Origin of the sequence: Peribacillus butanolivorans, from assembly GCF_001273755.1 — a bacterium.
GTDB lineage: Bacteria > Bacillota > Bacilli > Bacillales > DSM-1321 > Peribacillus > Peribacillus butanolivorans.
On record NZ_LGYA01000001.1, the window covers coordinates 4,474,216 to 4,531,886 of the forward strand.

Below are 57,671 nucleotides of genomic sequence, written 5' to 3' on the forward strand. Positions count from 1 at the left end.
GCTGGCATTATCAGATGAAACAATACTCTCATGATTTGAAAAGACATAACATTACACAAAGCATGTCCCGCAAAGGAAATTGTCTCGATAATGCGGTCATTGAAAACTTCTTTGGCTTATTAAAATCCGAATTACTCTATCTTCAAGAATTTGAAAGCATGGAGCATTTCAAACAAGAATTAGAGGAATATATCCATTACTACAATCATCAACGAATCAAGGTAAAATTAAAAGGCATGAGCCCGGTAGATTACCGGATTCATGCCCTCAAGGCTGCCTAATTAAATAAAGTGTCTAACTTTTTGGGTTCACTTCACATTACAGCCCTTTTTTCCGTGATTTCAAACAGCTCAGTGTAGTGACTTTTTATTTAATGACCTCATTAAAAATCTCTCCGCCACCGTTTATTTTTACGATTTTAAGGCGATTGGTATTTTTAACGAAAATGGTTTTATATAATTTTTCACCCTTTAGGTCAATAAGAAAAACGCGTTTATTGTCATTATCTGTTTCCTTATTAAAATTATAATCTTCGTTGCCGATTTGCTCGATTATCTTTCCATATTCAGGTAAAGAAGACCACTTCTCATGATCCGCTCTTGGAGTTGTTTCGTTTTGTGCGGATTCATTTTGTGTTCCTTGTTCATCTGCTGTTTGCACGGGCTGTTCACTTTTTTCTGTAACCTCTTTACTGTTTTCATCTGTTTCATTACTGTTACAAGCAGTTAGCATTGTTACGGCTGCAACTAATGCAATCATTGATTTGTACATGCTTCACATCATCTCCTCTAGGTGTATTCCCCCTTAACTCTGGCAAAAAACCTAGCCGAGTTCATGAAGTGGCTTCTATACCTGATTAATGAACTTACCTATGATGTCTGATCCTTAAAAGCGACTGGACAAACTGCTATAATTTCTGTTATTATAGTTACTCAGGGTAACAATTACTCTTGGTAACTATATATTATAAGGAGTGTTTCTGATAAAGACTTACCAAAAATTCTTTCAAGAACTATTGCTGCTGTACCGGCCTTTTGAAAATAATCTAAATTTACAGCTAAACAAGCATAATTTGCACAGAGCGCAATGGTCAATTTTGCATTACTTATCCAATTATGGTTCTGCAACGCTTGTAGAGCTTGCAAATTATCAGAGTGTGGAAAAACCCACAATTACCAGGACCATTACCCGCTTAGAAGAATTAGGATATGTAGAGCATGTTCCGAGCAAAGATAGACGCGAAAAAAGAATGCAGCTTACAGAGCTTGGAACAAAGTTATATAGTGATGTCCGTGTGACCATTGACCAATACGAACAGGACATTTTAAAAGGAATCACTGAAGAAGAACAGCTCGTAGCTATCCGCATTATGAGCGAAATAAGAAATAATATTATAGAGTAAGGGGATAATAAAATGAATCAATCCAAACCAAAATTGTGGACGAAAGATTTTATTATTGTTTCCTCCATCAATTTTTTCATAACATTAATTTTTTATTTATTAATGGTGACATTGGCTATCTATGCAGTAAATGAATTAAATGCTTCTACAAGCCAAGCCGGCCTTATATCTGGGATATTTATTATTGGAACTTTAATTGGGCGACTATTCATCGGCCGCTTTATTGATTCGATTGGCCGCAAGAAAACGTTATACATTGGCCTAATTTTTTTTACTTTGACAACACTTTTATATTTTGTGGATTTCGGCATTACCTTCCTGCTTGCTAACCGTCTAATTCATGGTATAGCAATGGGTATGGCCAGCACAGCGACAGGAACGATTGTAGCTCAGATTATCCCGGCTACACGAAAAGGGGAAGGAATCGGCTACTACAGCATGAGTGCAACACTGGCCACAGCAATCGGTCCTTTCATCGGACTTTATATGACACAACATGCAAGCTTCCAAACGATTTTTAGTTTTTGCCTTGCTTTAGGGATAATCAGTTTGATTACAGCATTCTTCCTTTATGTACCTGCATTAAAAGGAACGATCAAAGTATCTGAAAGTAAGGGATTCAAGCTATCCAACTTTATTGAGCCAAAGGCACTGCCCATCTCATTTATTACTCTATTATTAGCTTTCTGTTACTCAAGCGTACTTTCTTTTATCAGTTTCTATGCAATGGAAATCAACTTAGTTAATACTGCAAGCTTCTTCTTTGTAGTCTATGCAGTAGCAGTATTGTTATCACGCCCTTTCTCAGGACCGTTAATGGACCGGAGAGGATCGAACTATATTATGTATCCGGCCTTTATTATCTTTGGAGCAGGACTGCTCCTTCTAAGTCAAACAAGTAATAGTTTCACTTTATTGGCAGCCGGATTCCTTATTGGACTTGGATTCGGTAATATGCAATCAAGCTCGCAAGCGATCGCCGTTAAAATGACTCCGCCTCACCGTATGGGAATGGCAACGTCAACCTTCTTTATCATGCTTGATGCTGGACTTGGATTTGGTCCTTATATACTAGGTTTAATCATTCCATTAACAGGCTACAGTACACTTTATGTCATCCTAGGTGTTGTGGTTATAGCAACTTCTCTTCTTTACTACTTCTTGCACGGCAAGAATGAAAGTGCAGCAAGAGCAAACATCGCTTCAATTTGATCGAAATTAGAAAGGGATATCCTATAATGGGATATCCCTTTTTTTAATGCTTTTATGTCATGAGTTCGTTCTAAAGAATAAGTCTGAGATAAGCAAATAGTTTAATTGCACAACGGGAGTTCGTCCGTTGTTGGGGATAATTCGACCATTGCTGGGGATAATTCGACCTTCATGAGCGATAATTCGACCTTCATGAGCGTCGACCTTCATGAGCGATAATTCGACCTTCATGAGCGATAATTCGGCCTTCAGAGCGATAATTCGACCTTCATGAGAAATAATTCGTCCTTCACTAAAAAAAGAAGCTGTCTCAAAAGTTTTTGAGACAGCTTCTGGTGATAGTGGTCATTATTGAACGATTATTTCCTCGATATAAAAACCATGATTTTTGGTTTTCTTTTGATCTGCTGACTGAATAACTGTTTCACCTTTATATAAAGTCTTTCCAGTCTTTAAATCGGCAATATGAAGTTGAGCAGGTTTGTATGCCCTGTCCTGTTGATTTGTTCCGTTACCTAAAAGGAAGTATACACGCCCATTTTTAATGGTGGCGAAGTATTGTTCATCCTTATGAACAGCTAGGTCTAACTCAAGGTCATTCGTTATCTTTTGATTGCTTAGATCAATCGTCTTAATGTGATAATTATTGGATTTGATATCAACTACGTAAAGGTTTTTTCCATCAAATTTTCCGCCTCTTACCATGTCCGTTTCTTTTTTCGGCAATTTAACCGTTTCTAATTTTTCCGTTTCATAATTATATGATAACAGTTTGCCTTCATTTGGTTTTTCCTCATAGGGACCATCCTCATGATATATCCCTTTAACTAAAGAAATTAAAATCATGTTGTTTGGCTGAATGCGTGCAACATCAATCGGTATCTCAAGTTCGACCTGATTCGGGTTTTTAAAGGATTCGGATAAAAGGATTTTATCGCTTAAAACTTTCTTATTAGCTAAATCGATCGTATAGAGATGAACCTCTTTCGTTTGCTTTTCATCGTTTGAATTCACATCATTAGTCGTTAAAACCTGTAGTTTTGAATGGATCAATTGCACATCCCGGATACTAGTATTCATTATTCTCTCTTGATCGGGAAGTTCAATATTGAAAGAAGTTTCATCCTCGCTTTTCTTCTCTAGTAAAGCGATATCAAACTCCGCTTCCTTTTTTCCGCTCTTTGTGAAATCTTCATTCACTGAGGCGTAAGCCAGGAAATCATCGTCTTCATAAAAAGAATCGATGGAATCCTTACCACGCATAAATGAACGATATTCTTTTGTTAATTTTTCCATTTCGAGATCTATTATTCCAGAAAAGTTTTCAAAGTAAGACTTTTCGCTGCTATATGTGGTTTGATTGGATTCAATCGTTAATGGTTCATATATGGGATTCCCTTGATGTGTACCATTAATAATAACTGGATCAAGCTCTTTATCACTGCCTTCAAGCGTTTTAAACGTATACTTCGGAAGGTCTGAAGCGGAGGAAGCTACTTTGACATAATAGGTCCCGATGCTTAAAATGACAACCATTACAATAATGATGCTGCAGATATAACGTTTCACCTTATTCACTCTCCTTTAATAGTTGTTGTTATACGGTAACGCGATTTTTCAATAACCAGGAACCAAGCCAAATCGATAGTCCTGTCACAATGATTCCTAAAGCAGTCATTATGCCGAATAATTCATTAGGGTAAAAATAGAAACTTTCACTTGCCATTATGAAAACAGGAGCTAAAAACAACGCAGCGGCGATTCCGGTAAACACCAAACCCAAAATGATACCTTTTATGCGGAAACTCCTTTCAAACATGATCGCTGTGAATAATATCGACATGGCCATAAGACCAATGCCATAGGAAAGCAGGAATTGCGTGAAGGTGCTTGGGATAACCAAATTCAAGACACTATTCATTTTAACTATGGAAGAAGTTGACATTTCCGTATTCAAGAGCGATTCAGGTACGTATGAATTAAATAGGGCATTTTCCATGGGTAAAATGATAATCTGCAAAGCAATCAACCCTAACACCATCAAGAAGATGGCCGTAGCTTTAGAAAGGTAAATTGACAATCTCGATGTCGGTAACATCAATAGGCGATAAATGAAGGTATTCTTTCCAAACCAATCACGATACCAAATCAGAAAAATGTAAAAAACAAGAGCAACTGCACTCAACGCGATCGGTCCTTGGAACCAGAGAGAATTAGCAATTTGGGTAAAATCAATACCACCATAATTAGTAACATAGGCGGCTTCTGATATTTTTTCTTCCAACATGATATCAAGGGCTCGATTAAGAAAACTCTTTGTTCCAATGATCACTCCAACTAACTGCGACACCAATGTTATCAACAATAAAGAAATATATATTTTACTAAAACGATTGATTTCAAAATTCACTAGTTTTATATATCTCATCATGATTGATACACCTCTCTCATTACATCAACAACTGATTTCCCTTCATCCTCACGCATTTCTTCTGTATTGAACTCCTTTAGTACTTTACCGTTATCCAATAAAATGACCTTATCGATTAAATGTTCAATATCACCGATTTCATGGGTCGTGATGATGACACCTCTGTCTTCAATAAGGTGGCTTGCAAAAACATCGGCAATTTGCTCGCGGCTAAACATATCGATGCCTGAAAATGGTTCGTCCATCAGTACATAATCCACGTCAAGGGACAGACCCAGCATTAGGTTAAGCTTAGCTGTGTTCCCTTTTGACAATTCCGAAATGGGGGTCTCCTCTTTAAGTTTGAAGAATCCCATTAATTGGTTAGCTCTTTGCGGATTCCAAGATGTGTAGAAATCTTCCATGAAAACCATTGCCTGTTTAACCGTCATTGACGGAAGCATGGTAGGTGCGTCTGGAATAAACGTGATTTTTTCATAACTGTTATTTGTCATTTTTTGATCATCAATCAGGATTTCACCTTTATAAGGCGTCAATCCCATAATGGCTTTGAGCGTAGTCGTTTTTCCGACACCATTTATCCCGATCAGACAAGTGACTTCACCTTTATTAGCAGTAAACGAAACACCATCTAAGATTGTCTTCCGTCCGTATTTCTTAGAGATTTGTTTTACTTCTATCATTTTTCTTCCCCCTCCCTTATTTCTTCCGAATATTTTTCTTTAACCACTTGAAGCAGCTCATCAACTGGCACATTAATGGGTCGAATAGCATCGACAAAAGAATCAACAGCTGCCAGAATTAGCTCCTGTCTAACAGCCTGTAAAATCGTTTCATTTGTTGTGATTTGACTAGGAAAATTTCTTTCTGTATGAATCAAACCCTGTTCCTCCATTTCTTTATACGCTTTTTGAGCTGTATTAGGATTAATGTTCAGTGAAGCAGCCAATTCTCTTCGGGAAGGAATTTCCTGTCCCGCTACGAATTTACCAATGGCAATTTGTTCTTTAAAATGTCTCACAACTTGCAAATATACCGGTTCTCGGGTATTAACGTTCATAAAACCACCCCCTATTTATTTAGGAAAAAACTCTGATTTGAAATTGAATAACAAGTGTATGTATTAAGTAGTTCATACACCTCATAGATGTACTATACTCGTAATACACCTTCACTGTCAATATAGAATTTCCACATATTAAAAAAACCGATTGCGTAATGCAGTCGAGGTTTTAGTAGCTTATTGGTGATCATCGTAAAGTCGGCGATAATTTTTTTGCTCATTTTTCTGTTAAGTCTCTTATAGAGTAAAATCTGTAAATTAATCAAATAATAATAGAGCATGTAAATTTCTATAAAGGGGATGGTTTTTATCAAAAAACGATTTTTAACGTTAATGATCTTGTTTATGTCTTTTGCTTTGATTTTTTCTCCTCTAACTACTGAGGCAAAAGGAAAAGGGGCTCAACAAAGACAATGTATTAGTAAATCATCGGAACAGCTAAAACATACTTTACAGAAACTTTGGATCGACCATACTATATGGACAAGAAGCTATATGGTAAGTGCCTTATCAGATTTGGATGACAAAGAAAAGGTACTGACTAGGTTATTAAAAAATCAGGATGATATAGGAAATGCAATCAAACCTTATTATGGTGATGCAGCTGGCAACAAACTAGCTGAACTGTTGAGGGAGCACATCGTTCTTGCAGGAAAAGTAGTGGATGCAGCAAAAAGTGGAAACCAGGATGATCTGAAAAAGGATAATACTGAATGGTATAAAAATGCTGATGATATTGCTCTTTTTCTTAGTAAAGCCAATCCAAATTGGAGCAATGATGAATTAAAGGAATTGCTATATACACATTTAAAATTGCTAACAGACCAAGTTGTATCAAGAATTAAAAAGGATACAGATGCGGAAATTTCTGCTTTTGATAAAGGTGAAGATCATATTATTAAATTGGCAGACACCCTAACAGAAGGGATTATCAAGCAATTCCCAAATAAGTTTTAAAACATCTAATAAAAACAAATCCCGATTCTATCTCTTTCTTTCAAAGATAAAGTCGGGATTTAATATGATGGGATACTTTTTTATACTTGAGCTAAACCCCGTTTATCTGTTTCATCTCGTAAACTTCGTAAAGCTTGTTGAACAATAGCCATTGTTTATGGACAACTTAGATTCAACCTGAACCTACTTTGGATTTAAGGAAACATCCCGATCATTCAAAAAACGATCCATTTTGGATTAACTTTTATTAAACTTCCTGTAATTCTTATTGCAGGGTCCTTGACTCCAGAACTTTGAATTAAGGCAGGCAATTTATTATCCACATACCATTGATGTGAACGATCATTTTCCCATAATGAAGCGACCAGATATCTTCCATTTTTCTTTTCAGCAAATACTCCAGCAAGCATTCCTGGTGAAGCCTTCATCCCTTTGTTCCATACTTCTTTTTGCATGTGCTTAAACTCAAGTTGTTTATTTGTTTCTACAAAACAATCTGCCACTCGAAGAAGACTTCCCTTACTTAAAAAATCTGTCATGTCTGTTGTGCTTATATTAAACATTTTCTCGTAAATATGAACAGAGATATTGGAATAAGTATTTCTTTGGTTACTCTTCTCGAAAATTTCATCATGCTGTTGCTCCATGAATGCTTGGTAAGAACGATCATCTCTCCAGAAAGAAATAATGCCTGCTTCAAACGGATTGTTTTTATCCCATCCCCCGATTTGGCCTATAAAACCATCTACCTGTTTCAATTCTCCCCAACCCTCTTGTGCGTTAGAAAATGAACTCTTGTTTTTCTCATTCACTTGGCATTTTATCCACTTTATTAACATAATTGATCCACCTACTTATTTATAGATTTCACCCAACTTTTGCTTTTTTATCTATCTCTTTTATTAAATCATTTTTACCGTTTATATTATCATCGATGGAAATTCCGCAGCCAAACTTTGATTTAGCTTACTATGCTTTTGTGCATCAAAAGCGCTAAGGGTGTTTCTTAAATCCAGTGTATAACAAAATAGATCCATGTCCATTTTCATGTTAAAGAATGGCGTTGGAATCATTATGCTCCTTTGTTATGATGAAGGTATCAATTTTCAAGAAATAATATCCTCTAGGAGAACGCCATGAATAAAAAAAAGAAAACTACTATATCAGATGTTGCGGAGAAGGCCGGTGTTTCCAAAAGTACGGTTTCTCAATATATCAACCAACGTTTTCGTTATATGAGTGCTGAAACCAAAGACAGAATTGAGCAAGTCATCCAAGAACTTGACTTTCGTCCCAATGATAATGCTAGAAATTTAAAAGTAAAAAAAACAAAAGTCATAGGCATTCTCGTAGCTAATATTTTACATACTTTGTCCACCGAAATTATTCGTACCGTGGAAGAACAGTTTCGGCAGCACGGCATGAAGGTATTCATTTGTGATTCTGCTGATGATCCAGAGAAAGAAAAAGAATACCTTGATTTGCTGGTTTCTACGCAAGTAGATGGAATCATTATTTTTCCAGTAGGAAATGATTTTAAAGTCTATAATTATCTAATCGATCATTCGATTCCTATGGTATTCGTTGATCGGTTAGTTGATGGCGTGACATCTGATTCCGTCCTTTTAGACAATCACGCTGCAATCTTTTTAGCGGTATCCATGCTAGCTGAAAAAGGACACGAAAATATCGCGTTTTTAACCTTACCGATTGATATCCCTATCACGCCAAGGTTGGAGAGAATCGAAGGATTTAAAAAAGCAATGGCATCTTATGATTTTGAAGTCAGAGAAGATGATATCTATTCTTTACCCAGAAACCAAATTCAAGAAAAATTGGCCCAAATATTCGATACAGAAAAGCCTCCAACAGCCATAGTAGCAGGAAATGATTTAGTGCTCCGTGAAATCCTTAGCTATTTGAAAAAGAAAAAAGTCTCGATTCCTAATGAAGTAGCCATTATCAGTATTGATGATGTCGCCTATTCGGAATTTTATGAACCTTCTATCACGACAATTGGACAACCTATACAACAAATGGGAATCAAAGTAGCAGAATTATTATTGGACCGGATAACTAATCCTGTTCAGGCTCCGTTCATTACATATCGGTTTGCCCCGGAACTTATTGTTCGAAGTTCATGCTAAAAGGCTATTACCCTAAGATTTCACACACAAAAACGGCAGTTTATACACTGCCGTTACATCTGCCATGGAAAAATAGAGATCATGTAAAAACCGAAAAACGAACGTCTATTAGATTTGATTTTTCTTTCAGTACTCTTCATATGCAGCTTTTACTTCATAGACTTTGACAGTTCAAGTTTTATACTGATCTTGTTAAGTGAATATAACCTCTAAAAAAACAATCTACGACCATCCCTCCAATTAATTGGTCCCATCATTAAGGAGAAGTGAGCCTAAAATGGTCACTAAAAAGATTGAAATGATATACCCCTTTTAATCACATACTATTTATCTTTTTTTTTGCTTCTTCTATGACATATCGGATAAATGGGGCTTTTGCTTGAGTATATCCCACTCTATCTAAATGATGCTTTTGTGATAAGTTTTGTTTTAATTGCTGGTATTGTTTACGAATATCAGGATGAGTGCTTAAATAATCCCTAAATAATAGATGATTATTCCACTCTTCACTTCCGAATTTGTAAATATGTAAATGGTGTGTACCCGCTCTCCATTGGCCTTTTCTAAAAAAACGCCTTTCAGGAAACTCCTTATGTGCGACAAACTCATAGCCAATTGTTTTTAAGGGATCAATAAACTTGTCCACTTCATCTAAATGTTGAACGCCTGCCATTATATCCAAAATTGGTTTTGCGCATAAGTCTTTTACAGAGGTACTCCCAATGTGCTCAACACAAATAGGTTTGTCCTTTAGGACTTCCTTAATCTTCGCTTTTTCATGTTCGAACTCAGTAACCCAATTTGGGTTGTAATTCTCAATCGTAACTGGTTTTTCCATTTTTCCTCCGACTTTCATGTTAATCATGTTCATTAATTAAAAATATCCCCCTAGAATGGGGGGCTTGTTTTAGAGTATCGTTTTTATCTATAGTAACAATGGGATAAGCGTAGTAATAAGAGTTGTCATATGATACCTTTTTTACTTTTTGTCACGTGACCACGCGATGATAGGATCCTGAGCACTCGGTTCATAGTACGTTCCGGCATACTCATTTTCTTTTCCAGTTATTTTATTAGTCCGAATAACTGTGTAAGTTCCTTTATCGTAATTTTTGGTAAGATAATATTTCCGGTGGGTAAACCCTTTTTCGGGGCCAGTTAAGGTGACTTCGTGTTTGTACTCTTCTGGCTTATTTAGGTTTTCTTTCACTACACCCTGAATATTCAGTGGTGTTTCTTCAAGCTGAACATCTGTGCGGATATTAACATCTTGGGTCTTTACTTTACCCAGAGGTACAGATGCTATTTCGATTGTTTCTTCGGTTTGTTCCAAGAATGACTTTGTAACGCTGTAGGAGTATAGGATTTTCATAGAGCTTATATCGTTTTTTACTTTGCCTGCCAACTCTGGCATGGCAAAGCTTAAGACAAAGGTAATGGATATTCCGATTATTAATAGTGTTAGCGGAATTTTTTTCATATTTCCTCTTTCTTAATAACGTATTTGTATAACAAGAATATTAATAGTGAACATCCTCTGACATCATTAATTCTGTAAATCTCTCTGTTTTGAATCATTAGGAATAATTCCAAATTTCGCGATCAATAGTAAGGCAAAAAAAATAAAACAACTGAAACTGGTGTTATCACTTGTGAAAAATACATTAGGTATAATACGAGATGCAAGAAGTACATTTAAGATATAGGCAATAAGAAAACCCGCATATGAAATGCAACTCAGATAGTTTCCAACTACTGTTCTTTTGTAATGAACATAATCTGATTTATTTCCTTTTCTGATACTAACTATTTGCCGTATTTGTCTTATGAGACCGTATGTGAACGCAATGATCAACATTACAATAATAAGAAAACTAATTATTGCTTCATTCACTTTTTTTATCCCCCCTGTAAATAGGTCTAACACTAATAGATAAAAGCTTTAGGACGGTTAATTACTATCCTTTTTTATGTAATAAATTTGCTTTTTTATCAGGATTATCAGCCCATAGTCAACTAAGATATCCTCCAAGTACATATTCCTTTATTGCGAAACATCCACTGAAAGAGTCATAACGGCAAACTCATCGTAATGGTTCTGATGTTAAAGCCCATTTTTTCGTAGAGCTTAATAGCTTTGTTCTGGGCAAAAGCACTTAGACGGACTTCAGAATGCCCATCTTGTTTTAGAAAATTAATTGCTGACTCCATTAATCTCTTAGAAATACCTTTCCCTCTGTATTCTTCTATTACAAACAGTTCATAAATAAATCCATTCATCTTATCCGTAAACTGATCTTTACCTGCTCCTAATAGAATCCACCCCATTAGTTGATCTTCTTCTATCGCAATGACATAATAACCCCCTTTTGCAAGCAGTGGTTCAACAAGTTGTTTGATTTTTTGATTAGTTGGCCTCACTTCACCTAATGTGCCGTCAAAAACAGCTTGTGACGAAAGTGATAAAACCTTTTGAAGTTCATAATCAGTTGGTTTCCTTATTTCCATGAATGAAAGCATCCTTTCTAAGGGCTAGTACATGTTAGTTAAGTAGTTCCATTGCCATTTGAATATTTATCCTATTTAAAAATATTACTAATACATTTTCTATACTATTTATAAGTATTCTATTGCTTCTATATTCCTTCCCTTAATCAAATTTACAAATAAAAGAATCTTAATATTATGAGGTAACCTAACAACGACCGTTAACCCCATCCATTTCAAATGGTGTTTTCTTAAATGTGGCTTTGTTGATTTTTCACTTTCACTACTATCGTTCACATTATATACGGATTACGGATGATAAAGTTTCAAAATAAAGGAAGAAATACCAATCTATTTCCCCATAAATTATAAAAAAAGACCACCAAATTGGTGGTCTTTTTAATTAATTCATATTATAAAACCCAACTGCTTCCATTGAATGAACCCTTGGAAGGCTATTACCATCATTATCGATGATTCGTTGTGAAGTTTTTCACGTTTATCGGTTCGGTTCCTGTTGTTATAAAGGCTTTTGTAAGTATCCTATTATGTTTCATAACAACCCTTCCTTAAATCCATAAACTTCATAAGGCTTTGTTTTTCTTTTTTTTCATGTACCCGCGAATGAACATTCCTGCAATAATAAGAACCGCAACTACTGCGATTGGCTGGATATAGGGCTTGGCCATCTCATTAATCTGTCCCCAATTGCTTCCTAACTTCATCCCGAGAAATACAAAAAGCACAGACCATGGAAGTACGGCTAGTAGCGTATAATTCGTGAATTTTATTAAAGACATTTTAGAAATCCCTGCTGGTATCGAAATAGCATGTCTCACAACCGGAATGAACCGAGCCGTAAAAATGACACTTGGTCCATATTTAGTAAACCAAGATTCCGATAGCTCAATATGTTTCTTGTGTATAAAAATATACTTTCCGTATCGTTCTAAAAATGGTCTTCCACCATAATATCCGATTAAATAAACAAAGATCTGAGCGATGGTTCCACCAATTGTTCCGGCAATAACCGCCCCTACAAAACTGATGTTTCCTTGGGATACTAAAAAGCCTCCATAAGATAATACAATTTCACTTGGAATGATTTCAATCATAAGACCGAGGGTAATTCCAAGGTACCCATAATCCATAAGTGTAAGTAGAATAGATTGGATAAAGTCGTTCATAAATCAGCTTCCCTCTTTCATTTTCAGCTTTATTCTCTTAAAAAAATCTCGACCGTTGTTGATAATTCCCCTTGTCGATCACCCAATGGCGCCCACTACAAATTGCTGCTGATTAAACGAATCTTCCCGTCGATTCATCAAATACAGAACAGATAATTTTAACATCATGTTACTTGAACTGAATTATCCCTAGCTATAAATAACTTTTGACTGATTGGTTAGGTATGACGGCTTACTTGCTTGTTTAAGATTAAGGATCAATTTCATTACTTCCACCATTCTCTCAGGTTTTTCCAACTCTATTTCCCTTTGATAAGATTCGATGGATATATCCCACTGATCCATTTTTTTATGGTCCTTTAATATACTGAGTATTTGTTTTTCAAATGATAAATTGTGATTGAGTTCAAATACAAGTTTATGGTCTTTTAAATACTGTAGATTAATTTCCTCCTGTCCTGGAAGCATTGAATGAACAAAAATCGGTAGCCTTTTTCGAAGTGCTTCACTAATGGTGACACCGCCGGGTTTCGTTACGATTGCGTCCACTTCTTCATAAAGTTTGTTCATTTCTGACCTTGATGAGATATAAGGTAATGGGTTAATATGAGCTAAATTCCACGTATCGATTGCATCATATAGCTTTTTGTTGTTACCACAAAGTACAAAATAATCACAGTCGGTTGATTTCTTTAACTCATCTTCTAAATTCAATATCCCACCCAGACCACTGTTTCCTCCTGAAATTAAAATTTTGGGGCGATCTGCGTTTTTTAATCCACGGGCTCTTTTAGTGATTTCCTCATGCACAGGAATACCAGTTACCATCATACTATGTTTCGGTATTTGATTCTTGATTATTAGCTTTTCTTTCAATTCCTGGGTAGGAAGAAAATGAAAATCAATCCCCTTGCTTCCCCACACATTATTAATAAAGAAATCCGTATACACGTTGATAATTGGGATATTGCATTTCCCTTTTATTTTCAACTGGCTTAAGAGATAGGAAGGGAACCCGTGTGTACACACAATTAAATCTGGCTTTTCCTCCGCTATCAATTGTTCCATTTTCTTCAAGAATATATGTTGATACCATTTAAAGGAACGTTCCTTCGGCAAGGAAACGTAAAAAAGGTTTTTATAGGCGAGATTATAGGTTTCAGGTGCATAACGGATCCATTTCAAATAACCAGTTGTTATCATTTTTTCTAAAGAGTTACTTGTATAACTTAACAGATCCACTTTTTTCAAAGTAACTCCGCTTGTATGTTTTTTTAACATATCCATTAAGGCCTCTGCAACTTGATGATGTCCTGACTGCATGCGAAAGAGAGGTAAAAACAAAATCTTCTTCATATATGTCATCTCCTATAGAAATCATTCTTTTAATACGATGATTACATACTAAGAAAAAAGACTATTTGCATGTTCAAGAGCTTTTTTCCTCTTACAATATATCACTGATTTTGTTAAAAACTTTCTTTTTAATCAATTTTTAATGATACGTTCAAGGTATCTTAAGTCCCCATCTCTAAACTTAATAGCCCGATTAGAAAACCAATTGTAGAAACTGGTTATTCCAATCGGGACGGGAATCATCCTTATGAAGTGGGCCTATTTTTGGGCATTCTTTTTTTTCTTTTTCATATAATTGATAGAAACGTACATCAATAAAAAAACTATGAATACGACACCTAAAAGTGGAACATATTCCGGATTTATATGAAAGGCATTGCCCAAATAATACCCTGCCACTATAAAAGGGACAGTCCAGAGAACAGTGCCTAGCAGGGAAAAGAGGAGAAATTTACAGAAGGGGATATGATTGATTCCTGCAAAATACGGACTAATTTGTCTTATTCCTGGTAGATAAAATCCAAATACAATTGTTTTTTGGACATTTTTCATATACTTTCCCTGTACTTTCTCCCAGCGATCATTTGTAATGCCCACGTATTTTCCAAATTTATTTATAAAATGATACCCAACGTATTTCCCACATACATAGGCGATAAGCATCCCTATAAAGGCTCCAAGAAATGCACTCAGCGTAGCTAAACCAAAAGAGAGCTTATTTTGTCCAATCAAGACTCCGATTAGAAATAGAAGAGATTCTTCTGGGGCGGGAATTCCCACAATGCCCATGAATAAAAAAAGAAAAATGATAAGATAGCCATATAAGTCAATAAAATGTAAGATACTATCTATATTCATAAAATCCCCTCGAATCAGTTTATAAGTCTTTTAATGTAATAAATTGTGTTCCCTTTTTTATTGTTTCTTGTAGGTAAACTTCCAAGGCTTCAATCATATATCGAGGTGCTTCTTTATCCGCCCCCAAGGTTTCCCCACAGTCATGGAGCAGGAGAATGGAACCTTCTGTTGACGTTTTTCGCAATTGATCAAGTAGGTCATTTTTGCATGTTTCCACTTTCCAATCTCCGAAAATGTCTGACCACATAATCACTTGATATTTCTTACTGGCTATTTGCGTAAACATATTAAAATGGCCCCATGGAGGTCTGTAAAAAGTGACTTTTTCATGGGTACATTCCATTATGGCCTTTTCAGTCATATCTAACTGTTTCCTTAAATGAAATGGCGAAAGGACCCAGCTTGAAATATGATCAAAATGATGGATTCCAATTGTATGTCCTTCTTCATGCATTCGTTTAATGATATCAGGGTTGTTTTTCACTTTACTGCCCACAACAAAAAACGAACCCTTTATCTTATACCTTTTTAAAAGGTCAAGCAATTGTGTCGTATATTCAGGGTTAGGTCCATCATCAAAAGTTAAGGCTATTCTATTATTCCTCTTGATATTTTTGGTTATGCCCAGTCCGGATACACGAATAAATACCGTTGGGACAATCGTATAAACGAGAAATAGCAATAATAAGATACTCAAGCTAATCATCATATTAGTGTTACTCACAGAACACCTCATTCTTGTATTTAGCGGCAAATTATCTTGCACTTCATCCATTCAAGTCTGAATTTAGCAAGAAGCAGATTACCTTTTGGGTAAGGACAATACCACCTCTGTTCCTTTTCCATCAGTACTAACCACTTTAATTTCCCCATTATGTTGATTCATTATATTTTTGGCTATCGACAAACCTAGCCCTGTTCCACCTGTCTCCCGGCTTCTAGCCTTATCCACCCGGTAAAAACGTTCGAAGATATTTTCTATTTCATTCTCAGGTATTCCAATCCCATAATCTTTTACCTTAATGACCGTAGAGTCTAACTGATCCTTTACATACACATCAATTTTGTCTGTACTATATTTGATTGCGTTATCTAAAATGATAATGATCACCTGTTTTATCTTCAATTCATCTGCTATAACCATAATGGAATCTTCTTGATAATGAAAATCTATTTCCCGATCATAGACTTCTTTGAATTGATTAAACACGTTCTGACATAAAGTTATTACATTCAAGGATTTATAATCTAAAGTATTTTCCAATTCTGTATCGGCTAATTCTAGCAGCCTTTCCGTCATTTTCTGTATACGGGTTGCCTCTGAATGAATTACATCTATAACATCAAGTGCTTTCTCTTCGTTTTGTATACGACGTCTTCGCAGTAGATCAGCATAACTTTTTATAATCGTAAGCGGGGTCTTTATTTCATGAGAAGCATCCGAAATAAATTGCTTCTGTTTATCCAAATTTGCATCCAATCTGCCCATCATCCGATTGAATGTAACAGCCATTTTTTGCAGTTCATCCTTTGTTTCATGTTGGATGATGATTTTTTTTGGTATACCGCTTTGTTCAATATCCTCCATCGTATTAATCATATTGGAAATAGGTTTCATAATTACATTCGATAACCACCTGCCGCCTAGCAACGATAACCCCGCCCCTAATAGCGTACAAAATGTCAGAATGGAAAGTAATACATCCTTCCCTAATTCCAGTCCTAGTAATCTATCTCCAATTTCTAAAGTTTCAACAACTTTACCTTCGGATAGAATAGGAACCCTAACAATTAATATTTGCTCTTCTTTATGCGCTTGTCTAATTGTACTTCTTTGCGATTCTTGTTCGCTTGAAAATTCTCCTTTAAATTTGGTAATCAAATAAGGGTCACTGGATACTTCGCTACTAATTTGAGAATCAGGTTGAATGATCCGTATAAATGAATGATTCGTTAAATATGTCGTTAATTTTTTTTCTATTTCTTGAGGAGAATCATCCATTTGAATTTCAGCAACAATATTTTGCGCTTTGTGAAGTAATATATCCTCTTCCATGTTTACAGTAATTTTCATAAAAGAAATAAATACAACAGCATTGACTGCAACCAACACACAGAGTATCCAAGCTGTCGTAATCAGGTTAATTTTTGTTGTAATTTTCATTACTTAATTCTCCCTTACTGTATAGCCAATTCCTCTTACCGTCTGAATAATCGTCGGATCAGAAAAACCTTCTTCTGTTTTCTTTCTTAAATGACGGATATACACATCGATTACATTGGTTTCCCCTTCATACTCATAACCCCATACATTAATCAGGATATTTTCTCGTGTCACTATTTTATTTTTATTGGATAGTAAATAAACGAGCAGATCAAATTCCTTCGGGGTTAGCGCGATAGAAAAATCGCCCCTGTTAACCTCCCTTGTATCGAGATTAATGAATAGATCCTTAATTGATAAGATCGATTCCTCTTCTTTTGAAGCTTTGGCAGCTATTGAATTCTGACGAATACAAGAACGTATTCTTGCCAATAACTCCTCGATTTCAAAAGGCTTCGTTATATAGTCATTGGCTCCCTGATCTAGTCCCGTCACCTTATCCATCGTAATATTACGAGCTGTTAATAGGATGATTGGCAGTAAGGTGTTCTCATTTCGTATTCTTCTTAAAACTTCAATACCATTCATCTCAGGTAACATAACATCTAAAAGTATTAAATCTAATTTTTCCTGTAATGCCGCTTCCAACCCCGCCTTACCAGTATGGGCCACAATCACTTCATACCCTTCGTACTCGAGTTCTATCTTTAATATCGTTGCTATCTGGACTTCATCTTCTACAACCAAAATACGCTGTTTCATTTAAAACCCTCCTACTTGAGTGCAATATGGAAAGTAAGCCACATCCACATGTATTTATCGAATTTAGCTAGGAACATTAGTTCCATCCTAAATACAGAAAATTGTCGTCCACTTATAATTCAATACCCTTCTATATTTGCTCCAAATTCCTGCATTTTACTCGCATCCATCAATTATTGAAATGCTCTTTCTACAATTTAGCATTATTTTGCTTTTAATTTCGCTTTTTAATTGATTTTTAATCCTTTTTTCAAGTTGCGTTAAGGTTGACTCGATATAGTGAATCTAGGGAACAATAGAACCAGCCAATAAGGTTTTATCGAAAACGAAATAAACCAAGAGAGGATAAGGAGGATTCATAAATGAATGATACAAAAAGCCCATCCATAGGGCGGCAGATGTTGAACAAGGTTCCGGAAGTCACCATTTACTTCTGGATCATTAAAATAATGGCAACAACTGTGGGTGAGACGGCTGCAGACTTCCTGATCGGAAATCTGAAATTGGGATTGACCAACACGACCTTAATCATGGCTGTCCTTTTGATCATAACGCTTTTCTTCCAATTCAAAGCGAGTAAGTATGTGCCAAGGGTTTACTGGTTCACGGTAGTGATGATTAGCGTTGTAGGCACGCTGATTACCGACAACCTCGTGGACAATCTCGGAGTCAGTCTGGTGACGACAACTATCATCTTTACAGTTGCGATGCTTGCGACGTTTGCGGCTTGGTACTCGAGTGAGAAGACACTGTCCATTCATTCTATCTACACGACCAAACGAGAAGCATTCTACTGGTTGGCCATCTTGTTCACCTTCGCCTTGGGTACGGCAGCTGGTGACCTCATAGCAGAAGGGCTCAACATGGGCTATTGGAAGTCCGCACTTATGTTCGCGGCATTGATTGGGGTGGTGACCATCGCCCACTACGGTTTCAAACTAAATGCAGTGCTTTCCTTCTGGATCGCCTACATCTTGACTCGCCCTCTTGGCGCCTCTCTTGGCGACTATCTGTCACAGCCTCGTAATAAGGGTGGCCTTGGTCTAGGTACGACAGGAACCAGTTTGGTCTTCCTCGTTATAATCTTGGGCTTGGTCGTCTATTTGACCAAAACCAAAAGAGATGAGAGCAAAGTTGTAGAGTAGAGGTAGGTCAAGTTCTGATAATTCAGCTGTCCATCACTGAACAGGTTATAGACCTCGTGGAAAGAGTACAATCATTTACTTTATACACCCTTCATGGTTGATTGCACATGCCGGGTGCACAAAAGAAAAGGCCACCAAATTGGTGGCCTTTGTTATAGAATGAAATTTATCTTTATTTTACAAAACTGCGGCATTAATTCAAATCTTCAAATCCATATTTTTCAAAAACCTTGATAGAATCTTCGCTTTGAAGATAGTCGTAAAATAGCTGCGCTTCTTTTGGATGAGAACTATCCTTAATCATGCCTAATGGATAGATAATCGGGTCGTGTAAATCTTCCTTAGCTGTTGCGACGATATCAACTTTTTCAGAGTTTAAGGCATCTGTTTTATAAACTAGTCCTGCGTCTACATTTCCTGTTTCTACGTATGTAAGCACTTGGCTAACGTCCTTGGCATATACCAATTTACCTTCAATCTCTTTCCAAAGGTTTAGGTTTTCTAATGTTTGCTTAGCATATTGTCCTGCTGGTACTGACTCAGGGGTACCAATGGAAATTTTGGTAGCCTTTGTGATGTCATTTATTGTCTTGATTTCTTTATCCGATTCCTTTGGGACCACCAGCACCAGTTCATTTCCTACTAAGTCGATTCCATTTTTCTCTTCAATTAGGTCTTCAGCTACTAATTTTTCAAATTTATCTTCTGCAGCAGAGAAAAACAGATCCACAGGTGCTCCTTGTGAAATTTGTTGTTGAAGAGCCCCAGAAGCTCCTAAGTTATAGTTTATTGTCACATTTGGATTTTCTTTTTCAAAAGCAGTTTTAATGTCATTTAAGGCAGCTTGTAAACTCACGGCTGCTGACATCGTCAATTCTACTTTCTTGTCAGCTTGTTGCGTCTGCTTTTCTTTGCCTTTTTCTTTATCACTTGAACAGCCTGTGCCAACTATCACAAGTAGCATAATCGAGAAAATCATAAGATATATTTTTTTCAAAGTCTCTCTCCCTTTCTGACTAGTTATAACTAGTTATATCTAATTATAACTAGTATAAAGCAGATAAAAGGTTTTAATCAATGCCTTTTTTTGCTGTGAATTTACTTTTCAAAGGACTCTAAGCTACAATAAAGAATGGAGGGATGCACATGTCAAAAGAGCTTTCCTATACGATCGAGGAAGTGTCACAGCTTTTAAAGGTATCTAAATTGACGATTTATGATCTTGTTAAAAAAGGGGAACTGCCTGTATTCCGTGTGGGAAGACAGATGAGAATGGATGCAAAAGACTTGGAGATGTATATTAATAACAATAAGTCTAGTACATCCCCAGTTCCTGTTGCCGAACCCTATAAAAACGATGTGAAGGATTCTCTTAACCTTGTCATTAGCGGGCAAGATATGGTGTTAGATATACTAGGGCAGCACATTGAAAAGGACTCCAGCTATAAAACATTACGCTCTAACAAAGGAAGTCTAAGCGGGCTTATATCCATGTACAATGGGGATTCCGACATCGTTAGTTTACATATGTTTGATGGAGATACTGGGGAATATAATCTTCCTTATATAAAAAAGATTTTGGTAGGCTATCCTTATATTTTACTTAATCTGGTTTCAAGGAAAGCAGGTTTATATGTTAAAAAAGGAAATCCTTTAGACCTCACAAATTGGACTGATTTAAAACAAAAAGACTTGGCCATCATCAATCGAGAAAGAGGATCAGGAGCTCGAATTCTTCTTGATGAGCAGCTAAGGATTCACAAAATCCCTTCAAAAAATCTTAAGGGATATGATAACGAAGAGACCAATCACTTAAGTGTGGCTTCAGCTGTTTCTGCTGGGATAGCGGATGTAGGTGTGGGAATTGAAAAAGCTGCAAAAGTCGTTGGAATCGACTTTGTTCCATTAATTACAGAGCGTTATGACCTTGTTATTTTAAAATCTCCGAAAAACGAACAGCTTATAAACATTGTTAAGCGAATTTTATCATCAAATCCATTTCAAGCTGAAATCAAAGCTTTAGGTGATTATGATATTTCCCAGACAGGCTCTATCATTTACGAGACATATTAAACAGGAAGGCTACTGATTCAGCAGCCTTCCTGTTTAATATGCAGTTTTTTTACTATGTTAAAGAGCGCATTCTTCAATTTCAAAACCAAGGTCTTCGATAATGCCCCAATCCGCCGTAGGTTCTTGTCCAGCTGTTGTTAGATAATCGCCGACGAAGATAGAATTGGCTGCATAAAGTGCCATGGGTTGCATGGAACGGAGGTTCACCTCACGACCTCCAGCAAGACGGATTTCCTTACTTGGATTAACAAATCTCATCATCGAAATTAATTTCAAACATTTAGTTGGAGTCAACTCGGAAGTTCCCTCAAGTGGTGTACCGTCAATCGCATTGAGGAAATTACAAGGAATAGAATCCGCGTCAAGACTACGTAGGGATAGGGCAATCTCTACTGCTTCTTCATTAGACTCATTCATACCAAAAATGGCACCCGAGCATGGAGACATTCCGGCCTCTTTTACAGCTTCGACTGTATCTACACGGTCCTCATAAGTATGTGTGGATGTAATATTCTTATAATTATCTTGAGATGTATTTAAGTTGTGATTGTAGCGATGAACCCCAGCTTCAGCTAGCTTACTGGCATGCGTTTCATTTAAGAAACCTAGACAGCAGCATATTTTAAGATCCGTTGTCTCACGAATTTCTTTCACGGCTTCAATGACATGATCAATTTCCCTATTGGTTGGACGACGGCCAGAAGCAACGATACAATACGTGCCAGCTTTGCGACGAATTGATTCTTGAGCACCTTCAACAATCTTCTCTTTGGTCAGCCAAGCATATTTATCGATAGGAGCTTCCGACACGATTGACTGCGAACAATAGCCACAATCTTCAGGACATAGACCTGACTTCGTATTAATGATCATATTCAACTTAACCTTTTTTCCATAATAGTGCTGACGAATAAGGAAAGCTGCATTCAAAATCTCTAAAACCTCGTTTTCAGGTGCTTGTACAATAGCAAGTGCTTCTTCCGCTGTTACTTTATATCCTTTGATTACGTTTTCCGCTAGCATCTTCCAATCCTTTTTCACCAATGTTTCCAAACCTAATCCCTCTTTTCTCATATGTTGTACATTCCATTCATCCTATGAATCTAGCTTATGTCTTTATTTAACGTCCTCGCCGCGATAAACTTCCTTGAAAATCAAACAACCTATTTGTATCTATTGGTACGGATTGTTCTGAACACGTCGATAACATGATTCATTTGTTCTTCTTGATGTGTCGCCATTAACGTAAGTCGAATGCGCGAAGTTCCAGAAGGTACCGTTGGCGGACGGATAGCTGGTGTATAAATTCCGTGCTTATGTAATTCTTTCGAAAGGAACATGCCCTGTTCCGGTTCTCCGCAAATAATGGCAAGAATCGGAGTTTCTCCCCCCGAAACTGTGTAGCCAAGGGAGGTTAATTCATTATAAAGACGCTGGCTCATGGCTCGAATGCGTACTCTGCGTTCAGGTTCTGATTGAATGATATCGACTGCTGTAAGTGCACTTGCTACTACTCCTGCTGATAAGGCGGTAGAGAAGACAAACGGTCTGGCTCGATTTAAGACATAGTCAACTAAAGACCTGCTTCCAGCGATATACCCTCCTTCTGCACCAACAGCTTTGGAGAGTGTCCCCATCTCGATATCTATCTTCCCCTTCAGTCCAAAATGTTCAGAAGTTCCCCTTCCGTCTTTACCTAAAACCCCCGTCGCATGTGCGTCATCCACCATAACAAGTGCATCATAACGCTTGGCAAGTTCGACAATGCCTGGCAATGGCGCAATATCACCATCCATCGAAAAGACGCCATCCGTTACAATTATTCTTTTCCTGTAGCGGGTATTAATCTGGAGTTTCATTTCCAAGTCAAGTAAATCAGCATGACGATAAATGATAGTTTCCGCACGTGATAAACGACATCCATCAATAATACTGGCATGATTCATCTCATCGGATAAAACGAGATCGTCCTTACCAACAAGGGTCGTTAACGCTGCTATGTTAGCCATATACCCTGTGTTTAATACTATCGCTGCATCCGTTTGCTTAAACTCTGCCAGTCTTTTCTCTAGTTTTTCATGGACAATTGTATTGCCAGTGGTTAATCGTGAACCAGTAGAACCCGTACCAAATCTTTGAGTCGCTTGGACAGAAGCCTCAATTAATCGTTGATCATTGGCAACCCCTAAGTAATTATTGGAGGCAAACATCATCATTTTTTTCCGTTCACCATGGCATACCCTTGATCGCTCATTGTTTCAACGGTTTGGAGTTGTCTGTAAAGCCCTCCTTCTTTAATCTTTTCTAGTTCCTTCTCCCAAATCATCTTTCATGAACCTCATGAAGCGATTGATATACATGATTCGTATATTCGTTACCAAGGAGTGGAGCTACATCCGCTTCTTTCTGATGACTGGATTTCCCTCGAAGAAATGTTTCTAAAATGGGCGTCACTAATATAGCTGTTTCTCTGGAAAGTTCATCCTGTATTAGCATTTCTCCTGTCATATTTGTTCCCTCCAAGCTTTTATATGTTAACTATATTTTAAAATAGTTAACATATAAATTGAATAATAACACACAAACAAAATATTGTTCAATTACTAATTTTCAATATTTTTCTAAGTCTGTCATTTTAATTGCGTTTTATATGTTAACTAAAATAATAAATGGTTGACATATAAAATATAAATCATGCACACTAATAGTGGGCATTTTACCTACCAATTTCAAAAAAAGGAGGTTGAAAACTTGAAAGCTAAAACGATCTCTTATGTTGCCCTATTTACTGCGTTAACTGCCATTGGCGCCTTTATTAAGATCCCTATTCCCTACATACCCTTCACGTTGCAAATTCTAGCAGTCTATTTGGCAGGGGCGCTGCTAGGACCACGTCTCGGGTTACTTAGTCAATTATGCTACGTCTTAATCGGCCTTATAGGAGTGCCAGTGTTTGCCGAGGGCGGTGGTTTTGGCTATATATTTAAGCCCACTTTCGGCTATTTGCTTGGTTATATACTCGGGGCCTATGTGAACGGATGGTTGATTAACAGGTTTAATCTCTCCACGATTCGTTCCATTTTCTTCGCTAACCTAGCATCATTGCTGACTGTTTATTTATTTGGCTGTATATGGCTTTATGGAGCGATGAAGTGGGTTGTAGAAACGCCTCTTTCAATCTACCAGACAATTTTTTACGGCTTCTTATTACCTGCACCCGGTGATTTGTTGCTGTGTGTTCTATGTGCCATCATCATTCAGCAAGTAAGGCCGCGTATTGCACGATTTACAAACATAAAGGAGCTGAAACACCCATGGGCCAAGCCTACTTTATAACCGGAACTGGCACGGATATCGGAAAAACCGTCGCCACGAGTTTACTCTATATGTCTCTTCAAACAATGGGAAAAAGCGTCACAATATTTAAGCCGTTTCAAACAGGATTGATTCACGAAACGAATACATACCCTGACATCTCTTGGTTTGAGCAGGAACTTGGTGTAAAGGCACCTGGGTTTTACATGCTTGAACCCGAAACATCTCCACACTTAGCTATAAAGTTAACAGGGCAACAAATCGACGAGCAAAAGGTCGTGGAACGAGTTCACGAACTCGAACAAATGTATGACATCGTGTTAGTCGAGGGCGCTGGGGGATTGGCCGTACCACTCATTGAACGAGCGAACAGTTTCTATATGACAACCGATTTAATTAGAGATTGCAACATGCCAGTCATTTTCGTTTCTACAAGCGGTTTAGGATCGATTCATAATGTCATAACTACGCATTCGTATGCCAAATTGCATGATATTAGCGTTAAAACTATTTTATATAACCATTATCGGCCCGACGATGAAATTCATCACGACAATATCCTAACCGTTGAAAAGCTCACAGGACTCGCTGGCCTCGCCTGCATACCAACATTTGTCGACGTAAGAAAAGATCTGAGAGTCTACATACTTGATTTACTTAGTAATCATGAATTTACCCAACAACTAAAAGAGGTGTTCAAGAATGAATAGTCATGACTTAGAAAAATGGGATAAGGAATATGTATGGCATCCGTTTACACAAATGAAAACGTATCGAGAAAGTAAACCGCTAATCATTGAACGCGGGGAAGGGAGCTACCTTTTTGACGTAGAAGGCAATCGGTACTTGGACGGTTATGCTTCATTATGGGTCAACGTACATGGCCATAATGAACCAGAGCTAAACAACGCTCTGATTGAACAAGTTGAAAAAGTCGCACACTCTACACTACTAGGATCTGCAAATGTACCATCCATATTACTGGCTAAGAAATTAGCAGAGATTACTCCTGGTCATTTATCGAAAGTCTTTTACTCGGACACTGGATCAGCTGCTGTAGAAATCGCCCTTAAAGTCGCTTATCAATATTGGAAAAATATCGATCCTGTAAAATATCAACATAAAAATAAATTTGTCTCCCTGAACGAGGCGTACCACGGTGATACAGTTGGAGCAGTGAGTGTCGGCGGAATGGATTTATTCCATAGAATCTTTAAACCACTACTATTTGAACGGATTCCAACTCCTTCTCCTTATACATATCGCATGACTGAATACGGGGATCAAGAAGCAGTGAAAAACTATTGTATTGATGAGCTGGAAAAGTTGCTTCAAGACCAAGCAGAGGAAATTGCAGGATTGATTATCGAACCGCTTGTTCAAGGAGCAGCAGGCATCATTACCCACCCTCCTGGCTTTTTAAAAGCGGTCGAACAATTGTGCAAGAAGTACAATATATTATTGATTTGTGACGAAGTAGCGGTAGGATTTGGTCGCACCGGTACATTATTTGCCTGTGAACAAGAAGATGTCGTCCCTGATATTATGTGTATCGGTAAAGGAATTACTGGCGGCTATATGCCTCTGGCGGCCACTATCATGAACGAACAAATCTTTAATTCTTTTTTAGGAGAGCCCGATGAACATAAAACCTTCTATCACGGCCACACCTATACAGGGAATCAACTAGCCTGTGCCCTGGCGCTGAAGAATATCGAACTAATAGAAAGACGAGATCTCGTCAAAGACATCCAGAAAAAATCCAAGCAGCTATCTGAAAAACTGCAATCGCTATATGAACTCCCGATTGTCGGTGATATCCGCCAGCGCGGCCTCATGATTGGAATAGAAATCGTTAAAGATCGCCAAACAAAAGAACCGTTCACAATCCAAGAAAATATCGTTTCAAGCATCATCCAAAACGCTCGGGAAAATGGCCTGATCATTCGGGAACTTGGCCCCGTCATCACAATGATGCCCATTCTTTCCATGTCAGAAAAGGAACTCGATATCATGGTCGAAACAGTCTACCGTGCCATTCAGGAAGTCTCCATGCATAAAGGATTGATCCCAGCAGCAAACTGATATAAAAAGAACCGGAAGAGCATATCTCATTCCGGTTCCTTTTCGATTCGATTTTCAGTTCTTCGCAGGAGACTTCGTGAAATACGCTGCCATTAAAAGAAAAATCACAGATAATGTCCACAGTGTGATTCCCTTCCATGGAAAATCAACTGTTAACCCAATCATCTGCACAGCTGCACTTAATAAAATGAAAATCATCACTAGCCTCTTTTTCATCCTGCACCTCCTCTGGTTAATTCCATACATACTTCACGTTTTTGCAAAGTGATTTTTTCACCTGATACGCTAAGCACATTTCGACACGAAAAAGCCAAGTTTCCTTAGCGTATATTTTCCGCGTTTTGTTAGCAGGACCTCTCAAAACACTGAACAACTGGCGTATGGTAATGCCCGTTGACTCCATAAAAGAATTAGCCTGAAGTGAAAACATTCTAGGCTAACTTCCGGATTCTGCAAAGGGTTACATTGGATGCCCTTTTTTTCCGACAATTGTTGAATGATGTCACTCTACTCAAACATAGGGATTTCCGGCGGATGCACAAAACATGATAATCATTGTAATAAAAAAGATGACCCTTTTCAAAGGTCATCTTTTTTTTATAGTCTATTCCTTTTTTCCTTACTGCTGGCTAAGTGTTAGCGAATGCCTTTCATGTAACCTTGAATCTTAGGTGATAAGGCCATCAGAGCCAGTCCAAGGATCATTGAAGCAACGCCGATCACTCCAAAATAAGCCATTTCGGTTTGAGGAGTGTAGAATCTAACGATTTGCGCGTTTAGTGCTTGTGCTGCTGCACTTGCCAGGAACCACAGGCTCATCGTTTGGGCCGAGAATGCAGCCGGAGCCAATTTTGTAGTTGCTGAAAGTCCAACAGGGGATAAACAAAGTTCTCCAAGCACTACAAGGAAATAACTAAGTACAAGCCATAATGGATTGACTAATGAGTCTGATCCACCGAAATAAACAGGAAGCAGGATCACCAAGAATGATAAACCGGCGAATAGCAAACCTAATGAGAATTTTTGAGGTACGGTCGGCTGACGCTTTCCTAGTTTAATCCATAACCATGCGAATACTGGTGCAAGGGTAATGATGAACAAAGGGTTCAATGATTGGAACCATGCCGGGTTTATTTCTATTCCAGCAAAATTCAACTGTGTCCGTTTGTCTGCATAATTTGCTAATATAGTTGCACCTTGCTCTTGAATTGCCCAGAACATGACAGCTGCTATAAACAAAGGAATATAGGCTATCAATCGTGAACGTTCAACAGAAGTTGTTTTAGGGCTGCGATACATGAAAATGAAATATAGGGTCGGGATAAGGATCCCTAGGATACCTACAAGATTAATAAAGGTTTTAATCGTTAAGATACCTTTAGTGGCAGTGATGCCGATGATGGCAGCTACAATCAATGTAGCTATTCCCAATTTAGTGAATACGGTTTTCTTTTCATTTTGCGATAATGGGTTAGCAGGAAGAGTTCCAGCTAGGCCCAGGTTCTTTTTCTTTGTTGCAACAAAGACGATAAGCCCAATTAACATACCGATTGCCGCCAGCCCAAAACCAAGGTGGAAGCTGTAGTTCATTCCGACTGTACCGACAAGAAACGGTGAAAGGAATGCCCCCATGTTGATACCCATATAGAATATACTGAAACCGGAATCCCGGCGATCGTCATTTTCCGCGTATATTTCCCCGACAATGCTGGAAACATTCGGTTTTAATAGACCAGTACCCAGAACAATGAGTACCATGGAAACAAAGAACATAGAGAGACTGCCTGGTACAGCAAGGACAATATGCCCGAGCATGATCAAGATACCACCGTAAAATACAGCTTTGGAAGTCCCGAAAATCCTATCGGCAAGCCATCCGCCAATTATGCCGGACATATATACTAAAGATCCGTAGATGGATACAAGGGCAAGGGCTGTGTGTTCATCAAGACCTAGTCCCCCTTTAGAAACTTCGTAATACATATAGTAAACAAGAATGGCCTTCATGCCATAATAGGAGAAACGCTCCCAGAACTCAGTAAAGAAAAGGGTGAATAGTCCTTTTGGGTTTCCAAAAAAACCTTTTTGAGGTACACTATCCACAATTTTCTGTTTATTTATCGTTGCCATACCAAGCCCTCCTTTTATTATTGTATAATAACTTTTATTTGCTCTATTGTAAATAAATATTTAGTATATTTAAATAATTTATTTCAAAATAATCACCTTGAAAACCGATCTTACAATCTCCAAAAGGGTAAACCACATTCAGTTTTGCCTATAAAGATGAATCCACCAATGATATAACACCTAACTTTCCCAACCGCATCGCAACAGATACACTGTGCAAAAAAAAGAGGGTTCGAAAAATATAAGAGCAAATAAAAAGAGTGTATTGTAAAAAAAATCCAACCAAACCAATTCAATACACCGTATAATATATATAGAAAAAATACTTTTTAAAAACGAGGAGGCACAAGTATGATAGGTCTAGTAACAGTTGTAATGATATTTTCCATTCCCATTATTGGAATCCTGACGAGCCATTTCGAAAAACAAGCAAAAACCAAACACAATATGATTAAAGACGAATTAGAACTCGAAAAACTTAAACACGAAAACTTTCTTATTGAAACGGAAAAAATGAGGCTTGAACTGGATCAGATGAAATTTGGAGAATCAAAAGACGAACCAAAGTTACTGTGATCGCGTAACTTTGGTTCGTCTTTAATTAACGAGTATTTTAAGTTCTCTGTTTTAAAAACAGATCGCTCTTCATACATATAAGTTTAAATAAGTAAGTTCTTAATGAATATATTGATCCCCAACTAGAAGATCTGATATAACCTTGGTCGGGATCGTAAATTCAACTGCACCCATATATCCTGGTGCTGCTTCATAGCTGTTAAAAGCGATCACAAGCTTGCCATCTTTGTTGATATAAAAGTTTTGTGTTGCATCGATACCTTTAAATTCAACAAATTCATCGTCTTCCACCCAATATATTTTATTTGGGTCCTCAGCCATTTGCTGTTTCATCTGTTCCATAATATTCTCGTTTATTACCTGAAGATAGCGGTCATCTTTAAACAAACTATTTAACGTTAATAGCACTTCGTTTTTCTTGTCAACTGTATCAAATTGGCTCTCTGTAGAACTGGAAGCTTGAATCTTGTCTGTATAACGCTGGACGGATAATATCGTGTCATTATCGGTTAATATCTTATATCCACTTTCCACCGAGATATTTCCATTTTCTCCTTCCTTCAGAGTAGACATGGAGTCCGTGAATTCCTTATAGAGCTGTTTGCTCTCCGCTATGTATTTATCATTTAAGCTATTTTCCAGCTGTTTATTTTCCAGTCCTGTAATAGCTGGTGTTTTGATTACTGCTGAGGAATTATTTTCTTCTTCATTCCATTCAACGAATGTAATCACTTCGATGACTTTTTCAACTATCGGAATGTCGCTCATTGCTTTTGCTACTGCCGGGCTCATGTTTACTGAGGCTGTCACAATCAGCAGGGCCGCTGCTGCTGTAATCCATATGGTTCTGGCAACCCTTGGCTTTTTCCTGGGTTTTTCATTCAAGGCCGCTTGAACGACATCGTTTAATTCCTTAGGGATTGGTGTTTGAAGATACTCTTCTCGCAGATCCTTTAATTTTTTTTCCATTTTTTCGTTTCCTCCTGTTCAGTCATGTTGATCCGCAATAGTTGCAGTGCTTTATATAATCTCGTTTTAATTGTGCTTACGTTCTCTTCCAACACTTCCGCTATTTCTTCCAACTTCAAGTCCTCAAAGAAACGAAGAATGACTACCGTTTTATACTTGATCGCAAGTCCCTCCATGGCCCTTTGCAAATCCAGGTCCCGATAGTGATCTTCCTCTCCACTACGTAAGTATTCTATTGTTTCGTCATCCGCAATTGTCAGTTTCTTATTCTTTCGTAAAACATCAAGTGCCGTTCTGACTATGATCTTATATAACCAGCTGTCTATAGAAGCAGCATCTTTAATTTTGCTGCTCGAGGCTAGCGCTTTTCTGATTGATTCCTGCACGATATCAAGCGCATCCTCTTTATTTTTCACATAGTAAAAAGCAAGTCTGTACAAATTTTCTTGCCGTTCGGTTATCCGGGCCGCTATTAATTGATTTATATCTAGATTTTTCATTGCCTTAAAGAGCTCCTTACATTTAAATTACGTATCCTAGGTACAAAGGATAGACGCTCGACGGGTCTTAAAAGTTTGAAAATGGCAAAAGAAAGATTTTCATATAAAAAAATGAAATTTTTTACAAACTATTAAGGCTTTTGGCGCGTCTATATAGTAGAATGATTATCGAGGTGGAATGCATCATGAAGAAATTAAATTATAAAAAGGTCTTTATTTTTCTATTTTGTCTAACAGCTGCAGTGGGAGCAATGGGTTTAGCTATAAAAAGCCTAGCTTTTGATAAGAAGAAAACTGTTTCGGCTTATTCAAATGATCAAAATTACCCAGAAGCTGATATTCAAACGTTTGTAAAAGATGATACGAAAGGCGGGTATTCAGTAAGCAGGCCCGTTCTTCATATAGAAAATATCGACAAGCAACTAGAAGCTTACATAAAAAAAGAAATAAAAGATTACGAAAAGAAATGGAAAGCCATTGGCGGTAAAGCATCTTCTGAGCTTAACCTCACTTATACGATACTCCATTTCAGCAAGCAAACCATTACCATTTCCTTCGATAAATATGAACAAGTAGGAGGAAAGAAGCAGTCCGGATCCCGGATCTTCACTTATGATATTCCATCTCAGAAAAAACTCTCTATAGAAGACATTTTTGCCACGGATACTGATTATTTATCCGTTTTATCTGACATTGTTTATGAAGAGTTAACCGAGAGTAAAGAAGAAGGCATTTCGAAAAGTCTTATTAAGAAGAAAAACCAACTAAAAGCAGCCAACTTTGATTCTTTTTCAGTGCTGAAAAATACGCTTGTATTCTATGTAAAGACTGATGAGGATGGAGACTCATCTAAGACTCATACCATCGCTATTAATAAAGAACTTTTCAAAAATAGTTTGCTAGATTCATATCAAAGTAAAGATTTAAATCAGGATCGTGTAAAGGAATGGCAACCGAAACATGTCGTCGCCAAGCTCCCAGTGAAAAATGAATGGATTGACCCTTCACAAAAGGTAATCGCCTTAACGTTCGATGACGGGCCACATCCAAGTCATACTATGTCTATCCTGGAAGCCCTAAACAAGTATGATGCACATGCTACCTTTTTTGTGCTTGGAAGCCGCGTGCAACACTATCCAGAGGTGCTGCAAAAGATGACTGAACAAGGTAATGAAATCGGCAACCATTCCTGGGATCATCCACAATTGACACGTCTAAGCAAGAAAAAAATCAAAAGTCAAATTGAGCAGACTCAAGACGCTATTGAAAAAGCTACCGGAACTGAGCCAGACCTTATTCGTCCCCCATATGGAGCGATTAACGATAATGTCCAGGAAAATATGGAAGATATGAAGGTCACACTTTGGGATGTTGACCCGGAAGACTGGAAAAATCGCAGTAAAAAGAAGATTGTAGGCAAAGTAATGAGCAAAGCCAAAGACGGTAAAGTCATTCTTATGCATGATATTTACCAAACTAGCGCCCAGGCTGCAGTGGAAATCATCAAACAACTGCATGACAAAGGATATCAACTAGTTACCATTTCCGAACTAGAGCAGGTAAAAAAAGACCGCGAACTTTACGGTATCGACTTACAAGAATAATAGATTGTTAGCAGACTAAACGAAAAGAGAAGGATAGATAAAAGCCAAATTAATTTGCTTTTATCTATCCTTCTCTCCTTTTATTTTCAACCTTGTTATGCACCTTCATTAAAGCCTTTAATATCTTCTTTAGTAGGCTGAGGTTCAAAATGGAACTGCCAATGATTTTTCAGTCATAAAAGAAAACAATTCATCAAGTCCGTCATTTACATACCAGGCTCTCAGTGCCCCATGAATGCAAAATAAGCAGGCCTTTGATTACATAGCAAAGGTCTGCTCAACTTTTTTATTCCCCAAGATCCACATTGTGATAGACCTGTTGAACATCTTCTAAATCTTCTAATGCATCGATCATTTTTTCGAATTGTGCTTGTGCATCTTCCGGAAGGGTTAGGTCATTTTGTGCAAGCATCGTTAGCTCTGCTACTGTAAATTCCGTAATGCCCGCATCTTTGAATGCTTTTTGTACAGCATGGAATTGTTCAGGTTCAGCATAAACGATAACCGCTTCTTCTTCTTCAATAATGTCACGTACGTCAACATCCGCTTCCATTAATAATTCAAGCACATCGTCTCCTGTTTTACCTTCAATACCGATAACTGCCGTTGCATCAAACATATAGGCTACAGATCCACTGACTCCCATGTTTCCTCCGTTTTTACCAAATGCAGCACGCACATCTGATGCCGTCCGGTTCACGTTGTTTGTCAGCGCATCTACGATAACCATTGATCCATTTGGTCCGAAGCCTTCATAACGAAGTTCGTCATAGCTTTCTTCAGAACCGCCTTTTGCCTTTTCAATCGCACGGTCAATAATTGCTCTCGGCACATTGTATGTTTTCGCACGTTCAAGTACAACTCTCAAAGCCTGATTGGATTCTGGATCTGGTTCACCTTGTTTGGCCACTACATAAATTTCACGTCCAAACTTAGCATAAATACGACTTGTATTTGCATCTTTTGAAGCTTTTTTTTCTTTGATATTGTTCCACTTACGACCCATTATATTCCACTCTCTTTCATCATTGAAATATACACAAATTGATTACTATAATTCTTGTCTCTACAGCATTTTTTCATATAACTACAAGGAAATCCATAAATAAATTCCACGGAAGATATGCTATACGATTACTAGATTATATTATACATCAATTGTATAAATTTGAAAAAGTCCTGCACACCATCTCTAGGGACAAATTGAATCCAACCTGGCACTTTGTTTTTTTAATACTATGGAAAACGCCAAGAGTAGTATAGTATTAAATGATTACAAAGGAGAGATGCTACATGACGGATACTCAAATTATTATCGGGATACCTGGAAAGTGGAAGAACCGAACAGAATTGATTCAAGCTGTAGCTTCTCAAAGTGAAGGGTACCTGCTCGCCGGTCAAATTTTGCATAGCAAGGATAAAAACATAACTTTCCAAGTGGAAGTCTATGATTATGAACCGAATTTGAAAGAAACCTTTTCCTATGCCAGTAAAGGGGCCTTTTCGGAGCGTTTATTAGAGGAAATCAATAATCATACTTTTACGGTTTATATAATTGCTGATGTATCTGACTTTGGAAATATTACAGATTTGATTGATGCTGGGGCAGCAATCCTGAAGGCTGGCGGAATGGCTGTAAAAATAGAAACCGCAGGCATTGCACATTCAAAAGAGGATTGGCAACAACTTCATCATACCCCGGATATTCTCTCGGTTTATGCCCATTTTGTTACGATTATTGGCGAGGAAGATTATTATTGTTCATTTGGACTGAAAGCATTTGGTCTACCAGATGCCGTGACACTTAACACGATGAGACCAAAAGAGGCAGCTGATTTACTTAACACATTTAATTATTATCATGCAGGAGAAAGACCTATCTTTACAAATGGTGAAACCTTTTGTGTACAACCAGATGCACCCGCCTATATATTGACGAATCTTCAAGACTTTAGATACGAAGAAGACCATCCTTTCTACAACCCATTTGGATTATGGAATTTAGGGACAAGTAAATAGAGGAGCTATAAGCTCCTCTATTTTTGTTATTCAAGCTGATCCCGTACTCTTTTCTTCCTCATTTTCTTTCTTCACGAGTGACATACCGCTTGCTTGGTATTTAAGGATTTTTTGAATGACCGTGCCGAGATGCGCTCCCGCTTCGACCGGTGGAATGCCGCCCTTATGGATGTTAGAGATGACCATCCGCTCTGCTTCAATGGTACCCAAACGAGGTTCGTAGCAAAAATAGGCGCTCAGTGATTCAGCACTGACAAGTCCCGGTCGTTCACCGATCAACAGGACAATGACCTTTGGTCTAAGAATTTCACCGACATCATCCATCACAGCAACTCTGCCTTTTTCAATATAAAAAGGCGTACCGACATCCAAGTTTGCCCTTAGCAAAGATTGTTTAAAAGATAGATAGACGTCTTCCACATTTTCTTCGACTGCCTTGGAGCTCAAGCCATCTGAAATGATGATTTGAACCATAGGGCCCTTTATGCACTTGGCTTCAATCATTTGCTTTGCTTCGTCCGAAAGCTTTCGGCCATAATCCGGACGGCGCAAATAGACTTCCTTATCACTCGCCCTCGTTTTCACTTTGAACAGATCCAACCGTTTCAATAAAACCTCACTAACGTCACCATATACTGCATCAACAGCAGCAGCGTGGTCAAACCTAAACTTCAGCCATGAATCCGTCCTCGGACGTGTCCCGGCTCTGCCTATCCCGATTCGGGCAGGAGTTTTCGTTATCAAGTCTTCTAATTCTTCCTTATTAAATGGTTCGTTTATTCCCATATCATCCACTCCTAACGGTTAAAAATAGTCGGATCACCCGCGCGTTTCGTCAACTTGCCGTTTTCCATGATACCCATCTTCTCTAGCCAAGATTCGAATAAAGGCGCAGGTCGCTTGTTCATCGTTTGCCTCAATGTTGCTATATCGTGGAAACTCAAAGACTGATAGTTCAACATACAGTCATCCCCCATTGGAGTAGCGATGATAAAATTCACACCAGCCGCGGATAAAAGAACACCCAGGTCCTCAATATCATTTTGATCCGCTTTCATATGATTCGTATAGCAAATATCCACTCCCATCGGCAGGCCATGCATTTTCCCCATAAAATGATCCTCTAACCCGGCGCGAATGACCTGCTTGCTGTTATAAAGATATTCTGGACCGATGAATCCGACGACCGTATTGACGATGTACGGATCAAAATAGCGTGCAAAGCCATAGTTCCTGGCCTCAAGCGTCACTTGATCAATTCCAAAGTGGGCTTCCGCTGATAATTCTGAACCTTGCCCCGTTTCAAAATAAAGATGTTGTGGACCTGTGCCGGTTCCATAGGACTTTGCTACCTCATTGGCTTCTTCAAGCAATTCAACGCTAATTCCAAAAGAACGATTGGCCGCTTCCGTTCCGGCTATGCTTTGAAAAATCATATCAGCAGGTGCTCCCTGCTGTACGGCTTTAATTTGAGTGGTCACATGAGCAAGTACGCAATTTTGGGTCGGGATATTCCATTTTTGAATTACGTCCTGAGTGGCATTTAACAACCTTTTGATACTTTCCACTGAATCATCGACAGGGTTGATTCCAATGAGTGCATCCCCAATTCCATAGGAAAGGCCCTCCTTTAATGAAGCTAGCATCCCTTCCACATTGTCAGTCGGATGGTTAGGCTGAAGACGGGAGGCCAGTGTTCCTTTGTATCCGATCGTACTATTGTTTTTGGTAAGCACTTCGATTTTATTGGCTGCATGGATGAGATCGAGATTCGACATGAGCTTTGTTGCAGCAGCAATCATTTCACTATTCAGTCCTCTACTTATCCTCATTAAATCTTCGCCAGTCGTCTCATCACTTAAAATATATTCCCGCAGCTCGGCAACCGTCCAATTTTTCACAGATTGATAGATGCTACGATTGATGAGTCCATCAATTATTCGGGACACATCATCCTCATCCGGAGAGAGTAATGGATAGTTTCGAATGTCTGCTAAAGTCACTTCGCTTAGTACCGATTTCGCAGCAATCCGTTCCTGGACCGATTCGGCTGCAATCCCTGCAAGTCTATCCCCTGATTTCTCTTCATTTGCCTTGGCCAATACGTCTTTTAGCGAAGTAAATTGATAGGTCTTCCCAAAGTATTGTGTAGATAATTTCATCATATCCTCCTCCATTTCTTAGTTGTGGAAAGTTAGTGTTTTAACAACAACCGGCACAACCCCTGACCGCAATAGCCTTCCTATATCTAAATAATCACCATGCTCCACCTGTGTTTGATCGATACAGATAACCGGCTGATCCGGCTGACTCGCTAGTAAGGTCTGACCAAGCACCTTTCCATAATCACTATCCATGACGATTATCAGCGGCTGCTGCTGATTTGGTTTTTGCTTCAGTGCCTCAGTAAAAGCAAACGTGAGCAGCTGAATGTCCCGGAATGATAGATATGGTAGGTTCGTTAAATAAAAGGCAAAATTCTGGCCTTCCCGCTGGGGGTCATATATCGTAATCGCGTCCTGAACCGCTTTTGTCATTCCCTCGATACCTTGCTCTAGAACACCCTGAAAATCGATCCGATAGACTGGGATATTTCGTACCGGTAGATGGGAATCATTCACTTCAATTGTTGCCCCGCTGATCTCGGTTGTATGGGTGCCGGCTCCAAGAACAGTCGCACGAATCGTTTCAACTGGCTTTTCCCACTCCCAATAAGCCAATTCTTTATTTTCTTTTATAGAAGTGGCAAGAGTCATGCCAATATCCTGAAAGCTGGTGCACATCAGTTCTTCATGATACATGCAGTCACTGACTCCACCCGAGAACATTAATCCTTCAATGCGACCTGTCCAAGATGGCACCTTTCCTACTAAAAGCTGTTCGTCTTCTTTCGTATATGAATTGTCCAAAAACCTCGCCAGCACCTTAGCCATCTCATCTGTAATTATTCCCCTATTCTCTTTCGAAGGAGAATACCCCTTTGTTTTCAGCCATTGTTCAATCGAAGGAGCGACTTTCATCTCCGCCCCCTCCCATTCCATCAAACGGCCTCCGATGTGTAAGGTGCATGTACCGCAAAGCGTACCCGAACGGTATACGGCAATATTTGCCGTTCCGCCGCCAATGTCAATGTTTGCTATAGTTTTTCTTGTCTCTATTGAATGTTGATAAGCACCGGAACCCTTTGCGGCAATGATTCCCTCTAAATCCGGTCCTGCTGCTGCGACGAGGAATTCCCCTGCCGCTTTAGACAACTGGTGTACCATTTCTTCTGCATTTTGTTTTGTTGCCGTCTCGCCTGTGATGATGACTGCGCCTGTTTGAATCTTTTCCATCGTGATGCCTGCATGATGATATTCACTTTCTACTATTCTTTGAACCGCCGGGATATCAATCACTGTATCCGATAAAAGTGGGGTCCTGAAAATCGGGCTTCGATACAGAACTTTCTTATCGGTAATTTCAATTTTCGGGACCTGTCCCCCGCCCGCCACATTCATAAGTGAAAACTCGCTGATAACAAGCTTCGTCGTGCTTGTGCCAATATCAATTCCTGCACTTATGATTCGCTCCAACTGTTTATTTAGCAAAACCTCACCTCAGTTTTAAACCACTTGAATTTTATTGTCCTCTTCTTCTTGGTTTTTTTCTTTATATTCATTCAAACCGATAACACCTAATTCACGATCCTTTTTCTCTAATTCCAAAGCCTTTGGAACTGACAGCCAGTAAGCCAGACCGATTCCGATAACACCAGCAGATAGCTTCCCTACGATGATAGGTAAAATTAAGGAAGGTTGAAAGTTTGCCGTGAAGGATAAGTGATCCCCTAATAAGAAGGCAGCACATACTGAGAAGGAAATGTTAATCACCTTATCCTTTGGGGGCATATCTTTAATAAGTTTGAACATCGCTAATATATTGGCAACCGTGGCTAGAATTCCTGCACTCCCCTCCTTGCTCAATCCAACTTTTCTACCCATTGCTTCAAGGGGCTTGCCTGCATATTTCTGAATCAGATAAATCATTGGAAAAGCACCTGCAAGCATTATTCCGATATATCCTGCCGTCTCCAGGGCACGAAACTGATCCGCCTTATCGGCCATGATTGGATGAAATCCCCAAGCACCAAATACCTTAGAAAACAGCCCGGTGAAAATTTCTACAATCGAGAACACTAATACGAGTTTAATCCCCGCATCCATTATTCTCCCAAACCACATAAATCCTTTAATCATCATATCTGGCAAGAAATAAAGACCTAATGCAAGCAATACAACAAAAATAAGAAGCGGTGAAAGATTCAAGACGATTTTCAAATAGCTCAATGTGAATTCATATGTAGAATCCGCATTAGTAGAAATCACTTCGCGTACCTTTGAATTCGTTGCAACGACTAGTACGCTTGAGATAAAGGCACCTATTGGAATCGTCAAAATTCCAGACATGACGCCAAGTGCCATATATTTATGATCACGTTTCTCTAGCATTGCCAACCCCATCGGAATCGAAAAGACAATCGTTGCCCCGGACATGAAACCTACAATCATCGCCATGATCCAGCCTTCATATGTCTCCTGTAGTTGAGCTGCTAATTGGTAACCGCCCATGTCAGTTGCCAAAATCGCTGTGGCAGCGAGGGCAGGGTCTGCGCCTATCGCGGCAAAAATCGGGCCGCACACTTTATCAATGAACCATGATAAATAAGGAATCGACGCCATAATTCCAGCTGCAGGAATGAATATATGGCCAACGGTATGCAAGCCTTCCATGAACTGCTTACCCAAGCCTTGCTCACTGTCTTTAATCGACGCAAAAGCACCTAGCACAGCACAAGTCATAATGATATAAATAACGAAATTCCCAACCATCTCCATACGTTTTCCCCCTTGAATTATGATTTGGTTTTGCACATTTCAACTAGAAAAAAGAATATAAAAAAAGACGCATCGTATAGCCCAAACTAAGGTTTTTCCGTAGAAGTTTCTACGATACAACCATTTGGTCTATCAAAGCGTCATTGCTTCATCTATTCACTTGTTTTTGATCATTTATAATTATTAGTTGTGCAACTTTTTCAATCGATAGTTGCTTATTCATACTCAACCTTCGTAGCTTGTTATATGCGATTTCTTCGGTTACATTCTTTCTCTTCATGATAATTCCTTTTGCTTTTTCAATGGCTTTACGATTGTGGAGGGTTTCATCCAGTTGAGCCATTTGTTCCTGATACTTTTTTGTATTCTCAGCTTGCAGTAAGGCAATCTCTACCGCTGGGATTAGACTTGCTTCGGTAATTGGCTTTACAAGATATCCTACGATATTGGCTCGTTTCGCCTGGTCGATATATTCACGCTGGCTAAATGCCGTTAACAAAAGGACCGGAATCTGAAAAGTGTTAGAAATCACTTCACTCGCCTTGAGCCCATTCAGTTTAGGCATTTTTATATCCATTAAAACGAGATCGGGTTGCAAAGCATGTGCCAGCTCAATCGCCTTCTCACCATCACGTGCCTGTCCAACCACATCGAATCCCGCATCCTTGAGCATATAAGTAATATCAAGAAGAACAATCGATTCATCTTCCACGACCAAAATCCTCTTGCCCATGTCTCACCTACCTATTGTATGGAAATCTTATGGAAGCCAACGTTCCTTCCATGATTCGACAAACCGAAAATTCTCCATCCAAATCATTCTCGACCGTCATGCGGATAATATCTAACCCTAATGAAGGCTTAGCTGCCGGAGAATAACCAATGCCATTATCCAAAACTTGAATCTCTAATTCAGAACCATCCTTTTGAAAAGACACGGTAATCTTTCCAGTCGTTCTTCCACTGAAAGCATGCCTCACACAATTATAAATGAGTTCATTCTCCACCAACGCAACTGATACAGCTATATCGGAGTCAATGGAATGAAGCTCACCAATATATTCAATACTTAGGTTTTTACTTTCTTGATTCTCACTATACACAATCATATCACCGATTTTTTTAATGAGCTCCAGTAAATCTACATGATCAACATGGCTACTAGCCAAAATGATTTCATAAACCGACGATATGCTTAATACTCGGTTTAAACTGACCAATAAATGAGGTTTACTTTCTTCGGGAACCTCCATCCTCATCTGTAGCCGAAGCAAACTGGCAACCGTCTGCAAATTATTTTTCACTCTATGATGAATTTCGCGAATTGCAACTGACTTACTAATCAGTTCTCTTTCTTTTTCCCGCAGTTCAGTCATATCCCGGATGATGATAAATGCTTCCTTAGATTTCTTGCCGCGTATATGAAATTTCTTTACTTGAAAAATTTTTTTCCCAATGTGCAGCTCCTTCATTAAAACTTCTTCTGTTGAAGCAAGTACATCAGCAAAGCTAGGAAAATAGTCGAAAATGCAGGTACCTAGTACACATTCGGTCAAACAGATGTCCGTTACTAGATTAATAGCCGCCGGATTAGTATAGACAATTTGATTTTGATTATTAATCAGGAATATCGACTCTTCAATAAATTCAGGCACTAAAGAATTTTGTTCATCCTGTCTTTCAAAAAAATTTGAAGTTTCGGGTTCTTCTTGAATCGCCTTCTCCATAATCAATACGGCAATGACACGATTGCATTCCCCTCTAACCGGAACAACACTTTGTTGGACCATGACTCCCTCTTGAGTCAATGCTCGATTCACAAACATATCCTTCCCCGTGCGTAATACATAAAATACTGCCGGCTCGAAGGCTTCATAGGCGATCTTACCGATAACCGAATAATTATAAACCGACTTTACAGAATGGGCGCTTTGCTCCGCCACGACAATCGCATGCTTTCCTTCCCGTACCGGACAATCAATAAAGACATTGGCTTGATTCAAATTAGCAATCAATGTTAGATTATTCGACAGATTTTCAAGTATGCATATATCCTTGTCTATTAAGTTCGTATGCATTTCACATAATTCTCGGACCGAAGATGTCTTCTCCATTGGCAAAACTCCAATAAAAGTTTAATCATGGATATTATTATAGATACCGCTTTCATTTTTGTCAATATTCCAAATATTCTAATGTTATATATCCTAACATCAGAAACAATATTTTCATAGGAGCATAATACTAAAGCAAATATCATACTAACGTTGCTTTAGTATTAATTTCAAGCAATTAAATAAACCCTCCATTGACTCTGATCGTTTGTCCCGTAACCCACTGTGCTTGTTCACTCACTAAAAACGTGATCACATTAGCGATGTCATCCGTTTCACCTAAACGTCCGAATGCACTCATTTTTTTCATCCCTTCGATTTGTTGCTCGGATTTTCCAACATTAAACAACTCAGTGTTAACGGGACCTGGAGCAATTGCGTTAATAGTGATCTGTTTAGAGCCAAACTCTTTAGCCAGTTGTCTTGTAAATTGTTCAACTGCCCCTTTTGTTCCTGCATACATACTATACGTAGGGAACATTTGGCCTAATACAGAGGTAGAAATATTAACGATCCTACCTTTGAGCTCCATATATTTTAATGCTTGTTGACAAGCAAAGTATGTCCCCTTAACGTTTACTCCAAATTGTTTATCAAAGTCTTCTTCCGTTGCCTCCGCTAGTGGTTTATTAATCATCAGTCCAGCATTGTTCACTAAAATATCAATTTTCCCATACGCTTTGACCGTTTCTTCGAAGAGATTGACAATGTGAGTAACTTGGCTAATATCTGCTTGGATAGCAATTGCTTCTCCATCATTTTTCTTTATGCCTTCCACTACTTCATACGCATTTTGTGAACTGCCTGAATAGTTGATTACTACTTTTGCACCTAAATCCGCGAGCTGTTCTGCTATAGCCCGGCCAATTCCTCTTGATGATCCTGTGACCAAAGCAACCTTTCCATCTAACCGATTATTCATTAATTTCACTTCTTTCTTTTCATAATAGTTATTCAATTTCACACCAAAACTTATTAGTCCATATTTTACCACCATTTCCTCGCTACCGTTTCTTTTGTTCAATAAAAAAAGTTCCTCAGATTATATTTTCAATAAAAGAAAATTTAAAAGTGCTTGTCCCCATCAATGCTCATGAATTACTCCTCTTCTGGTTATAGTAAAGAAGAAAATAACTGAGGAGGTTTTATCCATGAAAAGTTCAGAAGAGTTTGTAGAGAATATTCAAGAACAGCAAAAGAAAGATGCAGCCAATAAGCGTCGTCAAGGTAACGGCAATCCCGCCCAGAAATTACCGAATAAAAAACATTAATACAGCAACATTGTATTAGCTACGCATCTTCATATTCATTCTCCGCTCCTATTTTAGAGCGGGGAATTTTTCATGGCTCTTTCTTGTTCATCGCTTCGATTTCTTTTGAAAAGGTCTCTTCTATTTCGTTTTTATTTCCATACAGAAAGAGATTATCACCAAGTAATCTATTATTTATGAATGGTGTTTTAACGGTAATAGTCTAGATCGTCAATATCCCAATAATAATGCTTAACTCCATTAAGCGTAAATCATCTGTAAGCAGTGTACTAATTGATGAAATAATAACAGCAAGAGAAAAGGCTCCAAATAAAATTAAAAACATGCTTATTTTTCTTCGAACAGGATGATCAATAATAGACTTTGGTTCGTCAGTAGTAAATCCAGTACCTTTTAGCATGGAGATAACTTGAAATCTAGCTACAGTGTTCTTTAACCCAGTCAGTTTTAATAAGGTAACCGATATTTCAATAACAAGACCAATGATTAAAAAATAAAGCACCATAAACACTACATTCATCATACTGATTATTACCTCCATCCATCTTTCTTCATTTATGGTTTACCCTAATTATTCTAAAAAGAATCCTCATCATTATTTCTTCTAATAGTTACATCTGATGATTGGATTCATGCGAATAACTAGCCTGAAATACAAAAAACACAGTAGAATTCATTGCTGAATCCTACTGTGTTTTACGTACCTCTTAATGATCCTGTTAATCAAATTGGGATGTATTTTTCCGTTCAATATTTATTCAACCTACTTTAATGTTGCTGAATTCCACCGCCTTGTATCGGAAATTCAACATATTGGCTTTAAAATCCTTGCATCGGGAATCTTCCGGGCTGACCTTGACCTCCCGGCATCATCGGGTATCCTCCAGGCTGACCTTGACCTCCAGGCATTGGGTATCCTCCAGGCTGGCCTTGACCTCCCGGCATCATCGGAAATCCTCCGGGCTGGCCTTGACCTCCCGGCATCATCGGAAATCCTCCAGGCTGACCTTGACCTCCCGGCATCATCGGAAATCCTCCGGGCTGGCCTTGACCTCCCGGCATCATCGGAAATCCTCCAGGCTGACCTTGACCTCCCGGCATCATCGGAAATCCTCCGGGCTGGCCTTGACCTCCCGGCATCATCGGAAATCCTCCAGGCTGACCTTGACCTCCCGGCATCATCGGAAATCCTCCGGGCTGGCCTTGACCTCCCGGCATCATCGGAAATCCTCCAGGCTGACCTTGACCTCCCGGCATCATCGGAAATCCTCCGGGCTGGCCTTGACCTCCCGGCATCATCGGAAATCCTCCAGGCTGACCTTGACCTCCCGGCATCATCGGAAATCCTCCGGGCTGGCCTTGACCTCCCGGCATCATCGGAAATCCTCCAGGCTGACCTTGACCTCCCGGCATCATCGGAAATCCTCCGGGCTGGCCTTGACCTCCCGGCATCATCGGAAATCCTCCAGGCTGACCTTGACCTCCCGGCATCATCGGAAATCCTCCGGGCTGGCCTTGACCTCCCGGCATCATCGGAAATCCTCCAGGCTGACCTTGACCTCCCGGCATCATCGGAAATCCTCCGGGCTGGCCTTGACCTCCCGGCATCATCGGAAATCCTCCAGGCTGACCTTGACCTCCCGGCATCATCGGAAATCCTCCGGGCTGGCCTTGACCTCCCGGCATCATCGGAAATCCTCCAGGCTGACCTTGACCTCCCGGCATCATCGGAAATCCTCCGGGCTGGCCTTGACCTCCCGGCATTGGGTATCCTCCGGGTCGATCAAATTCACCAAACTCTCCCGTCATAGGGGCCCCATCAAAACTTCCAAATTCACCATAGTTTTGCCTTGTATCTTCCATTTTTCTTTCACTCCCCATCTAGGTTACAGTCTAGAATATGAATGTTGAGCGAAAGAGTGCAGGTACATGGCTTTCTCAAATGGTCTTCAGTAACAGCTTCTTTAATAGCGGGGTAAAATGCTCTGGCAATTCAGCTACACTCGGAATCATCAGCCGTTCTTTGCCGTAGATGTTTTTCATCGTCAGTTCTTCACTTTCATCAACGCTTCCATCCGCTAAAAACATGCCAATGATTTCGATTCCTTTTTTCCGGGCTTCGGATACGGCAAGATGCGTGTCGACGATTCCATTTTGGTCATAATCGGCTGCGGCCGGTTCACCATCGGAAAATACGAGCAAGAAGCGATTCTTTTCTCTCCTTTTCTCCAATTCTTTTGTTGCAACCCTGATACTGTAGCCATCTCTGTTGTCTTCCTCCGGTTCAAGCTGCATGATTTTTGCGCCTGAATTTTGATAAAGCGAATCAGAATGGGATTGGATCACGTGGAAGTAATTCGGCTGATAGCCTTCTTTCACCTCATTTGCATCCTCCCAAAAACCGACAATCGAGTGAGGAATTCTTAATTTTTTCAACACTTCATGAAACAGCACGATCCCCCGTTTTGTTTCATCCATCTTGTTATGCATAGAGGCCGAGCAATCGATCAATAGCGTGAACACAGCATCTATTTCATTGGAATCCCTATTCTTTTTGTAAAAGACTCTTGGATTTTCGTCGAGTACAAGCGGCAGTAATTTCTTTGATAAGCGGCCATAGACCAAGTCTTTTCTTGGTGCATTCTTTTTATTTTCGAGTGTTTTTTCAATCGTACTTGAGAGTTTTCTCTTGAACGGTTCAATATCTGCAACAAACTCGCGATAGCGTTTTTCCTCAATAGGAGTGGGCATTTTTGCTTCCTTAATTATCTGAACGACGTCTTTATTTTCTTCGCCAAATGGATGTTCACCACTTTTTCCGATATTCGTTTGCTTCTTTTCGAGCGTTTCCTGTTGCTTGTATTCCTTTTGTTCACTTTCTCCTGACGAGCCTTGAATCGAGGCCAGCGCCTGGTCAGCATCTTCCGCTTCCCGAGCTCCGCCGCCCATCAAGCTTGTTTTCGTTCCCTGCTCCAATTCAAACTGAAGGAAGGTCGAATTATTCTCGCCATTTTTATTCTCGCGATGCCATGTCGAGAATTTTTCATCAATAAACTCACTATTCTCTTCACTTACATCTTCTGCGTCATCGTTCACCAGTTCATCATTTCTTGTTAGTTCATCAAATAACGTATTCGCTTTATACTTCTCCACATTAGCAACAGGAAATATGAAATATTCATTCATCGTATCCTGATACTCTTCGTTCAACCTAAAAACGATTTGCTCACAAATTCTAGTGATATCACTCGTTTTTGTTGCTTCAAAGACCGAATGAATAAGCGATTTAATTTTTTCCAGTTCCTCTAGTTGGCGTTCATTAGCTCTCGGAAAAACAGGATCTGGCCTATCCGAATGAATCAGTAAATAAACGAGGCAGAACAGCTCATCTAACGCAAAGCTTCTTGTGACATTTGTCGCTAATTGGCTTTCAAAATATTGTTTTAGGTAAGCTCCCCGTACAGAGAACCACTTTTTCGTGCCAGGACGTTCTTTTTTCACCAATTCCTCCAAACGCAGATCTTCGAATATGGTGAACAACTGGGCAGCAAACTTTGGAAGCGAGCATTCTTCTATGATGTCCTGGTACTCTTTCATGCTTAGGATTGTAGAATGATGCAGCGTCCCAATTGTTCTAAGCAGCACATCTGTTTTCAATCCCGCTTCTTTTACCTCCTGATTCCCATTTTCCCAAAAATGGCTGGCTGTGACCTTAGTCTGAATCAGATCAATAAAGGAACCATAATTATATTCAAATTCCAGGTCAGGAATACCTGATAAGACAGTCGATAGATCCTGCAGCTGCAAAAAAAGGGCCGTATCAATTATTGAATCATTGAATCGAATATACTTCATGCGGCATTCTCCTAGTTAGAATAATGTATCTGCCAAATTCTTCACAAACTCCCGCTCTCGTTCCTCGTCCAACTTATCCACGATGGAGCGAAGAATCGCACGTTTCGGGGGAATCAATACACTGAGGTCACAGGCATCAAGCAAAGCCCGAATTGATGCTGCATCTTCAGCCACTTTTCCTTGATTAACGGCGTTTATTAAGTCACCTGACAGCTTAACGAACAATTCGATACTTCTTGAATCCTTCAACTGTGTATTCGATTGAATCAATTGCTTTAACTGCTCTCCTTCGATATAAGGAACCTCGATCACGACAAACCGGTTTTTCAGCGCCTCATTCAGCGGTACTGTACCGACATAGCCTTCGTTTATTGCAGCAATTACGTTAAAACCATCTTTCGCAGTGATGACTTCGTTCGTGAACGGGTTCGTTATCGTTCTCCTGTAATCGAGCACCCCATTGATTAACGGCAGTGTTTCCGGCTTCGCCATATTGATTTCATCTATGTATAAGAAATGTCCGTGATTCATCGAATTGATAACAGGACCTGGAACGAATTCAATCACCTGTTTTTCCTCTTTGTAAGCAAGCGTCTTGAAGCCCAATAAGCTTTCAGCATCCAAATCGACTGAGCAGTTGACACTGAACATCGGTTGGTTGAATAAATTCGATAACGTCTCGGCAAATTTCGTCTTCCCTGCCCCTGTCGGTCCTTTCAAGAGGATGTTCTTCCCCATACTTAAGGCTGTAATGGCATCCACCATCAACTCCATCTCAGGAGGCAGATATCCACCTTTCCTTATCAGTTCCTCAAATTGAGAGGAATTTTTTTTATTTGTATGTAAAATATTAGCTATTTCTTTTGGTAAACGATTAATCATTGTCTCCATACACCCCTTTTTCATCATTTTAATGCTCTTTACCGGTAAAAACAAACACTAAGAAAAAGAGCCGTCATATAGACAGCTCTAAGAGTAATCATTTACATTCAACGTTCAAGTTCTGATGCCTATTTTCATAAAGTGAATAACTAGGCTTAATACACTTCTTCGGGACTCCTTTTCATTAAGCTTATCGCAAAGCCTAATACACCACCAAAAATGGCTGGAAGCACCCAACCTATTCCTACACTATATAATGGAAGAAAATCGGTGAAAAAATCGGAAACAGCATAAATTTTAACACCGGAAGCCATTAATCCATCCAAAATACTGATGATGGCTGTTAATAATAAACTCCCAAAGTATACCTCGGATTTTCCTTTGAAAAAGGAATGCAAGAATGTTAACACAATTAAAACGATGGCCAATGGATAAATCGCGGTTAACACAGGCACTGTAATCGAAATTAGTTTGGTCAGACCTACATTGGCAACAGCTGCGCTAAAAACTGAAAAAATAATAACAAATGACTTATACGATACAGCAGGAATTACTTTATTGAAATAGGAAGCACAAGCTGTTATCAAGCCTATACTAGTAGTTAAACAAGCTGCGATTACAATTAATCCTAACAGTACTGCACCTGCAGAACCAAAAAAATAATTCGAAGCTTGCGCTAGAACGTCTCCACCATTCCCTAAATAACCAAGTTTTTCCACACTAGTTGCTCCGACATAAGTTAAAGCAGTATAAACAATTACTAATAGAGAAGCTGCTATAAGGCCGGCTTTCATACAGAAACCTAAAACTTCTCTTCTTGAAGTAATTCCTTTATCTTTGATTGCATTAATGATAATAATACCAAATGCAAATGCAGCAAGCGTATCCATAGTTAAATATCCTTCTTTGAAACCTTTGAAGAACGAATTATCTGAATAATCTGCGATAGGAGATTGTATTTCGCCCATTGGATTTGCAATTGCCACTACAATTAGTATCCCGATAAAAATCAATAATAGTGGAGTTAGAATTTTCCCGACAATATCCAACATTTTCGATGGGTTAATAGATAATAAACAGGCAAGTCCAAAGTATATGACCGTAAATACTAGCAAAGGTAAAAAGCCGACTCCATCTGGAAGAAAAGGTTTAATCCCTATTTCATAAGACACACTTCCCGTTCTTGGAAGAGCGAATAACGGCCCGAGCGATAAATATAGAACGGCTGTGAAAATAAAACCGAACATCGGGTGCGCTCTGCTTGCAAGCGACTGCACATCACTTTTACCTGAAAAACCAAATGCTAATATTGTGACAAATGGCAATCCAACACCTGTAATGATAAATCCTAAACTAGCAGACCATAAATTTGTCCCGGCCGATTGACCGAGCATAGCAGGGAATATTAAGTTTCCTGCACCAAAAAATAAAGCAAAAAGCATTAATCCTGTAACAATAACAAAAGAAAGTGGTGCTTTCTTTGACATTTTGAAGCCTCCAATATTTTGATTCTCTTAACAAAAGAAAAGAGATGTTGTCCATCTAATTTCGATTTAAAAGTGAAATAAACTACGGAATTTACTTATTCCATTGTCATGTATCCACCTGAAACTTAAACACAACAACCCTTACTATAAAATGCACTGGAACGTTTGTCAAAAATTAATTCTTTCATTATTCGGAAAAATCTTTCTTTTTCTTTTCTCTTTATTAACATGAGGGATAACAAAGCAATATATATAGCGATTTAACATAGAGGGTTATAAAATGGGTACAACTCATTTCCTATTAAAATTATTTTTATATTCAGTGATATTTTCACTTTTAAACGAAACATATTAGAAAGAGGGTTGAAGTATTGAAGACAGAAAAAGAAAAAATGGTGAACGGAGAACTATATATTGCGGCGGACCCAGAATTAGTAAAAGATAGAGAGAATGCACGAAGGTTAACCCGACTATACAATCAGACAACGGAGACCGATGAGTGTAAAAGAATTGAACATCTGAGGGAGCTTTTTGGTTTCAGTGGGAAAAAGATATACATTGAGCCTACTTTTCGTTGTGACTATGGGTATAACATTACTGTAGGGGAAAACTTTTATGCGAATTTTGATTGTGTCATCCTGGATATTTGCGAAGTCCGTATAGGAAGGGATTGTATGTTGGCTCCTGGGGTACATATCTATACAGCCACACATCCACTAGACCCATTCGAACGCAGTTCAGGTGTAGAATACGGAAAGCCCGTAACGATTGGAGACAATGTTTGGATTGGCGGCAGAGCCATCATCAATCCCGGAATTACAATAGGGAACAATGCTGTTGTTGCTTCGGGAGCTGTTGTAACAAAAGATGTCCCAGATTGTGCGGTTGTAGGCGGAAACCCTGCGAAGATCATCAAATATATAGAAGGAATAAAATAGCAGAGCACATTCACTTCTGAATGGCTCTGCCTCTATTTTTCTTATTAAATTGTTTTTAACGCTTGAGGAATCGGTGTATCCCCTGTTATTAAGTCAAAGGAACGGTTATACGTATTTTCTTCGATTAATGAGGCAAGAATTGTTTGAGCCACATCCTCCCGCGCAATCGTCCCTCTTTCCAGTTCCTCAGCAGCGGCTACATGGCCTGTGCCAGGTTCGTTCACAAGTCCGCCCGGCCGGATGATGGTATACGTTAAACTGCTTTGTAACAATGCTCTATCCGCATAGTGTTTGGCCACATAATATGGTTTGATGGCTTCATTCCAGTTTTCCCTATTATTCGCCTGAAAGGCACTGACCATGATGAATCGGTTGATTCCTAGGTTTTCAGCTGCTTCAATCGTTTTAACAGCACCGTCTAAATCAATCAAAAGCGTCTGATCCGCGCCTGTGCTGCCTCCCGATCCTGCCGTAAACACGATTGCATCGCACCCTTTTGCCGCTTTCGAAATCTCATCCACCGATCCCGTTAAACTTACGATTACAGATTCGACTCCGATTTTCTCAAAATGCTTCCTCTGTTCTTCTTTGCGAATCATTGCTCGTACAGTATGTTCCTGGCTATCTTTTAGCAAGTCAACCAGGTGTTTACCGATCTGCCCATTTGCCCCAACTACGAATACTTTCATAAAAGTCAGCTCCCATAATGGTTAGTTTGGTTTCTATATTCAATTATTTCATGTACAAAGTTCATTATCAAACAATCAGCCCATCCTTCTATCCATTTGGGTCCTTTCAGTTTGTATTATCATATATTGGAAATAGTTTGCAATCACATTTATATATTTTATAATAATTAAAATAAGTGTTATTTATAACACAAAGGGGAGGTGTAAAGATGGCAATAAGACTTTTAATGCCACCTTCTGCAGCGTCTCATGCAAAGCCTAGTATTGGAGGCGATACTTTGCATGGGGTAAAATTAATCTAAACTAACATCGCCCAGCTTATCATTTCTATATATTTGGCTTTGCACCTTATTTTGTTCTAAAAAAAGAATAAGGGGCTGGCAGAAATGAAATATGTAAAAGCAACGACTGTTTTACCTGAAAAGCTGATTGTGGAAATTCAAAAGTATATACAAGGTGAAACAATATATATCCCTAAACTAGAAACGACTTATCAAAAGTGGGGAGCTAGTTCGGGATCAAGGAAATACATTGATGACAGAAATGCTTCTATTAAATATGCATTTAAAAAGGGGCATACAATTCATCAATTAGCCGAGGAACATTTTCTCTCCATAGAAACCATCAAAAAAATCGTTTATTCTAAATAGGTAATAAAATGGTAGCGCTGATAATATTATCAGCGCTACTCATATGTCGAGTATGTTTCTTAGTCGTTTTCTACCTTTCAATGTTGATGCAAATTCTGTAAAGTAAATAGAAACGGTACCAAGTTTAAAAGGTATCGTAGCAACATGAACAGGGGTGGAAAAATGGAACCTTTTATCAGAAGTGAGCAATATAACTTTATTAAGTCTCAAACTCAGATTCTCATAAATGGACACGCGACTGCGAATGATAGGGATGTTATTCATACCCTGAAAACAGTCGCGAAAGAAAGAGTGTTAAGCTTATTCAATGAATTGAGTGAGGAGCAAAGGCAAGTATTAGACCCAATTGATACCATCAAAGAGCCTGCACAAGCTGAAGTGTTTCTATTGAAGATAAAGCCATTTGTGATTCCTTTTAAAGAAGTGACTGAAAAAACAATCAAAAAGCTATTTCCTAAAGCGAAGAAGTTAAAGAACCCTATGTTAGAGAACTTAGACTTGAGAGAGATTTCATATTTGGGATGGGATGATATCGGCTCCGGAAAAAAATTCATCATAGCACCTCATCACAATAAGCTATTGGGGTTGCATGGGACAATTAAACCTTCTAACAAAAAAGGTATCTGTGCCATATGCAGTCGCTTTGAAGAATTAGGAATGTTTATGTCCGAAACAAAAGGAACAGTACAAGGTACATTCATTAAAAAAGGTAATTATATTTGCTTGGATAGCTTAAAATGCAATCAAAACATCACCACATTGGATAAATTAAATGATTTTATCGTGCGAATAAAGTAAATATGGTATCCGAATAAAAAAGCAATCCTTCATTATGGAAGAATTGCTTTTTGTGTCTTAATTTTAGTTATAGTATAGGATCAAACTCAACTTTACTCGTGAATTTCGTTCCTTTACTCGTGAGTTTCACTAATTTACTCGTGAATTTTGTTNTACTTCACGGCCTTCATTGATGGCCCAAACAATTAGGCTTTGCCCCCTTCTTGCGTCTCCAGCAGCAATTAAATGATAATCGGATTCATTTAATGGATAGGTTTTCATGATGATATGCCCCCCCCTTCTCTTTTACTTCAAATATTTCATTTAGTTGACTGGTTGTGTACGATTTTACTACTTTCATTGGATGCATAATAAGGTCACTAATTTGGTGGCCTTCTTATTTAGCTTGTTTCTTCGCTTGTTTAACAAATTGTGTTCGATTTACTATCAACTCTTTACTTTTTTCACCGCTTCTAAAGCCAATAAGCGGAAGTAGGAAGCGGCTGGGAAAAGTGCCGTTTCATCTACAATAAACTTCGGATGATGCAGGTCATACGGACCGCCTGAACCTATCATTACGAAAGCACCTGGTATTTTTTCTTGGTAAAAAGCGAAATCTTCACCTATTGAGCTAGCTTCTAGCATTTTTGTCGTGTAGCCTGCTGATTCTCCAACCTGAAGCATCAAATCTGCCCATTCTGGCGTATTATCAACTGATGGGGGACCTGGATGCCAAGATAATTCAACTTTTGCATTGAATGTTTCACTTATACCATGTAAGACTTGTTTCATACGTTTCTGTATGAACTCTCGTTGGGTTTTACTGAAGGTGCGGACGGTCCCTTCTAAATATGCACTATCAGGGATAACATTCCACGTTGATCCACTATGAATTTGAGTGATGCTCAAAACGGCAGTCTCTTTTGGTGCAACATTTCGGCTGATGATGGTTTGCAACGTTGAGATAATTTGTCCTGCTATGATAATCGGATCATTCCCCTCTTCCGGTTTAGCCGCATGTGAGCCAGTTGCTTTAACATGCACTTCAAAGCGATCGACTCCCGCTGTCAATGCACCATGTTTTGTTCCTAACTCTCCAACTTTCAACGTCGGATCATTATGAAGACCAAAAATCACATCCACATCATCCAACACACCGGTTTCCATTAAAGCACTTGCACCGTGTCCCGTTTCCTCTGCAGGTTGAAATATCAAACGAATCGTTCCGGCCATATCTCTTTCTTCTTTTTTTAATAAAAAAGCAGTTCCTAAAATGACAGAGGTGTGAAAATCATGACCACATGCGTGCATAACGCCAACGTGCTTTGAAGGGAAGCTCACCTCAGATTGCTCCAAAATCGGTAAAGCATCAATATCGGAGCGAAGTGCTATCGTAGGTCCAGGCTTGCTTCCTTTTATCTCAGCTACCACACCCGTTTTCAATGGAAAATTAAGTATCTTAATATCCTGAGATTGAAGTGCTTCTTTAATTTTCCTAGTCGTTTCAAATTCTTCGTTTGATAATTCAGGTGTCATATGAAGATCACGCCTGAATTTCAATAGATACTTCTCTAATTCTACATTGCTTATAGTCAACGGTTATCCATCTCCTCAAAAATACGATTAAAAGCTTTCCCCATTCATTCTCATGAAAAAATTAAAGAACGAAACTAATATCCAAGGAATATCAATTGAAGCAGCTATCGCTTGTTGATAAACGTGTAAAGTATGAGTTCTAAATTATGTAGCATGGTAAGCATCTGATGGAATGAAGTCAATCATATCCCAGAAATGAAAAGTGTTTATTTTGAATATTTTCCATTGACAATTTATTATACAAAATGCTACCATTTGAAGTAATTTACTATATTAACGTATCAATACAAAAAAGTATTTAATTTCAATAGTAGTAAAAAAGTAAAGACATTAGATACACTTTGGGCGGAAGAAACCCTCTTCTAATTGGAAGCGGGTTTTATTTTAGCAACAATTCAGAGTAAACCTGTAAGGATATTTATATTATAAATCCCCTGCGTTTAAAAGTGAAGACACAAAGGAGTAATTGACACATGAAAAAGAAAAAAGTAAAACTAGGTGTATTTTTGGCTGGAACAGGACATCACGTTGCTTCTTGGAGACATCCAAACGCCAATCCGAAAGCTAATATGAACATCGATTATTTTAAGGGGTTAGCGCAGACTGCCGAAAAAGGTTTATTTGATTTATTATTTTTGGCAGATAGTTTGTCAGTTGCAAAGGACTCGCACCCTAATATTCTGACACGATTTGAGCCATTGACCCTGTTATCTTATCTAGCCTCGGCGACTTCCAATATTGGTTTGGTTTCAACAGCCTCCACCACCTACGAAGAACCCTTTAATGTTGCTAGAAGATTCGCTTCTTTAGACCATATTACCTCGGGCCGTGCTGGCTGGAACGTAGTCACAACGTCCCTTGCCTCTACAGCAGCAAATTTTAATAAATCAGAACATCTAGAACATAGTCTACGTTATAAAAGAGCTACTGAATTTGTTGAAGTTACCAAGAAATTGTGGGACTCATGGGAAGACGATACGTTGATTATTGATAAAGAAACAGGTCAATTTATTGATGAAAGCAAGTTTCATGAAATCAATCATCAAGGTGAGTTCTTCACTGTAAAAGGACCATTAAATGTTTCTCGCTCTCCTCAAGGGCATCCGGTTATCGTACAAGCAGGCTCTTCTGGCGATGGGCAATTGCTTGCAGCAAAGCACGCAGAGATTGTCTTTACTGCGCAGGAGAACAAGGAAGACGCGATTTCATTTTACAATGAGTTAAAAAGTCATTTGGCCGCTTTTAATCGGGAGAAAAGCAGCTTGAGTATTATGCCAGGATTGTTCCCGATTGTGGGACAGACTGAGAAGGAAGCCCAAGAGAAGTATGAGGCATTACAGGAGTTAATTATTCCCGAAATAGGGTTGGCTATTATGGGAAGGTATTTTGGAAATGTGGATTTTTCGAGTATCCCTTTGGATACACCGTTTGCTGATATTTCATTGCCTGATAATGTAGATAGTATCCAAAGTAAATATGATTTGATCGTTAAACGAGCGACCAATGAAAATTTAACATTACGTCAGACATATCAATGGGTTGCAGGATCACGCGGACATCATATCGCAATTGGAACACCAACGCAGATTGCGGATAAGATTGAAGATTGGGTGAATGAAAATGCAGCTGACGGCTTTAATATTATGCCTGCCCTCTTGCCAGATTCTTTAACAGATTTTGTTGAACTTGTTGTCCCAGAACTGCAATCAAAAGGAATTTTCCGTACGAAATATGAAAGTAACACATTACGAGGGAATCTTGGCCTGGATAAACCGGTCAATCAATATTCTCATAACTTTTAAACTTCTTACACCTGGATGATGGTTCGCAAAGACAGAGCCACCCTACCGAAGAAGAAATTACTAGAGTATAGGAGGTACGAGATGAGTCAAATATTTCGTGAAGTACAAGTAGAAGATGTGGATAAATTTCTTCGTTTAACATTAAATGCTTATGCGAGTATTCGAGAATTGGATATTCACTTCTCTGCGGCAACAGCCACAAGAGAGGAAGCAATTAAACACATAGCCGAAAATAAGGTGTATGTGCTGGAGGAAAATGGGACATTCATTTCCACCGTATCGATTCGGTTACCGTGGGGTCCAAATCCTGGCCCGCTCGTATTGCCACACATAGGCTGGTTCGCTACAAACCCCGCATATAAGCGTCAAGGCATAGGAAAAAAAGTATTATCATGGCTCGAAGAAGAAATTTTGAAGAAGCAGCTGAAAGCCTCAGCGGTTACTCTTGGAACGGCAGATAATCATCCATGGCTCAAAGAAATGTACGAAAAAAATGGATTCGAAGAAATAGGTCAAAAAGATTTAGGCAAAGGCCATCTCACGATATATTTGAGAAAAATTTTGCAACCGGAACAATATCAAGCTTGGACTGCAAAACATAATCAAACTATTTAAAATTAGGAGGAAAACAACGATGAAAAAAATCCTTTCCCTTGGATTCGCTTTACTTTTTGTATTAGCACTTACAGCATGTGGCGATGCAAAGCAAGAGAATACTTCTACTGATTCCGAACAAAAAACAATTAGAGTGGGGTCCACTGGCCAAAGTTATCCAAATGGTTATCAGGAGAATGGCAAATTAACAGGTTTCGACGTAGAACTTACAGAACTCATCGCCGAGGATTTAGGATACAAGGTAGAATGGGTCACTTCGGATTTCAGTGGGATAATGGGACAATTAGGTTCAGGTAAATTAGACACAGTTGCGAATGCCGTTGCTATAACACCAGAACGCCAAGAGCAATTTCATTTTACAGAACCATATAGTTATTATGGTGCACAAATTGTAACAAACACCAAAAACACTGATATTAAAACACTAGATGATTTAAAAGGAAAAACCGTTTCTGGTGTATTGGGTTCAAATAACATTGCGAACCTAGAAAAATACGATAAAAACGGCGATATCAAGATACGTACCTATGAAACTAGGGATGGCGCGATGCAAGATGCTATTAACAACCGTGTAGATGGATATATCAATTCTCGTCCAATTTTAGTTGCAGAAATAAAGAAAAATGATCTTCCGTTAACATTAGTCGGTGATCCAGTTGCCTATGAAAATGTAGGATATCCATTTACCAAAACAGAAAAAGGTGAAAAATTCAAGGAAGAATTCACAACAGAAATTCAAAAGCTTAAAGAAGATGGAACATTAGCGAAGCTGTCCAATAAATATTTTGGTGAAGATATTACCACGGAATCCGGCGAATAAGCATAGCGGAGGTTTTAAAGCATTATGAATTTTGATTTACAATACATGTTGGAAATTTCCCTACAAATCGCAAAATATATTCCGATTACCCTGGTTTTAGCCATCGTTTCGATGGTTTTAGCCATTATAATTGGACTTGTAGTAGCCTTAATAAGAAACAGCAATATTTTTGGAATCACCCATGTGGCAGCTTTATATATCTCTTTATTTCGAGGAATGCCTACGTTAGTACAATTGTTCATCATTTACTACGGTTTACCACAATTATTCCCGTCGTTGACAACGATGGACGCAATCATGGCGGCGATCATTGGATTTAGTTTGAAAGAATCCTCTTATTTAGCAGAAATTTTCCGAGCTGGATTGAATTCCGTGGACAAAGGGCAGATGGAAGCCGGCCTTGCAACTGGTATGAAAAGAGTGCAAATTTATTCGCGAATCATTTTACCACAAGCTGCTTTAAATGCTTTACCTGCGACAGGGAATACGTTTATATCTTTGATTAAAGAAACGTCCCTTGCCTTTACATTAGGGATTACAGAACTTTTTGCAGAGGGAAAAATGATTGCATCCGCTAACATGCGCTTTTTTGAGACATATTTGGTGGTTGGCTTGATTTACTGGCTATTGGTTATTCTTTATTCTTGGATACAAAAATATCTAGAGATTTGGCTCAGCAAACCACTTAGAAGGTGATCATATGATAAATGTAAGAAACTTAACCAAACATTTTGATAAAAAACAAGTATTGAACGATATTAATCTAGATATAAAAACTGGGGAAGTTGTCGCCATTATTGGTCCGTCGGGTTCTGGAAAATCAACGTTATTACGCTGTCTGAACTTGTTGGAAAAACCCAACAGCGGCACCATCGAAATCAATGATGTAAAATTGGATACCCAAAAATATAAAGCG

59 protein-coding genes and 2 pseudogenes (1 of these 61 running past the window's edge) are annotated in these 57,671 nt (G+C 38.7%); 22 read left to right on the forward strand and 39 right to left on the reverse strand.

All coding sequences use genetic code 11. The features are described from left to right. Positions 1-281: IS3 family transposase (locus tag AKG34_RS20585; RefSeq protein WP_152952385.1), on the forward strand; the 281-nt coding region annotated here is incomplete at its 5' end. A gap of 85 nt (positions 282-366) precedes the next feature. On the opposite strand, the gene AKG34_RS20590 is transcribed toward AKG34_RS20585, so the two are convergent. Beyond that, a complete protein-coding gene (locus AKG34_RS20590) occupies positions 367-771 on the reverse strand; it encodes a hypothetical protein (protein ID WP_053347830.1) in 405 nt (134 codons plus the stop codon). A 202-nt stretch (positions 772-973) separates the two neighbouring features. On the opposite strand from AKG34_RS20590, the gene AKG34_RS20595 reads away from it, so the two are divergent. Together AKG34_RS20595 and AKG34_RS20600 are read left to right on the forward strand one after the other, a co-directional pair. Then, positions 974-1,402, forward strand: a complete 429-nt coding sequence (locus tag AKG34_RS20595; protein WP_407946268.1) for a MarR family winged helix-turn-helix transcriptional regulator — start codon at positions 974-976, stop codon at positions 1,400-1,402. 12 nt (positions 1,403-1,414) lie between these two features. Beyond that, the gene (locus AKG34_RS20600; RefSeq protein ID WP_053347831.1) at positions 1,415-2,614 is read left to right on the forward strand and encodes an MFS transporter; all 1,200 of its coding nucleotides are present in this window, start codon (positions 1,415-1,417) and stop codon (positions 2,612-2,614) included. Positions 2,615-2,962: 348 nt separating this feature from the next. Here AKG34_RS20600 and AKG34_RS20605 read toward each other — a convergent pair whose 3' ends face one another. Genes AKG34_RS20605 through AKG34_RS20620 form a run of 4 tightly spaced genes read right to left on the reverse strand, consistent with a single transcriptional unit; the run spans position 2,963 to position 6,105 of the window. Next, entirely contained in the window at positions 2,963-4,183 is a 1,221-nt protein-coding gene (locus AKG34_RS20605) for a hypothetical protein (RefSeq protein WP_053347832.1), read from the reverse strand. Between the two features lie 28 nt (positions 4,184-4,211). After that, entirely contained in the window at positions 4,212-5,045 is an 834-nt protein-coding gene (locus AKG34_RS20610) for a hypothetical protein (RefSeq protein WP_053347833.1), read from the reverse strand. Then, positions 5,042-5,728: an ABC transporter ATP-binding protein gene (locus AKG34_RS20615; RefSeq protein ID WP_053347834.1), complete on the reverse strand. Its 687-nt coding sequence runs from the start codon at positions 5,726-5,728 to the stop codon at positions 5,042-5,044. Before AKG34_RS20615 ends, AKG34_RS20610 begins: the two co-directional genes overlap by 4 nt. Beyond that, the gene (locus AKG34_RS20620; protein WP_053347835.1) at positions 5,725-6,105 is read right to left on the reverse strand and encodes a GntR family transcriptional regulator; all 381 of its coding nucleotides are present in this window, start codon (positions 6,103-6,105) and stop codon (positions 5,725-5,727) included. The genes AKG34_RS20615 and AKG34_RS20620 overlap by 4 nt, the downstream gene beginning before the upstream one ends. A 312-nt stretch (positions 6,106-6,417) precedes the next feature. Here AKG34_RS20620 and AKG34_RS20625 point away from each other — a divergent pair, with 312 nt between their 5' ends. Next, positions 6,418-7,065 (forward strand): glycosyltransferase, encoded by a 648-nt coding sequence (locus AKG34_RS20625; protein ID WP_180320485.1) that lies wholly within the window; start codon positions 6,418-6,420, stop codon positions 7,063-7,065. Between the two features lie 215 nt (positions 7,066-7,280). Here AKG34_RS20625 and AKG34_RS20630 read toward each other — a convergent pair whose 3' ends face one another. Next, positions 7,281-7,904: a YdbC family protein gene (locus AKG34_RS20630; RefSeq protein ID WP_053347837.1), complete on the reverse strand. Its 624-nt coding sequence runs from the start codon at positions 7,902-7,904 to the stop codon at positions 7,281-7,283. 297 nt (positions 7,905-8,201) lie between these two features. Between AKG34_RS20630 and AKG34_RS20635 the strand changes: the two genes are divergently transcribed. After that, positions 8,202-9,212, forward strand: coding sequence for a LacI family DNA-binding transcriptional regulator (locus AKG34_RS20635; protein WP_053347838.1), 1,011 nt, complete (start codon positions 8,202-8,204; stop codon positions 9,210-9,212). A gap of 316 nt (positions 9,213-9,528) precedes the next feature. Here AKG34_RS20635 and AKG34_RS20640 read toward each other — a convergent pair whose 3' ends face one another. The 9 genes from AKG34_RS20640 to AKG34_RS20685 form a co-directional block, all read right to left on the reverse strand. Then, on the reverse strand, positions 9,529-10,050 hold the full coding sequence (locus tag AKG34_RS20640; RefSeq protein ID WP_053348182.1) for a GrpB family protein: 522 nt from the start codon (positions 10,048-10,050) through the stop codon (positions 9,529-9,531). 141 nt (positions 10,051-10,191) lie between these two features. Further along, complete coding sequence (locus tag AKG34_RS20645) at positions 10,192-10,692, reverse strand: hypothetical protein (RefSeq protein WP_053347839.1); 501 nt, start codon at positions 10,690-10,692, stop codon at positions 10,192-10,194. 590 nt (positions 10,693-11,282) lie between these two features. Continuing rightward, positions 11,283-11,720: a GNAT family N-acetyltransferase gene (locus AKG34_RS20655; RefSeq protein ID WP_053347840.1), complete on the reverse strand. Its 438-nt coding sequence runs from the start codon at positions 11,718-11,720 to the stop codon at positions 11,283-11,285. A 563-nt stretch (positions 11,721-12,283) separates the two neighbouring features. Beyond that, entirely contained in the window at positions 12,284-12,886 is a 603-nt protein-coding gene (locus AKG34_RS20660; RefSeq protein ID WP_053347841.1) for an undecaprenyl phosphate transporter UptA, read from the reverse strand. Positions 12,887-13,075: 189 nt separating this feature from the next. After that, on the reverse strand, positions 13,076-14,242 hold the full coding sequence (locus tag AKG34_RS20665) for an MGDG synthase family glycosyltransferase (RefSeq protein WP_053347842.1): 1,167 nt from the start codon (positions 14,240-14,242) through the stop codon (positions 13,076-13,078). A 258-nt stretch (positions 14,243-14,500) separates the two neighbouring features. Next, a complete protein-coding gene (locus AKG34_RS20670) occupies positions 14,501-15,100 on the reverse strand; it encodes a DedA family protein (RefSeq protein WP_053347843.1) in 600 nt (199 codons plus the stop codon). Between the two features lie 19 nt (positions 15,101-15,119). Continuing rightward, on the reverse strand, positions 15,120-15,824 hold the full coding sequence (locus AKG34_RS20675) for a polysaccharide deacetylase family protein (protein WP_236694983.1): 705 nt from the start codon (positions 15,822-15,824) through the stop codon (positions 15,120-15,122). A gap of 78 nt (positions 15,825-15,902) precedes the next feature. Next, positions 15,903-17,264 (reverse strand): sensor histidine kinase, encoded by a 1,362-nt coding sequence (locus tag AKG34_RS20680; RefSeq protein ID WP_053347844.1) that lies wholly within the window; start codon positions 17,262-17,264, stop codon positions 15,903-15,905. Positions 17,265-17,267: 3 nt separating this feature from the next. Continuing rightward, positions 17,268-17,966 carry a response regulator transcription factor gene (locus AKG34_RS20685; protein WP_053347845.1) on the reverse strand — a complete coding sequence of 233 codons (699 nt, stop codon included), beginning with the start codon at positions 17,964-17,966 and terminating at the stop codon, positions 17,268-17,270. Positions 17,967-18,328: 362 nt separating this feature from the next. Here AKG34_RS20685 and AKG34_RS20690 point away from each other — a divergent pair, with 362 nt between their 5' ends. Further along, positions 18,329-19,111, forward strand: a complete 783-nt coding sequence (locus tag AKG34_RS20690) for a COG4705 family protein (protein ID WP_053347846.1) — start codon at positions 18,329-18,331, stop codon at positions 19,109-19,111. Positions 19,112-19,304: 193 nt separating this feature from the next. Here the strand turns inward: AKG34_RS20690 and modA are convergent, their stop codons facing one another. Next, entirely contained in the window at positions 19,305-20,108 is an 804-nt protein-coding gene (gene modA, locus AKG34_RS20695) for a molybdate ABC transporter substrate-binding protein (RefSeq protein ID WP_053347847.1), read from the reverse strand. A 149-nt stretch (positions 20,109-20,257) separates the two neighbouring features. Between modA and AKG34_RS20700 the strand changes: the two genes are divergently transcribed. After that, on the forward strand, positions 20,258-21,184 hold the full coding sequence (locus tag AKG34_RS20700) for a substrate-binding domain-containing protein (RefSeq protein ID WP_053347848.1): 927 nt from the start codon (positions 20,258-20,260) through the stop codon (positions 21,182-21,184). 57 nt (positions 21,185-21,241) lie between these two features. Here the strand turns inward: AKG34_RS20700 and bioB are convergent, their stop codons facing one another. The 3 genes from bioB to AKG34_RS20715 form a co-directional block, all read right to left on the reverse strand. Beyond that, positions 21,242-22,207 carry a biotin synthase BioB gene (gene bioB / locus AKG34_RS20705; protein ID WP_057215436.1) on the reverse strand — a complete coding sequence of 322 codons (966 nt, stop codon included), beginning with the start codon at positions 22,205-22,207 and terminating at the stop codon, positions 21,242-21,244. A gap of 140 nt (positions 22,208-22,347) precedes the next feature. Further along, the gene (bioF, locus tag AKG34_RS20710) at positions 22,348-23,400 is read right to left on the reverse strand and encodes an 8-amino-7-oxononanoate synthase (protein ID WP_083450861.1); all 1,053 of its coding nucleotides are present in this window, start codon (positions 23,398-23,400) and stop codon (positions 22,348-22,350) included. 106 nt (positions 23,401-23,506) lie between these two features. Beyond that, positions 23,507-23,692, reverse strand: coding sequence for a hypothetical protein (locus tag AKG34_RS20715; RefSeq protein ID WP_053347850.1), 186 nt, complete (start codon positions 23,690-23,692; stop codon positions 23,507-23,509). Positions 23,693-23,935: 243 nt separating this feature from the next. Between AKG34_RS20715 and AKG34_RS20720 the strand changes: the two genes are divergently transcribed. Genes AKG34_RS20720 through bioA form a run of 3 tightly spaced genes read left to right on the forward strand, consistent with a single transcriptional unit; the run spans position 23,936 to position 26,584 of the window. Beyond that, the gene (locus AKG34_RS20720; RefSeq protein WP_053347851.1) at positions 23,936-24,520 is read left to right on the forward strand and encodes a biotin transporter BioY; all 585 of its coding nucleotides are present in this window, start codon (positions 23,936-23,938) and stop codon (positions 24,518-24,520) included. Further along, positions 24,499-25,209, forward strand: a complete 711-nt coding sequence (gene bioD, locus AKG34_RS20725; RefSeq protein ID WP_053347852.1) for a dethiobiotin synthase — start codon at positions 24,499-24,501, stop codon at positions 25,207-25,209. Before AKG34_RS20720 ends, bioD begins: the two co-directional genes overlap by 22 nt. Beyond that, positions 25,202-26,584: an adenosylmethionine--8-amino-7-oxononanoate transaminase gene (gene bioA / locus AKG34_RS20730; protein WP_053347853.1), complete on the forward strand. Its 1,383-nt coding sequence runs from the start codon at positions 25,202-25,204 to the stop codon at positions 26,582-26,584. The genes bioD and bioA overlap by 8 nt, the downstream gene beginning before the upstream one ends. Positions 26,585-26,638: 54 nt before the next feature. Here bioA and AKG34_RS28115 read toward each other — a convergent pair whose 3' ends face one another. Together AKG34_RS28115 and AKG34_RS20735 are read right to left on the reverse strand one after the other, a co-directional pair. After that, positions 26,639-26,800 carry a hypothetical protein gene (locus tag AKG34_RS28115; RefSeq protein WP_157444387.1) on the reverse strand — a complete coding sequence of 54 codons (162 nt, stop codon included), beginning with the start codon at positions 26,798-26,800 and terminating at the stop codon, positions 26,639-26,641. 420 nt (positions 26,801-27,220) lie between these two features. Then, positions 27,221-28,714 carry a peptide MFS transporter gene (locus AKG34_RS20735; protein ID WP_053347854.1) on the reverse strand — a complete coding sequence of 498 codons (1,494 nt, stop codon included), beginning with the start codon at positions 28,712-28,714 and terminating at the stop codon, positions 27,221-27,223. 351 nt (positions 28,715-29,065) lie between these two features. On the opposite strand from AKG34_RS20735, the gene AKG34_RS20740 reads away from it, so the two are divergent. Then, positions 29,066-29,290, forward strand: coding sequence for a hypothetical protein (locus AKG34_RS20740; RefSeq protein ID WP_053347855.1), 225 nt, complete (start codon positions 29,066-29,068; stop codon positions 29,288-29,290). 99 nt (positions 29,291-29,389) lie between these two features. Here the strand turns inward: AKG34_RS20740 and AKG34_RS20745 are convergent, their stop codons facing one another. Together AKG34_RS20745 and AKG34_RS20750 are read right to left on the reverse strand one after the other, a co-directional pair. Continuing rightward, a complete protein-coding gene (locus AKG34_RS20745; RefSeq protein ID WP_053347856.1) occupies positions 29,390-30,259 on the reverse strand; it encodes an anti-sigma-V factor RsiV in 870 nt (289 codons plus the stop codon). Then, positions 30,244-30,759 carry an RNA polymerase sigma factor SigV gene (locus tag AKG34_RS20750; RefSeq protein WP_053347857.1) on the reverse strand — a complete coding sequence of 172 codons (516 nt, stop codon included), beginning with the start codon at positions 30,757-30,759 and terminating at the stop codon, positions 30,244-30,246. The genes AKG34_RS20745 and AKG34_RS20750 overlap by 16 nt, the downstream gene beginning before the upstream one ends. Positions 30,760-30,944: 185 nt before the next feature. On the opposite strand from AKG34_RS20750, the gene AKG34_RS20755 reads away from it, so the two are divergent. Further along, a complete protein-coding gene (locus tag AKG34_RS20755; protein ID WP_053347858.1) occupies positions 30,945-32,363 on the forward strand; it encodes a polysaccharide deacetylase family protein in 1,419 nt (472 codons plus the stop codon). Positions 32,364-32,649: 286 nt separating this feature from the next. Here AKG34_RS20755 and AKG34_RS20760 read toward each other — a convergent pair whose 3' ends face one another. Continuing rightward, on the reverse strand, positions 32,650-33,369 hold the full coding sequence (locus AKG34_RS20760; RefSeq protein WP_053347859.1) for a YebC/PmpR family DNA-binding transcriptional regulator: 720 nt from the start codon (positions 33,367-33,369) through the stop codon (positions 32,650-32,652). 287 nt (positions 33,370-33,656) lie between these two features. Here AKG34_RS20760 and AKG34_RS20765 point away from each other — a divergent pair, with 287 nt between their 5' ends. Next, complete coding sequence (locus tag AKG34_RS20765) at positions 33,657-34,382, forward strand: DUF4261 domain-containing protein (RefSeq protein ID WP_053347860.1); 726 nt, start codon at positions 33,657-33,659, stop codon at positions 34,380-34,382. A gap of 30 nt (positions 34,383-34,412) precedes the next feature. Here the strand turns inward: AKG34_RS20765 and eutC are convergent. The 7 genes and pseudogenes from eutC to AKG34_RS20800 form a co-directional block, all read right to left on the reverse strand. After that, positions 34,413-35,165 (reverse strand): annotated as a pseudogene (eutC, locus tag AKG34_RS20770) (ethanolamine ammonia-lyase subunit EutC); the annotation flags it as partial. A gap of 14 nt (positions 35,166-35,179) precedes the next feature. Further along, positions 35,180-36,544, reverse strand: coding sequence for an ethanolamine ammonia-lyase subunit EutB (locus tag AKG34_RS20775; protein ID WP_053347861.1), 1,365 nt, complete (start codon positions 36,542-36,544; stop codon positions 35,180-35,182). 18 nt (positions 36,545-36,562) lie between these two features. Continuing rightward, the gene (locus AKG34_RS20780) at positions 36,563-37,972 is read right to left on the reverse strand and encodes an ethanolamine ammonia-lyase reactivating factor EutA (RefSeq protein WP_053347862.1); all 1,410 of its coding nucleotides are present in this window, start codon (positions 37,970-37,972) and stop codon (positions 36,563-36,565) included. Between the two features lie 15 nt (positions 37,973-37,987). After that, positions 37,988-39,259 carry an ethanolamine utilization protein EutH gene (eutH, locus tag AKG34_RS20785; protein ID WP_053347863.1) on the reverse strand — a complete coding sequence of 424 codons (1,272 nt, stop codon included), beginning with the start codon at positions 39,257-39,259 and terminating at the stop codon, positions 37,988-37,990. Positions 39,260-39,407: 148 nt separating this feature from the next. Beyond that, positions 39,408-39,992, reverse strand: a complete 585-nt coding sequence (locus tag AKG34_RS20790; RefSeq protein ID WP_053347864.1) for an ANTAR domain-containing response regulator — start codon at positions 39,990-39,992, stop codon at positions 39,408-39,410. 7 nt (positions 39,993-39,999) lie between these two features. Then, a complete protein-coding gene (locus AKG34_RS20795; protein ID WP_053347865.1) occupies positions 40,000-41,373 on the reverse strand; it encodes a sensor histidine kinase in 1,374 nt (457 codons plus the stop codon). Between the two features lie 178 nt (positions 41,374-41,551). Further along, complete coding sequence (locus AKG34_RS20800) at positions 41,552-42,295, reverse strand: SDR family oxidoreductase (protein ID WP_053348185.1); 744 nt, start codon at positions 42,293-42,295, stop codon at positions 41,552-41,554. Positions 42,296-42,524: 229 nt separating this feature from the next. On the opposite strand from AKG34_RS20800, the gene AKG34_RS20805 reads away from it, so the two are divergent. Continuing rightward, positions 42,525-42,644, forward strand: a complete 120-nt coding sequence (locus tag AKG34_RS20805) for a DUF4023 domain-containing protein (RefSeq protein ID WP_053347866.1) — start codon at positions 42,525-42,527, stop codon at positions 42,642-42,644. A gap of 202 nt (positions 42,645-42,846) precedes the next feature. On the opposite strand, the gene AKG34_RS20810 is transcribed toward AKG34_RS20805, so the two are convergent. The 5 genes from AKG34_RS20810 to brnQ form a co-directional block, all read right to left on the reverse strand. Beyond that, positions 42,847-43,167, reverse strand: a complete 321-nt coding sequence (locus AKG34_RS20810) for a hypothetical protein (RefSeq protein WP_053347867.1) — start codon at positions 43,165-43,167, stop codon at positions 42,847-42,849. Between the two features lie 296 nt (positions 43,168-43,463). Beyond that, positions 43,464-44,507, reverse strand: coding sequence for a hypothetical protein (locus AKG34_RS20815; RefSeq protein ID WP_053347868.1), 1,044 nt, complete (start codon positions 44,505-44,507; stop codon positions 43,464-43,466). Between the two features lie 75 nt (positions 44,508-44,582). Beyond that, positions 44,583-46,499: a vWA domain-containing protein gene (locus AKG34_RS20820; protein WP_053347869.1), complete on the reverse strand. Its 1,917-nt coding sequence runs from the start codon at positions 46,497-46,499 to the stop codon at positions 44,583-44,585. 15 nt (positions 46,500-46,514) lie between these two features. Continuing rightward, complete coding sequence (locus AKG34_RS20825) at positions 46,515-47,381, reverse strand: ATP-binding protein (protein ID WP_082527419.1); 867 nt, start codon at positions 47,379-47,381, stop codon at positions 46,515-46,517. Positions 47,382-47,536: 155 nt separating this feature from the next. Beyond that, positions 47,537-48,868, reverse strand: coding sequence for a branched-chain amino acid transport system II carrier protein (gene brnQ / locus AKG34_RS20830; RefSeq protein ID WP_053347870.1), 1,332 nt, complete (start codon positions 48,866-48,868; stop codon positions 47,537-47,539). 371 nt (positions 48,869-49,239) lie between these two features. Between brnQ and AKG34_RS20835 the strand changes: the two genes are divergently transcribed. Beyond that, on the forward strand, positions 49,240-49,806 hold the full coding sequence (locus AKG34_RS20835) for a maltose acetyltransferase domain-containing protein (protein ID WP_053347871.1): 567 nt from the start codon (positions 49,240-49,242) through the stop codon (positions 49,804-49,806). Between the two features lie 44 nt (positions 49,807-49,850). Here the strand turns inward: AKG34_RS20835 and AKG34_RS20840 are convergent, their stop codons facing one another. After that, positions 49,851-50,495 (reverse strand): SDR family oxidoreductase, encoded by a 645-nt coding sequence (locus AKG34_RS20840; protein WP_053347872.1) that lies wholly within the window; start codon positions 50,493-50,495, stop codon positions 49,851-49,853. Positions 50,496-50,881: 386 nt separating this feature from the next. On the opposite strand from AKG34_RS20840, the gene AKG34_RS20845 reads away from it, so the two are divergent. Together AKG34_RS20845 and AKG34_RS20850 are read left to right on the forward strand one after the other, a co-directional pair. After that, positions 50,882-51,145 (forward strand): CD3324 family protein, encoded by a 264-nt coding sequence (locus AKG34_RS20845; protein ID WP_053347873.1) that lies wholly within the window; start codon positions 50,882-50,884, stop codon positions 51,143-51,145. 162 nt (positions 51,146-51,307) lie between these two features. Beyond that, entirely contained in the window at positions 51,308-51,943 is a 636-nt protein-coding gene (locus AKG34_RS20850) for a FusB/FusC family EF-G-binding protein (RefSeq protein ID WP_053347874.1), read from the forward strand. Positions 51,944-52,096: 153 nt separating this feature from the next. On the opposite strand, the pseudogene AKG34_RS29770 reads toward AKG34_RS20850, so the two are convergent. Both AKG34_RS29770 and AKG34_RS20855 read right to left on the reverse strand, forming a co-directional pair. Next, positions 52,097-52,168, reverse strand: a pseudogene (locus AKG34_RS29770) (hypothetical protein); the annotation flags it as partial. A gap of 201 nt (positions 52,169-52,369) precedes the next feature. Continuing rightward, the gene (locus tag AKG34_RS20855) at positions 52,370-53,518 is read right to left on the reverse strand and encodes an amidohydrolase (RefSeq protein ID WP_053347875.1); all 1,149 of its coding nucleotides are present in this window, start codon (positions 53,516-53,518) and stop codon (positions 52,370-52,372) included. Between the two features lie 473 nt (positions 53,519-53,991). On the opposite strand from AKG34_RS20855, the gene AKG34_RS20860 reads away from it, so the two are divergent. From AKG34_RS20860 to AKG34_RS20880, 5 genes are all read left to right on the forward strand, one after another. Next, the gene (locus AKG34_RS20860; RefSeq protein ID WP_053347876.1) at positions 53,992-55,320 is read left to right on the forward strand and encodes an LLM class flavin-dependent oxidoreductase; all 1,329 of its coding nucleotides are present in this window, start codon (positions 53,992-53,994) and stop codon (positions 55,318-55,320) included. A gap of 81 nt (positions 55,321-55,401) precedes the next feature. Then, positions 55,402-55,935 carry a GNAT family N-acetyltransferase gene (locus tag AKG34_RS20865; protein ID WP_053347877.1) on the forward strand — a complete coding sequence of 178 codons (534 nt, stop codon included), beginning with the start codon at positions 55,402-55,404 and terminating at the stop codon, positions 55,933-55,935. 19 nt (positions 55,936-55,954) lie between these two features. Beyond that, positions 55,955-56,755: an amino acid ABC transporter substrate-binding protein gene (locus AKG34_RS20870; RefSeq protein WP_053347878.1), complete on the forward strand. Its 801-nt coding sequence runs from the start codon at positions 55,955-55,957 to the stop codon at positions 56,753-56,755. Positions 56,756-56,779: 24 nt separating this feature from the next. After that, entirely contained in the window at positions 56,780-57,451 is a 672-nt protein-coding gene (locus tag AKG34_RS20875) for an amino acid ABC transporter permease (RefSeq protein ID WP_053347879.1), read from the forward strand. 4 nt (positions 57,452-57,455) lie between these two features. Further along, positions 57,456-57,671, forward strand: the 5' portion of a protein-coding gene (locus AKG34_RS20880) for an amino acid ABC transporter ATP-binding protein (RefSeq protein WP_053347880.1). 540 nt of this gene lie beyond the right edge of the window; the window shows 216 of its 756 coding nt (coding positions 1-216); it begins with the start codon at positions 57,456-57,458; its stop codon lies beyond the right edge, outside the window.

Excerpts from the sequence above, each read along its gene's own strand:
- bioA (WP_053347853.1), top strand. The coding sequence starts at position 25,202 with ATGAATAGTCATGACTTAGAAAAATGGGATAAGGAATATGTATGGCAT.
- AKG34_RS20630 (WP_053347837.1), bottom strand. The coding sequence starts at position 7,904 with ATGTTAATAAAGTGGATAAAATGCCAAGTGAATGAGAAAAACAAGAGT.
- AKG34_RS20740 (WP_053347855.1), top strand. The coding sequence starts at position 29,066 with ATGATAGGTCTAGTAACAGTTGTAATGATATTTTCCATTCCCATTATT.
- AKG34_RS20615 (WP_053347834.1), bottom strand. The coding sequence starts at position 5,728 with ATGATAGAAGTAAAACAAATCTCTAAGAAATACGGACGGAAGACAATC.
- AKG34_RS20735 (WP_053347854.1), bottom strand. The coding sequence starts at position 28,714 with ATGGCAACGATAAATAAACAGAAAATTGTGGATAGTGTACCTCAAAAA.
- AKG34_RS20850 (WP_053347874.1), top strand. The coding sequence starts at position 51,308 with ATGGAACCTTTTATCAGAAGTGAGCAATATAACTTTATTAAGTCTCAA.
- AKG34_RS20795 (WP_053347865.1), bottom strand. The coding sequence starts at position 41,373 with ATGGAGAAGACATCTTCGGTCCGAGAATTATGTGAAATGCATACGAAC.
- eutH (WP_053347863.1), bottom strand. The coding sequence starts at position 39,259 with ATGGAGATGGTTGGGAATTTCGTTATTTATATCATTATGACTTGTGCT.
- AKG34_RS20820 (WP_053347869.1), bottom strand. The coding sequence starts at position 46,499 with ATGAAGTATATTCGATTCAATGATTCAATAATTGATACGGCCCTTTTT.
- AKG34_RS20825 (WP_082527419.1), bottom strand. The coding sequence starts at position 47,381 with ATGATTAATCGTTTACCAAAAGAAATAGCTAATATTTTACATACAAAT.
- AKG34_RS20800 (WP_053348185.1), bottom strand. The coding sequence starts at position 42,295 with ATGAATAATCGGTTAGATGGAAAGGTTGCTTTGGTCACAGGATCATCA.
- AKG34_RS20590 (WP_053347830.1), bottom strand. The coding sequence starts at position 771 with ATGTACAAATCAATGATTGCATTAGTTGCAGCCGTAACAATGCTAACT.
- AKG34_RS20845 (WP_053347873.1), top strand. The coding sequence starts at position 50,882 with ATGAAATATGTAAAAGCAACGACTGTTTTACCTGAAAAGCTGATTGTG.
- AKG34_RS20660 (WP_053347841.1), bottom strand. The coding sequence starts at position 12,886 with ATGAACGACTTTATCCAATCTATTCTACTTACACTTATGGATTATGGG.
- AKG34_RS20655 (WP_053347840.1), bottom strand. The coding sequence starts at position 11,720 with ATGGAAATAAGGAAACCAACTGATTATGAACTTCAAAAGGTTTTATCA.
- AKG34_RS20860 (WP_053347876.1), top strand. The coding sequence starts at position 53,992 with ATGAAAAAGAAAAAAGTAAAACTAGGTGTATTTTTGGCTGGAACAGGA.
- AKG34_RS20790 (WP_053347864.1), bottom strand. The coding sequence starts at position 39,992 with ATGGGCAAGAGGATTTTGGTCGTGGAAGATGAATCGATTGTTCTTCTT.
- AKG34_RS20700 (WP_053347848.1), top strand. The coding sequence starts at position 20,258 with ATGTCAAAAGAGCTTTCCTATACGATCGAGGAAGTGTCACAGCTTTTA.
- bioF (WP_083450861.1), bottom strand. The coding sequence starts at position 23,400 with ATGATGATGTTTGCCTCCAATAATTACTTAGGGGTTGCCAATGATCAA.
- AKG34_RS20665 (WP_053347842.1), bottom strand. The coding sequence starts at position 14,242 with ATGAAGAAGATTTTGTTTTTACCTCTCTTTCGCATGCAGTCAGGACAT.
- AKG34_RS20610 (WP_053347833.1), bottom strand. The coding sequence starts at position 5,045 with ATGATGAGATATATAAAACTAGTGAATTTTGAAATCAATCGTTTTAGT.
- AKG34_RS20805 (WP_053347866.1), top strand. The coding sequence starts at position 42,525 with ATGAAAAGTTCAGAAGAGTTTGTAGAGAATATTCAAGAACAGCAAAAG.
- AKG34_RS20865 (WP_053347877.1), top strand. The coding sequence starts at position 55,402 with ATGAGTCAAATATTTCGTGAAGTACAAGTAGAAGATGTGGATAAATTT.
- AKG34_RS20670 (WP_053347843.1), bottom strand. The coding sequence starts at position 15,100 with ATGAATATAGATAGTATCTTACATTTTATTGACTTATATGGCTATCTT.
- bioB (WP_057215436.1), bottom strand. The coding sequence starts at position 22,207 with ATGCTAGCGGAAAACGTAATCAAAGGATATAAAGTAACAGCGGAAGAA.
- AKG34_RS20620 (WP_053347835.1), bottom strand. The coding sequence starts at position 6,105 with ATGAACGTTAATACCCGAGAACCGGTATATTTGCAAGTTGTGAGACAT.
- AKG34_RS20775 (WP_053347861.1), bottom strand. The coding sequence starts at position 36,544 with ATGAAATTATCTACACAATACTTTGGGAAGACCTATCAATTTACTTCG.
- AKG34_RS20635 (WP_053347838.1), top strand. The coding sequence starts at position 8,202 with ATGAATAAAAAAAAGAAAACTACTATATCAGATGTTGCGGAGAAGGCC.
- AKG34_RS28115 (WP_157444387.1), bottom strand. The coding sequence starts at position 26,800 with ATGAAAAAGAGGCTAGTGATGATTTTCATTTTATTAAGTGCAGCTGTG.
- AKG34_RS20600 (WP_053347831.1), top strand. The coding sequence starts at position 1,415 with ATGAATCAATCCAAACCAAAATTGTGGACGAAAGATTTTATTATTGTT.
- brnQ (WP_053347870.1), bottom strand. The coding sequence starts at position 48,868 with ATGTCAAAGAAAGCACCACTTTCTTTTGTTATTGTTACAGGATTAATG.
- AKG34_RS20870 (WP_053347878.1), top strand. The coding sequence starts at position 55,955 with ATGAAAAAAATCCTTTCCCTTGGATTCGCTTTACTTTTTGTATTAGCA.
- AKG34_RS20680 (WP_053347844.1), bottom strand. The coding sequence starts at position 17,264 with ATGAAAATTACAACAAAAATTAACCTGATTACGACAGCTTGGATACTC.
- AKG34_RS20875 (WP_053347879.1), top strand. The coding sequence starts at position 56,780 with ATGAATTTTGATTTACAATACATGTTGGAAATTTCCCTACAAATCGCA.
- AKG34_RS20815 (WP_053347868.1), bottom strand. The coding sequence starts at position 44,507 with ATGGAAGATACAAGGCAAAACTATGGTGAATTTGGAAGTTTTGATGGG.
- AKG34_RS20685 (WP_053347845.1), bottom strand. The coding sequence starts at position 17,966 with ATGAAACAGCGTATTTTGGTTGTAGAAGATGAAGTCCAGATAGCAACG.
- AKG34_RS20760 (WP_053347859.1), bottom strand. The coding sequence starts at position 33,369 with ATGGGTCGTAAGTGGAACAATATCAAAGAAAAAAAAGCTTCAAAAGAT.
- AKG34_RS20640 (WP_053348182.1), bottom strand. The coding sequence starts at position 10,050 with ATGGAAAAACCAGTTACGATTGAGAATTACAACCCAAATTGGGTTACT.
- bioD (WP_053347852.1), top strand. The coding sequence starts at position 24,499 with ATGGGCCAAGCCTACTTTATAACCGGAACTGGCACGGATATCGGAAAA.
- AKG34_RS20840 (WP_053347872.1), bottom strand. The coding sequence starts at position 50,495 with ATGAAAGTATTCGTAGTTGGGGCAAATGGGCAGATCGGTAAACACCTG.
- AKG34_RS20690 (WP_053347846.1), top strand. The coding sequence starts at position 18,329 with ATGAATGATACAAAAAGCCCATCCATAGGGCGGCAGATGTTGAACAAG.
- AKG34_RS20755 (WP_053347858.1), top strand. The coding sequence starts at position 30,945 with ATGAAGAAATTAAATTATAAAAAGGTCTTTATTTTTCTATTTTGTCTA.
- AKG34_RS20765 (WP_053347860.1), top strand. The coding sequence starts at position 33,657 with ATGACGGATACTCAAATTATTATCGGGATACCTGGAAAGTGGAAGAAC.
- AKG34_RS20750 (WP_053347857.1), bottom strand. The coding sequence starts at position 30,759 with ATGAAAAATCTAGATATAAATCAATTAATAGCGGCCCGGATAACCGAA.
- AKG34_RS20810 (WP_053347867.1), bottom strand. The coding sequence starts at position 43,167 with ATGATGAATGTAGTGTTTATGGTGCTTTATTTTTTAATCATTGGTCTT.
- AKG34_RS20715 (WP_053347850.1), bottom strand. The coding sequence starts at position 23,692 with ATGACAGGAGAAATGCTAATACAGGATGAACTTTCCAGAGAAACAGCT.
- AKG34_RS20645 (WP_053347839.1), bottom strand. The coding sequence starts at position 10,692 with ATGAAAAAAATTCCGCTAACACTATTAATAATCGGAATATCCATTACC.
- AKG34_RS20745 (WP_053347856.1), bottom strand. The coding sequence starts at position 30,259 with ATGGAAAAAAAATTAAAGGATCTGCGAGAAGAGTATCTTCAAACACCA.